This is a genomic window from Mixta intestinalis (assembly GCF_009914055.1).
Lineage (GTDB): Bacteria > Pseudomonadota > Gammaproteobacteria > Enterobacterales > Enterobacteriaceae > Mixta > Mixta intestinalis.
In genome coordinates this window covers 230,685-288,355 of record NZ_CP028271.1, presented here as the reverse complement: position 1 = coordinate 288,355, position 57,671 = coordinate 230,685, and the positions used below count along the sequence as shown (strand labels likewise).

General features: G+C 55.1%; 52 protein-coding genes, 1 tRNA gene and 1 pseudogene (1 of these 54 only partly in view). 25 read left to right on the top strand and 29 right to left on the bottom strand.

The genetic code is table 11. The features are described 5' to 3' along the window. The 4 genes in view from hypD to hypA are tightly spaced (at most 3 nt apart) and all read right to left on the bottom strand, a layout consistent with a single transcriptional unit that may run on beyond the window. Nucleotides 1-141: the 5' portion of a hydrogenase formation protein HypD gene (gene hypD, locus C7M51_RS01275; RefSeq protein ID WP_160619803.1), read on the bottom strand. 981 nt of this gene lie to the left of the window's left edge; the window shows 141 of its 1,122 coding nt (coding positions 1-141); its start codon is at nt 139-141; its stop codon lies off the left edge, out of view. Further along, nucleotides 141-419, bottom strand: a complete 279-nt coding sequence (locus tag C7M51_RS01270; protein WP_160619802.1) for a HypC/HybG/HupF family hydrogenase formation chaperone — start codon at nt 417-419, stop codon at nt 141-143. Before C7M51_RS01270 ends, hypD begins: the two co-directional genes overlap by 1 nt. Continuing rightward, entirely contained in the window at nt 410-1,282 is an 873-nt protein-coding gene (hypB, locus tag C7M51_RS01265) for a hydrogenase nickel incorporation protein HypB (RefSeq protein WP_160619801.1), read from the bottom strand. The genes C7M51_RS01270 and hypB overlap by 10 nt, the downstream gene beginning before the upstream one ends. 3 nt (nt 1,283-1,285) lie before the next feature. Then, nucleotides 1,286-1,636 carry a hydrogenase maturation nickel metallochaperone HypA gene (gene hypA, locus C7M51_RS01260; RefSeq protein ID WP_160619800.1) on the bottom strand — a complete coding sequence of 117 codons (351 nt, stop codon included), beginning with the start codon at nt 1,634-1,636 and terminating at the stop codon, nt 1,286-1,288. A gap of 234 nt (nt 1,637-1,870) precedes the next feature. Here hypA and C7M51_RS01255 point away from each other — a divergent pair, with 234 nt between their 5' ends. The 9 genes from C7M51_RS01255 (at nt 1,871) to hycI (ending at nt 9,671) form a co-directional block, all read left to right on the top strand. Further along, nucleotides 1,871-2,329, top strand: coding sequence for a transcriptional regulator (locus C7M51_RS01255; protein WP_160619799.1), 459 nt, complete (start codon nt 1,871-1,873; stop codon nt 2,327-2,329). Between the two features lie 76 nt (nt 2,330-2,405). Beyond that, entirely contained in the window at nt 2,406-3,011 is a 606-nt protein-coding gene (locus tag C7M51_RS01250; protein WP_160619798.1) for a 4Fe-4S dicluster domain-containing protein, read from the top strand. Continuing rightward, nucleotides 3,011-4,849, top strand: a complete 1,839-nt coding sequence (gene hycC, locus C7M51_RS01245; protein ID WP_160619797.1) for a formate hydrogenlyase subunit 3 — start codon at nt 3,011-3,013, stop codon at nt 4,847-4,849. The genes C7M51_RS01250 and hycC overlap by 1 nt, the downstream gene beginning before the upstream one ends. Next, nucleotides 4,846-5,769: a respiratory chain complex I subunit 1 family protein gene (locus C7M51_RS01240; protein WP_160619796.1), complete on the top strand. Its 924-nt coding sequence runs from the start codon at nt 4,846-4,848 to the stop codon at nt 5,767-5,769. The genes hycC and C7M51_RS01240 overlap by 4 nt, the downstream gene beginning before the upstream one ends. A 15-nt stretch (nt 5,770-5,784) precedes the next feature. Then, nucleotides 5,785-7,494, top strand: coding sequence for a hydrogenase large subunit (locus C7M51_RS01235; RefSeq protein WP_160619795.1), 1,710 nt, complete (start codon nt 5,785-5,787; stop codon nt 7,492-7,494). Nucleotides 7,495-7,506: 12 nt separating this feature from the next. Further along, nucleotides 7,507-8,052, top strand: coding sequence for a formate hydrogenlyase complex iron-sulfur subunit (locus C7M51_RS01230; protein WP_160619794.1), 546 nt, complete (start codon nt 7,507-7,509; stop codon nt 8,050-8,052). Continuing rightward, on the top strand, nt 8,049-8,813 hold the full coding sequence (locus C7M51_RS01225) for an NADH-quinone oxidoreductase subunit B family protein (protein WP_160619793.1): 765 nt from the start codon (nt 8,049-8,051) through the stop codon (nt 8,811-8,813). The genes C7M51_RS01230 and C7M51_RS01225 overlap by 4 nt, the downstream gene beginning before the upstream one ends. Beyond that, the gene (locus C7M51_RS01220; protein WP_160619792.1) at nt 8,813-9,223 is read left to right on the top strand and encodes a formate hydrogenlyase maturation HycH family protein; all 411 of its coding nucleotides are present in this window, start codon (nt 8,813-8,815) and stop codon (nt 9,221-9,223) included. Before C7M51_RS01225 ends, C7M51_RS01220 begins: the two co-directional genes overlap by 1 nt. Beyond that, entirely contained in the window at nt 9,216-9,671 is a 456-nt protein-coding gene (hycI, locus tag C7M51_RS01215) for a hydrogenase maturation peptidase HycI (protein ID WP_160619791.1), read from the top strand. The genes C7M51_RS01220 and hycI overlap by 8 nt, the downstream gene beginning before the upstream one ends. 250 nt (nt 9,672-9,921) lie before the next feature. Here hycI and C7M51_RS01210 read toward each other — a convergent pair whose 3' ends face one another. Beyond that, nucleotides 9,922-12,465: an excinuclease ABC subunit UvrA gene (locus C7M51_RS01210; protein WP_160619790.1), complete on the bottom strand. Its 2,544-nt coding sequence runs from the start codon at nt 12,463-12,465 to the stop codon at nt 9,922-9,924. A 231-nt stretch (nt 12,466-12,696) separates the two neighbouring features. On the opposite strand from C7M51_RS01210, the gene C7M51_RS01205 reads away from it, so the two are divergent. Next, nucleotides 12,697-13,581, top strand: a complete 885-nt coding sequence (locus C7M51_RS01205; RefSeq protein ID WP_160619789.1) for a LysR family transcriptional regulator — start codon at nt 12,697-12,699, stop codon at nt 13,579-13,581. 77 nt (nt 13,582-13,658) lie between these two features. Here the strand turns inward: C7M51_RS01205 and C7M51_RS01200 are convergent, their stop codons facing one another. Further along, nucleotides 13,659-13,985 (bottom strand): DMT family transporter, encoded by a 327-nt coding sequence (locus C7M51_RS01200; protein WP_160619788.1) that lies wholly within the window; start codon nt 13,983-13,985, stop codon nt 13,659-13,661. After that, nucleotides 13,982-14,308 (bottom strand): DMT family transporter, encoded by a 327-nt coding sequence (locus C7M51_RS01195; protein ID WP_160619787.1) that lies wholly within the window; start codon nt 14,306-14,308, stop codon nt 13,982-13,984. The genes C7M51_RS01200 and C7M51_RS01195 overlap by 4 nt, the downstream gene beginning before the upstream one ends. Before the next feature lie 634 nt (nt 14,309-14,942). Here C7M51_RS01195 and hydN point away from each other — a divergent pair. From hydN to fdhF (C7M51_RS01170), 5 genes are all read left to right on the top strand, one after another. Beyond that, nucleotides 14,943-15,488: an electron transport protein HydN gene (hydN, locus tag C7M51_RS01190; RefSeq protein ID WP_160619786.1), complete on the top strand. Its 546-nt coding sequence runs from the start codon at nt 14,943-14,945 to the stop codon at nt 15,486-15,488. 38 nt (nt 15,489-15,526) lie between these two features. Continuing rightward, complete coding sequence (gene fdhF / locus C7M51_RS01185) at nt 15,527-17,677, top strand: formate dehydrogenase subunit alpha (protein ID WP_160619785.1); 2,151 nt, start codon at nt 15,527-15,529, stop codon at nt 17,675-17,677. Nucleotides 17,678-17,739: 62 nt separating this feature from the next. After that, nucleotides 17,740-19,959, top strand: coding sequence for a carbamoyltransferase HypF (hypF, locus tag C7M51_RS01180; protein WP_160619784.1), 2,220 nt, complete (start codon nt 17,740-17,742; stop codon nt 19,957-19,959). Nucleotides 19,960-19,973: 14 nt separating this feature from the next. Then, complete coding sequence (locus C7M51_RS01175; RefSeq protein ID WP_160619783.1) at nt 19,974-20,993, top strand: HoxN/HupN/NixA family nickel/cobalt transporter; 1,020 nt, start codon at nt 19,974-19,976, stop codon at nt 20,991-20,993. Between the two features lie 168 nt (nt 20,994-21,161). Then, entirely contained in the window at nt 21,162-23,309 is a 2,148-nt protein-coding gene (fdhF, locus tag C7M51_RS01170) for a formate dehydrogenase subunit alpha (protein ID WP_160619782.1), read from the top strand. Between the two features lie 121 nt (nt 23,310-23,430). Here the strand turns inward: fdhF (C7M51_RS01170) and C7M51_RS01165 are convergent, their stop codons facing one another. After that, nucleotides 23,431-24,336, bottom strand: a complete 906-nt coding sequence (locus tag C7M51_RS01165; RefSeq protein WP_160619781.1) for a LysR family transcriptional regulator — start codon at nt 24,334-24,336, stop codon at nt 23,431-23,433. 142 nt (nt 24,337-24,478) lie between these two features. Here C7M51_RS01165 and C7M51_RS01160 point away from each other — a divergent pair, with 142 nt between their 5' ends. Further along, the gene (locus tag C7M51_RS01160) at nt 24,479-25,408 is read left to right on the top strand and encodes an aromatic alcohol reductase (protein ID WP_160619780.1); all 930 of its coding nucleotides are present in this window, start codon (nt 24,479-24,481) and stop codon (nt 25,406-25,408) included. A gap of 27 nt (nt 25,409-25,435) precedes the next feature. Further along, on the top strand, nt 25,436-25,642 hold the full coding sequence (locus C7M51_RS01155; protein WP_160619779.1) for a YdgH/BhsA/McbA-like domain containing protein: 207 nt from the start codon (nt 25,436-25,438) through the stop codon (nt 25,640-25,642). Nucleotides 25,643-25,975: 333 nt separating this feature from the next. Here the strand turns inward: C7M51_RS01155 and C7M51_RS01150 are convergent, their stop codons facing one another. Then, entirely contained in the window at nt 25,976-26,170 is a 195-nt protein-coding gene (locus C7M51_RS01150; RefSeq protein ID WP_244323784.1) for a DUF4926 domain-containing protein, read from the bottom strand. 92 nt (nt 26,171-26,262) lie between these two features. Then, entirely contained in the window at nt 26,263-27,135 is an 873-nt protein-coding gene (locus C7M51_RS01145) for an aldo/keto reductase (RefSeq protein WP_160619777.1), read from the bottom strand. 219 nt (nt 27,136-27,354) lie between these two features. Between C7M51_RS01145 and C7M51_RS01140 the strand changes: the two genes are divergently transcribed. Further along, nucleotides 27,355-28,254, top strand: coding sequence for a LysR family transcriptional regulator (locus tag C7M51_RS01140; protein WP_160619776.1), 900 nt, complete (start codon nt 27,355-27,357; stop codon nt 28,252-28,254). Nucleotides 28,255-28,344: 90 nt separating this feature from the next. On the opposite strand, the gene C7M51_RS01135 is transcribed toward C7M51_RS01140, so the two are convergent. Together C7M51_RS01135 and C7M51_RS01130 are read right to left on the bottom strand one after the other, a co-directional pair. Next, nucleotides 28,345-29,136, bottom strand: coding sequence for a carboxymuconolactone decarboxylase family protein (locus C7M51_RS01135; RefSeq protein ID WP_160619775.1), 792 nt, complete (start codon nt 29,134-29,136; stop codon nt 28,345-28,347). A gap of 24 nt (nt 29,137-29,160) precedes the next feature. Further along, the gene (locus C7M51_RS01130) at nt 29,161-29,514 is read right to left on the bottom strand and encodes a cyclophilin-like fold protein (protein WP_160619774.1); all 354 of its coding nucleotides are present in this window, start codon (nt 29,512-29,514) and stop codon (nt 29,161-29,163) included. Between the two features lie 233 nt (nt 29,515-29,747). Here C7M51_RS01130 and C7M51_RS01125 point away from each other — a divergent pair. Beyond that, nucleotides 29,748-29,873 (top strand): annotated as a pseudogene (locus tag C7M51_RS01125) (helix-turn-helix domain-containing protein); the annotation flags it as partial. A gap of 207 nt (nt 29,874-30,080) precedes the next feature. Here the strand turns inward: C7M51_RS01125 and C7M51_RS01120 are convergent. From C7M51_RS01120 to proB, 4 genes are all read right to left on the bottom strand, one after another. Next, complete coding sequence (locus C7M51_RS01120; RefSeq protein ID WP_160619773.1) at nt 30,081-30,371, bottom strand: hypothetical protein; 291 nt, start codon at nt 30,369-30,371, stop codon at nt 30,081-30,083. A gap of 207 nt (nt 30,372-30,578) precedes the next feature. Continuing rightward, nucleotides 30,579-30,654, bottom strand: a tRNA-Thr gene (locus C7M51_RS01115). A gap of 105 nt (nt 30,655-30,759) precedes the next feature. Then, on the bottom strand, nt 30,760-32,013 hold the full coding sequence (gene proA, locus C7M51_RS01110; protein ID WP_160623531.1) for a glutamate-5-semialdehyde dehydrogenase: 1,254 nt from the start codon (nt 32,011-32,013) through the stop codon (nt 30,760-30,762). Between the two features lie 10 nt (nt 32,014-32,023). Continuing rightward, complete coding sequence (proB, locus tag C7M51_RS01105; protein WP_160619772.1) at nt 32,024-33,127, bottom strand: glutamate 5-kinase; 1,104 nt, start codon at nt 33,125-33,127, stop codon at nt 32,024-32,026. 242 nt (nt 33,128-33,369) lie between these two features. Here proB and C7M51_RS01100 point away from each other — a divergent pair, with 242 nt between their 5' ends. Continuing rightward, nucleotides 33,370-34,479 (top strand): porin, encoded by a 1,110-nt coding sequence (locus tag C7M51_RS01100; protein WP_160619771.1) that lies wholly within the window; start codon nt 33,370-33,372, stop codon nt 34,477-34,479. A 134-nt stretch (nt 34,480-34,613) separates the two neighbouring features. On the opposite strand, the gene crl is transcribed toward C7M51_RS01100, so the two are convergent. From crl to gpt, 3 genes are all read right to left on the bottom strand, one after another. After that, nucleotides 34,614-35,015, bottom strand: a complete 402-nt coding sequence (gene crl, locus C7M51_RS01095) for a sigma factor-binding protein Crl (RefSeq protein ID WP_160619770.1) — start codon at nt 35,013-35,015, stop codon at nt 34,614-34,616. Between the two features lie 60 nt (nt 35,016-35,075). Further along, nucleotides 35,076-36,320, bottom strand: coding sequence for an esterase FrsA (gene frsA / locus C7M51_RS01090; RefSeq protein ID WP_160619769.1), 1,245 nt, complete (start codon nt 36,318-36,320; stop codon nt 35,076-35,078). Between the two features lie 121 nt (nt 36,321-36,441). Next, nucleotides 36,442-36,900: a xanthine phosphoribosyltransferase gene (gene gpt, locus C7M51_RS01085; protein WP_160619768.1), complete on the bottom strand. Its 459-nt coding sequence runs from the start codon at nt 36,898-36,900 to the stop codon at nt 36,442-36,444. A gap of 253 nt (nt 36,901-37,153) precedes the next feature. Between gpt and pepD the strand changes: the two genes are divergently transcribed. Continuing rightward, a complete protein-coding gene (pepD, locus tag C7M51_RS01080) occupies nt 37,154-38,611 on the top strand; it encodes a beta-Ala-His dipeptidase (protein WP_160619767.1) in 1,458 nt (485 codons plus the stop codon). A gap of 69 nt (nt 38,612-38,680) precedes the next feature. On the opposite strand, the gene dinB is transcribed toward pepD, so the two are convergent. Further along, nucleotides 38,681-39,736: a DNA polymerase IV gene (gene dinB / locus C7M51_RS01075; RefSeq protein ID WP_160619766.1), complete on the bottom strand. Its 1,056-nt coding sequence runs from the start codon at nt 39,734-39,736 to the stop codon at nt 38,681-38,683. A 242-nt stretch (nt 39,737-39,978) separates the two neighbouring features. Here dinB and dpaA point away from each other — a divergent pair, with 242 nt between their 5' ends. Then, the gene (dpaA, locus tag C7M51_RS01070; RefSeq protein WP_160619765.1) at nt 39,979-40,716 is read left to right on the top strand and encodes a peptidoglycan meso-diaminopimelic acid protein amidase; all 738 of its coding nucleotides are present in this window, start codon (nt 39,979-39,981) and stop codon (nt 40,714-40,716) included. Here the strand turns inward: dpaA and C7M51_RS01065 are convergent. Together C7M51_RS01065 and lpcA are read right to left on the bottom strand one after the other, a co-directional pair. After that, a complete protein-coding gene (locus C7M51_RS01065; RefSeq protein WP_160619764.1) occupies nt 40,687-41,454 on the bottom strand; it encodes a class II glutamine amidotransferase in 768 nt (255 codons plus the stop codon). The genes dpaA and C7M51_RS01065 overlap by 30 nt on opposite strands. Before the next feature lie 137 nt (nt 41,455-41,591). Next, on the bottom strand, nt 41,592-42,173 hold the full coding sequence (lpcA, locus tag C7M51_RS01060) for a D-sedoheptulose 7-phosphate isomerase (protein ID WP_141176892.1): 582 nt from the start codon (nt 42,171-42,173) through the stop codon (nt 41,592-41,594). A 223-nt stretch (nt 42,174-42,396) separates the two neighbouring features. Between lpcA and fadE the strand changes: the two genes are divergently transcribed. Beyond that, nucleotides 42,397-44,844, top strand: coding sequence for an acyl-CoA dehydrogenase FadE (gene fadE / locus C7M51_RS01055; protein WP_160619763.1), 2,448 nt, complete (start codon nt 42,397-42,399; stop codon nt 44,842-44,844). A gap of 333 nt (nt 44,845-45,177) precedes the next feature. On the opposite strand, the gene cas6f is transcribed toward fadE, so the two are convergent. From cas6f to cas3f, 5 genes are all read right to left on the bottom strand, one after another. Further along, nucleotides 45,178-45,732: a type I-F CRISPR-associated endoribonuclease Cas6/Csy4 gene (gene cas6f / locus C7M51_RS01050; RefSeq protein ID WP_160619762.1), complete on the bottom strand. Its 555-nt coding sequence runs from the start codon at nt 45,730-45,732 to the stop codon at nt 45,178-45,180. A 5-nt stretch (nt 45,733-45,737) separates the two neighbouring features. Further along, a complete protein-coding gene (gene csy3 / locus C7M51_RS01045; RefSeq protein WP_160619761.1) occupies nt 45,738-46,742 on the bottom strand; it encodes a type I-F CRISPR-associated protein Csy3 in 1,005 nt (334 codons plus the stop codon). Between the two features lie 23 nt (nt 46,743-46,765). After that, nucleotides 46,766-47,692 (bottom strand): type I-F CRISPR-associated protein Csy2, encoded by a 927-nt coding sequence (gene csy2, locus C7M51_RS01040; protein ID WP_160619760.1) that lies wholly within the window; start codon nt 47,690-47,692, stop codon nt 46,766-46,768. Then, nucleotides 47,689-49,038, bottom strand: coding sequence for a type I-F CRISPR-associated protein Csy1 (gene csy1 / locus C7M51_RS01035; protein ID WP_160619759.1), 1,350 nt, complete (start codon nt 49,036-49,038; stop codon nt 47,689-47,691). The genes csy2 and csy1 overlap by 4 nt, the downstream gene beginning before the upstream one ends. A 535-nt stretch (nt 49,039-49,573) precedes the next feature. Further along, entirely contained in the window at nt 49,574-52,831 is a 3,258-nt protein-coding gene (cas3f, locus tag C7M51_RS01030) for a type I-F CRISPR-associated helicase Cas3f (protein WP_160619758.1), read from the bottom strand. 435 nt (nt 52,832-53,266) lie between these two features. Here cas3f and C7M51_RS01025 point away from each other — a divergent pair, with 435 nt between their 5' ends. Beyond that, nucleotides 53,267-54,424 (top strand): pyridoxal phosphate-dependent aminotransferase, encoded by a 1,158-nt coding sequence (locus C7M51_RS01025; protein WP_160619757.1) that lies wholly within the window; start codon nt 53,267-53,269, stop codon nt 54,422-54,424. Further along, entirely contained in the window at nt 54,412-55,182 is a 771-nt protein-coding gene (locus C7M51_RS01020; protein ID WP_160619756.1) for an amidohydrolase, read from the top strand. The genes C7M51_RS01025 and C7M51_RS01020 overlap by 13 nt, the downstream gene beginning before the upstream one ends. Before the next feature lie 21 nt (nt 55,183-55,203). Here the strand turns inward: C7M51_RS01020 and C7M51_RS01015 are convergent, their stop codons facing one another. After that, nucleotides 55,204-56,433, bottom strand: a complete 1,230-nt coding sequence (locus C7M51_RS01015) for a pyridoxal-phosphate-dependent aminotransferase family protein (protein ID WP_160619755.1) — start codon at nt 56,431-56,433, stop codon at nt 55,204-55,206. Between the two features lie 252 nt (nt 56,434-56,685). Beyond that, nucleotides 56,686-57,645 carry an allantoinase PuuE gene (gene puuE, locus C7M51_RS01010; protein ID WP_160619754.1) on the bottom strand — a complete coding sequence of 320 codons (960 nt, stop codon included), beginning with the start codon at nt 57,643-57,645 and terminating at the stop codon, nt 56,686-56,688. Nucleotides 57,646-57,671: the final 26 nt, after the last annotated feature.

Genomic DNA, 57,671 nt, shown 5'->3' with positions numbered 1-57,671 from the left:
GGCGTGGGTGTGGCCGCCGCAGACTTCCATGATGCGCAGCGGACGCCGGGCGCTATAGGGTAATTTCCCGGCGCGGGCCTTCAGGGCCTCGATCAGCTGCATCACCTTTTCCGGATCGCGGTATTCATCAACAAAGCGCATTAGCAGGCCTCCTCACCGAACAGCAGCGGGCCGACGTCCGGCTCCACGTCAAACATATTCTGTAGCGCGGCGAGGGTATCCAGCGCCTCCTCTTCATTAATCACGCTCATGGCGAAGCCAACGTGAACCAGCACCCACTGACCGAGGCGGCTGTGCCCGCTTTCGTCATGGGTGCCGACCAGGGTCAGATCTACATCGCGCATGACGCCACAGACTTCGACTTTGGCCTGCATACCCTCGTCAATTGCGCTGATCTTACCGGGAACGCCTATGCACATCGCTGCGCCTCCAGCCAGGCAAGCCAGGCATCCATTCCGTCGCCGCGGGTGGCGGAGATTTGCAGGATCTCAATCTCCGGGTTCACCTCGCGGGCGGCGGCGAGGCACTTCTCAACATCAAAGTTAAGGTACGGCAGCAAATCTACCTTGTTCAGCAGCATCACCGAGGCGGCGGCAAACATGTGGGGATATTTCAGCGGCTTATCTTCGCCTTCGGTTACCGAAAGTACCGCCACCTTATGGCGCTCGCCGAGATCGAAACCGGCGGGGCAGACCAGATTGCCGACGTTTTCGATAAACATAATGCCGCCTTCTTCCAGCGGCAGACGCTGCATCGCATCCTCGATCATCCGGGCATCCAGGTGGCAGCCTTTACCGGTATTGACCTGAATCGCCGGGGTGCCGGTGGCGCGGATCCGCTCCGCGTCGTTAACGGTTTGCTGATCCCCTTCAATTACCGCGCAGGCCACGCGCTGGCGCAGCCGGGTGAGGGTTTCCGTCAGCAGGGTCGTCTTACCGGAGCCAGGGCTGGAAACCAAGTTCAGCACCAGCTGTTTTCTGCTGTGAAAGCGCTCGCGGTTACGGCGGGCAATCAGGTTATTTTTGCTCAGCACATCGATCTCAATCTCGACCATTTTGCGCTGGCTCAGCCCGGGCGCGTGGGTGCCGGCCTCGCCCTGGCCGTAATCAAGCTGGCCGGAAGGATGCTCTGCGGGGGCAAAATCTCCCGCCTCTATCCGAATGATGCGCTGCGGCGGGCGGCGGGCTGGCGCAAAGGGGGCGCTGCGAAACGCGGAGTGGGGATTACGCTCGTCGCCTTCAATATAAAGGTTGCCCCGATCGCAACCGCAGGTGGTACACATGGTTTACTCCTGTTCAAATTCCAGACGCGTGATATGCAGCCCGTCGTCAGCGACGATATGTAAATCGCCGCCGCCGCAGGAGGGGCAGCGCCGCACACGGTGGGTTAAAAGCTGGACATAAGCGTTGCAGTCCCGGCACCAGCATTCCGCCTGCTGTTCTTCCAGATGCAGTTCGCAGCCTTCGGCGACGCTGCCCCGGCAAACCAGCTCAAAGCAGAACTGCAGCGCGCTGCTTTCTACACAAGAAAAGGCGCCGACGCGTAGCCATACGCCGACGATCCGCTTGACCCGATGCAGGTGCGCCTGCTGTTCAATTAATTCCAGCGCCTGCTGGCAGAGGGTGATTTCGTGCATGATGCTCGTCCCGGTGAAGTCTTACCGGGTAAAGCAATATTGGTGCCATGTTTCCAGTAAAGTTTCCGAAAAAGCAGTGTCCTGATGCGGGCAAAGATGACGAAATGACATGTCATTTGATGTTATTTTGCCGCATTAAAATAAAAACAACCAAAATAATCAATAACTTAAAATTTGGCATGGAACGTGCTTAATGCTGACAACTTTGTAAAACAGACGCATTAGGTATTTCCCATGAACCTTTCCGAATTAACTGAGAAGGCAAATTTTATCGCTGGACAGCAGCGCGTACTGCGCACCCACTGGAATCACTACGGTAATTCGCTGATTCAGGCCATTACCCTTTCGAAAGCCAGTCTGCACCTGACCCCAACCAGCGGTATAGATGACGGGCTGGCCTTCTGGCTGTTTGACCATTTCCTTATCCGCGTGACGCCCGAGCAGGCTTTTAACGGCCATATCTTCAATTACACCGTCGAAGCGCGTGACGAGCAGACGCGGGTGCTGATTGGCCGCGCCCGTCTGAAGGATGATGGCATGCTGGACGACAGTATTAACATTAACGAGCGCGAGGCGGTGCTGAACCATTTCCTTAACCTAATCAGCGGTATTTATACCGCGATCTTTCAGGCCACCACACGCGGCGAGTCGCTGACCCTGGCGACCCTGGCGCAACAGCACGCCGCCGCCTGAATACGCTGTCGTCAGGTGTCGAAAATGACGTTTTCGACACATTTCGTCAAAAATGACTATCACCAGAGGAAACCAGGTGAATCGTTTTGTAATTGCCGATCCCGCTCTGTGTATCGGTTGCCATACCTGTGAGGCAGCCTGCTCAGAAAACCACCGCCTGCATGGCCTGCAAAGCCAGCCGCGGCTAAAAGTGATGCGTAACCGCAACGAGTCCGCGCCGCAGCTGTGCCACCACTGCGAAGATGCCCCCTGCGCGCAGGTCTGCCCGGTTAACGCCATCACCCGCATTGACGGTGCCATCCAGCTTAATGAAAGCCTGTGCGTTAGCTGCAAGCTGTGCGGCATCGCCTGCCCGTTTGGGGCGATAGAATTTGCCGGTAGCCGCCCGCTGGCTATCCCCGCCAACAGCAATACCGCTAAAGCGCCACCGGCTCCTCCATCCCCCGCCCGCGTCAGCCCGTTCCTCGACTGGGTGCCTGGGGTGCGCGCCATCGCGGTGAAGTGCGACCTCTGCTACTTCGACGAAGATGGCCCGGCGTGCGTCCGCACCTGTCCGACCAAATCCCTGTATCTGGTGAACGACGACGACATCACCCACGCCAGCAAGCGCAAACGTGAACTTACCGTCTTTACCGATCTGGGCGATCTGTCGCTGTTCCAGTCGCAGCAAGGAGAACGCTGATGAACGCCTTTTCACTACTTAACCTGGCGCTGGGCGTGTACCTCATCAGCGCCGTGCTGGCCCTGCTCTTTTGTGCCAACCGGCCCGCGAGCGGTGCGATTGCCGGGATCGGCAACGCAATCGCCAGCGCCCTGACGGTGGCGGCAGGGTTTAGCACCCTGCTGGCCGCACCTGCGCCCCTGGCGCTGCACGCCGACATCCCCTGGCTTCAGGTAGGGACGCAGCTGACGCGCATCGGGGCGGTATGGCTTATCGCCATCGGCCTGCCGGCCTGCTTTATCGGCCTGTTTAGCATCGCCTGGCATCGCCATCCGCAGGCGAAAAACAACGGCGCGCTGATGAACCTGCTGATGGCCGCTGCCGTAGCAGCCATCGTGGCCGATAACCTCGGCTGGCTGGTGGTCATGGCAGAGATTATGGCCCTGTGCGCCGCGTTTCTGACCGGTTGCGCCCAGTCCGGCAAGCTGTGGTTTGTGCTTGGCCGCCTGGGAACGCTGCTGCTGGCGATCGCCTGCTGGCAGGCGTGGCAGTTTTACGGCTCACTGGACTTTGCGGCGATGGCAGAGCTGGCGAGCGAACAGGCACCGGGTGCCAGCGTCTGGTTACCGGGGCTGGCTGGCTTTGGCCTGCTGGCCGGAGCAATCCCGCTGCACGGCTGGGCACCGCAGGCGCACGCCAATGCCAGCGCTCCCGCAGCCGCGCTCTTCTCCACGGTGGTGATGAAAGTGGGGCTGTACGGCATGCTGACGGTGTGCCTGAGTGGAACTTATCCTCCCCTGTGGCTGGGGGTACTGCTGCTGGTGCTGGGGATGATCACCGCCTTCAGCGGCGGCCTGTATGCCCTGATGGAACACAACATTCAGCGCCTGCTGGCGTACCACACCCTGGAAAATATCGGCATCATCCTGCTTGGCCTCGGCGCGGGCGTGAGCGGTATTGCGCTCCAGAGCAACCTGCTGATTGCGCTGGGCTTCACTGGCGGGCTGTACCATCTGGTGAGCCACGGCCTGTTTAAAAGCACCCTGTTCCTCGGCGCGGGGGCGGTGTGGTATCGCACCGGCCATCGCGATATTGAGAAGCTCGGCGGCATCGGCAAAAAAATGCCGCTGATCTCCCTCTCCATGCTGGTAGGGCTGATGGCGATGGCTGCGCTGCCTCCCCTCAACGGCTTTGCCGGCGAATGGGTGATTTATCAGTCCTTCTTTAACCTCGGCGCGCACGACCTGTTTATCACTCGCCTGCTGGGGCCGTTGCTGGCAGTGGGACTGGCGATTACCGGCGCGCTGGCGGTGATGTGCATGGCAAAAGTCTATGGCGTCACCTTCCTTGGTGTCCCCCGTACTCCTGAAGCGCAAAACGCCGCCGACGCCCCCTGGCTGATGACTTTCAGCACCGGGCTGGCGGCGCTCTGCTGCGTGGCGGGCGGCGTAGCGGCCCCGTGGTTTCTGCCGCTAATTAGCCAGATGTTCCCGGTGAATAGCGGCGCGGTAAACACCGTCTCGCAACCGATGGTCACGCTGCTGTTGCTCGCCGGTCTGCTGCTGCCTTTTATCGTTACGGTGCTGTTCAAAGGCGATCGCCTGGCGAACCGCTCCCGCGGGATGGCCTGGGTGTGCGGCTACGATCATGAAGATTCGATGGTGATCACCGCTCACGGCTTCGCGATGCCGGTAAAAGAGGCCTTTGCCCCGGTACTGAAGCTGCGCAAATGGCTGAACCCGGTGCGCTTTATTCCCGGCTGGCAGCGTGAGCGCACGGCTGTCGTGTTCCACCGTATCGCGCTGCTTGAGCTGGCGGTGCTGCTGGTGGTGATTATCTCTCAAGGAGTCGGAAAATGACCCTGATCTACGCCCTGATCCAGGCGCTGGTGCTGTTTGCCCTTGCGCCACTGCTGACCGGCATTACTCGCGTGACGCGCGCCCGGCTGCATACCCGCCGCGGGCCGGATATTTTCCAGGAGTACCGCGATCTGATTAAGCTGCTTGGCCGCCAGAGCGTGGCTCCCGCAGCCTCCGGCTGGGTATTTCGCCTGACGCCCTTTGTGATGGTAGCCGTAATGGTCGCCATCGCCAGCGCGCTGCCGGTGATCACCCTCGCCTCGCCGCTGCCGCCGCTGGGGGATCTCATTACCCTGATTTATCTCTTTGCCATTGCTCGCTTCTTCTTTGCCATTGCCGGACTGGACACTGGCAGCCCCTTCACCGCCATTGGCGCCAGCCGCGAGGCGATGCTCGGGGTACTGGTGGAGCCGATCCTGCTGCTTGGCCTGTGGGTTGCCGCTCAGGTAGCGGGCAGTACCCATATCAGCGCGGTGGCAGAGACGATCTGGCACTGGCCGGTCGCCCACTCCCTGACGCTGACGCTGGCCCTGTGCGCCTGCGCCTTCGCCACCTTTATTGAGATGGGCAAGCTGCCCTTTGACCTGGCCGAAGCCGAACAGGAGCTACAGGAAGGCCCGCTGTCGGAGTACAGCGGCGCGGGCTTTGCCCTGTTCAAGTGGGGCATCAGCCTGAAGCAGCTGGTGGTGCTGCAAATGTTCGTCGGGGTGTTTATCCCCTGGGGGCAGATGACGCACTTTTCCGTCGGCGGCCTGCTGCTGGCTATCGTTATCGCAGCGGTCAAGCTGGTGGCGGGCGTGCTGGTGATTGCCCTGTTCGAGAACAGCATGGCGCGCCTGCGCTTTAACGCCACCTCACGGATTACCTGGACCGGTTTTGGTCTGGCCTTTTTAGCTTTCGTCTCCTTGCTGGCGGCGTGACTGTAGAGAATAACCATGTCTGAAGAAAAAGTTGGTCAACACTATCTCGCCGCCCTGCATCAGGCCTTCCCGGGCGTAGTGTTAAATGAGGCCTGGCAGACCCGGGATCAAATCACCCTTACGGTGAAAAACAACTACCTGCCGGAGGTGGTCGAGTTCCTGTATTACCAACAGGGGGGCTGGCTTTCGGTGCTGTTTGGCAACGATGAGCGCCAGCTCTGCGGCAGCTACGCCGTCTATTATGTGCTGTCGATGGAACAGGGTACGCGCTGCTGGATAACCGTGCGCGTCGAGGTGGACGCCAACAAGCCGGAGTTCCCCTCGGTGACGCCACGGGTGCCCGCCGCCGTCTGGGGCGAGCGCGAAGTGCGCGATATGTACGGCCTGATCCCGGTCGGCCTGCCCGACGAGCGCCGCCTGGTGCTGCCGGACGACTGGCCTGACGAGCTCTATCCGCTGCGTAAAGACAGTATGGATTATCGCCAGCGTCCGGCTCCCACCACCGATAAAGAGACCTACGAGTTTATTAACGAGCTCGGCGATAAGAAAAACAACGTAGTGCCCATTGGCCCGCTGCACGTTACCTCCGATGAGCCGGGGCACTTCCGCCTGTTCGTCGACGGCGAGAACATCATCGACGCCGATTACCGCCTGTTCTACGTCCATCGCGGCATGGAGAAGCTGGCGGAGACCCGCATGGGCTACAACGAAGTGACCTTCCTCTCCGACCGCGTGTGCGGCATCTGCGGCTTTGCCCACAGCACGGCGTACACCACCTCGGTGGAAAATGCGATGGGAATAGTGGTGCCGGAACGCGCCCAAATGATCCGCGCCATCCTGCTGGAGGTGGAGCGTCTGCACTCGCACCTGCTGAACCTGGGGCTGGCCTGCCACTTTGTTGGCTTTGACTCCGGCTTTATGCAGTTCTTCCGCGTGCGCGAAGCCTCGATGAAGATGGCGGAAATCCTCACCGGGGCGCGCAAAACCTACGGCCTGAACCTGATTGGCGGCATCCGTCGCGATATGTTGAAAGAGGATATGATCGCCACGCGCCAGCTGGCGCAGCAGATGCGCCGCGACGTGCAGGATCTGGTGGATATCCTCATGAGCACGCCGAACATTGAGCAGCGTACGGTGGGCGTCGGCCGCCTCGACCCGCAGATCGCCCGCGACTTCAGCAATGTGGGACCGATGGTGCGCGCCAGCGGACATGCCCGCGACACCCGCGCAGATCACCCCTTTGCCGGCTACGGCCTGCTGCCGATGGAGGTCCACTCCGAGCAGGGCTGCGACGTCATCTCCCGCCTGAAGGTGCGCATCAACGAAGTCTTTACCGCCCTGAACATGATCGATTACGGGCTGGATAACCTGCCGGGCGGCCCGCTGATGGTGGAGGGCTTTACCTATATTCCGAACCGGTTTGCGCTGGGCTTTAGCGAAGCGCCGCGCGGGGATGATATCCACTGGAGCATGACCGGCGACAACCAGAAGCTCTGGCGCTGGCGCTGCCGGGCGGCCACCTACGCCAACTGGCCGACGCTGCGCTATATGCTGCGCGGCAACACCGTCTCTGACGCGCCGCTGATTATCGGCAGCCTTGACCCCTGCTACTCCTGCACCGACCGCATGACGGTGGTCGACGTGCGCAAGAAGAAAAGCAAAGTGGTGCCCTATAAAGAGCTGGAACGCTACAGCATCGAACGCAAGAACTCGCCGCTGAAATAACCCGGAGCATTCATGTTTACCTTTATTAAAAAAGTAATCAAAACCGGCACGGTGACGGAGTCCTACCCGCTCCAGCCGATTGCGGTTGACAAAAATCTGCGCGGCAAGCCGGAACACAATCCGCAGCAGTGCATCGGCTGCGCGGCCTGCGTAAACGCCTGCCCCGCTAACGCCCTGACGGTAGAGACCGACCTGCTCACCGGGCAACTGGCATGGCAGTTTAACTTAGGGCGCTGCATCTTCTGCGGGCGCTGCGAGGAGGTCTGTCCGACCACCGCCATCACGCTCTCTCAGGAGTACGAACTGGCGGTGTGGAGTAAAGCGGATTTCCTCCAGCAGTCGCGCTTTGACATCTGCTACTGCCGGGTATGCGAGCGCCCCTACGCGGTGCAAAAAGAGATTGATTACGCGATTGAGATCCTGCGTCACAACGGGGACAAGCGGGCAGAATCACACCGCGAGAGCTTTGAAACCTGCCCGGACTGCAAGCGCCTGCAGGGGCTTGCGCCTTCGGAAAAAATCCAGCTAATCCGCGAAATGAAGGAGGCGACGCGATGAACGAACTCTTAGGGCCGCGTAACAAACAGGGGATGCCGGTACCGTTCACGGTGGATGAGTCCATCGCCCGCATGAAGACCTCGCTGCTGAAAAACATTAAGCGCTCGGCCTACGTCTACCGGGTAGACTGCGGCGGCTGCAACGGCTGCGAAATCGAGATCTTCGCCACCCTGTCGCCCATTTTCGATCCTGAGCGCTTCGGCATTAAGGTGGTGCCTTCCCCGCGCCACGCCGACATTCTGCTCTTTACCGGCGCGGTGACCCGCGCGATGCGCTCCCCGGCGCTGCGTGCGTGGGAATCGGCCCCGGATCCGAAAATCTGTATCTCCTACGGGGCCTGCGGCAACTCCGGCGGCATTTTCCACGATCTGTACTGCGTGTGGGGCGGCACCGACAAAATCGTCCCGGTTGACGTCTATATTCCCGGCTGCCCGCCCTCCCCTGCCGCCACGCTGTACGGTTTTGCGATGGCGCTGGGGCTGCTGGAGCAAAAAATCCACGCCCGCGAGCCGGGGAGCATAGATAACCAGCCCGCCGAGCTGCTGCACCCGGAGATGGTGCAGCCTCTGCGGGTGCGCATCGACCGCGCCGCGCGTCGACTGGCTGGCTACCGCTATGGTCGCCAAATTGCGGATGATTTTATGCGCCATCTGCTGAAGGGCGAAGAGAGCGTGGCGGCGTGGCTGGCCCAGGAGAACGATCCGCGCCTGAGTGAAATCGTGGCCAATCTCATTGAGGTGGTCGGGCAGGAGCGCGCCTGATGGGTGAAACGGTAATTTTCAGCCAGCTCAGCCGCAAGTTCATTGACGAAAGTGATGACACCCCCGCCGACGCGCAGCAGGTGATCTATTACGGGCTGGCTATTGGTCACCACCTGGGGGTAATCGACTGCCTGTCGGCGGTGCTCACCTGCCCCTGGGATGACTATCTGGCGTGGATAGCCACCCTGGAGGCGGGCAGCGAGGCGCGGCGCAAAATGGAAGGCGTACCGCGCTACGGGGAGATCGTGATCGATGCGACTCATATAACGATGCTGGCGAGTGCCTTTGACGCGGCCCTTGCACACCAGACGGCGCAGCAGCAGGCGTGGAGCCGCGAGATGCTCGCCATGCTGCACGCCATTCACCAGGAAAACGCCATCTATCTGATGGTGAGGAGGCAACGTGACTGATGTTTTACTCTGCGTCGGCAACAGCATGATGGGTGACGATGGCGCCGGTCCGCTGCTGGCCGAGATGTGCCAGCAGGCACCGCATGGCGACTGGGTGGTGTTTGACGGCGGCAGCGCCCCGGAAAACGAGGTGGTAGCGATCCGCGAGCTGCGCCCGGCGCGGCTACTGATTGTGGATGCCACCGATATGGGGCTTAACCCCGGCGAGATCCGCCGCATTGACCCGGACGACATCGCCGAAATGTTTATGATGACCACCCACAATATGCCGCTTAACTATCTGGTGGACCAACTGCGCGACGACGTTGGTGAGGTCGTTTTCTTAGGCATTCAGCCGGATATTGTCGGGTTTTATTATCCGATGACGGAAGCGGTTAAGGCGGCGGTGGAAAGGGTTCATGAAAGCCTGGCAGAAAGGAATGGGGTGCTGGGATTTGAGGAGCTGTGAGAGGTTAGGTTGATACTTAGCTGGGGACGGAAGTAACGAAGGGTTGGGAAAAGCGTTCGCGGTAGGCGGGCGCTTTTTGTTTTGGAGGAAAGGCGGTACTCCAGGGATATGATTATTCCTAAGGTCGTTGTGATGACAGCTTTGTGCCAGGGGCGGTCATTGCCAGCATCTATCTGCATCAACCGGTGGGGAACAGATCAGTCAAACTATATATGCCCATCATTATTGCTATATGAAACCATGCCCGGGATTATTCTTCAGGATCGCCAATCCGCTTTTTTAACCTTGCCAATAAGTAAGGCGCAGTGATGCTGTTACCTACATGACTGACCTCCTCCGGGGTACCAGCCGCAACGATTTCCCCGCCGTTCTCACCCGAGCCAGGACCGAGATCGAGGACCCAGTCGGCTTCCGAGGCTATCCGCATGTCGTGCTCTGCCATCACAACTGTATCCCCTCGCTGAACCAGCTTGTCCAGCACTCGCATCAACTTATCCATATCCGCAGGATGTAGCCCCGTGGACGGCTCGTCGAGGAGATAGAGTGTCTTACCCCGCTGCACCCGCTGAAGCTCCCAGGCAAGCTTGATGCGCTGACATTCACCTCCGGACAGTTCCGTGGCTGGCTGGCCTAACGTCAGGTAGCCAAGACCAAGCGAAGCAAGCGCTGCCAGAGAACGCTGTATGGCTTCATTGTTTCTGAATACGGTAATGGCTTCGTCTACGGTAAGGGCCAGAACATCGGCTATGTTTCTGTTATTCCAGCGAACCTCAAGTGTTTCATCATTGTAGCGACGCCCGCCACAGGCAGAACATGGCGCACTTGCCTGAGGCATGAACATCAGTTCAATGGTTATCTGCCCCTGCCCCTCGCAGGCAGGACATCGCCCGGCAGGGAGATTAAAGGAAAAGCGACTGGCGTCAAAGCCACGTTTCCTGGCTTCATCGGTTTCAGCAAAGAGCTTGCGGACAGTGTCAAAAAAACCAGTATAGGTCGCCAGGTTCGAACGCGGTGTGCGCCCTATAGGCCTCTGATCGATACGGACCAGTCGTTTGAGAGAGGTTCCTCCGGCCGTGATTTTCCCCTGAACGCCCAAATATACGGTTTCTTCTCCCGTTTCCTCATCTTCAGGGGTTTTATCTAGCCGCTGTAGCAACGTCGGGAGCACTTGGGTCAGAAGCGTTGATTTACCCGAGCCGGATACACCGGTGATCACGGTCATCCGCTCAAGGGGGATTTGGACATTAACAGAATGTATATTATTACACATAACCTGCTCAAGCTTCAGCCAGCGCTCCGGAAGTCTGCGTTGGCGTAGGCCCTTATAGCGCTGGCCGAACAGATAACCGGCCGTAGGCGATCGGGAAACCTGTGCAAGCCCGGACGGTATGCCGTTATAGACGATTTCTCCACCCAGTCGGCCCGGTCCTGGCCCGACTTCCGTCAGCCAGTCTGCTTCGGCGATAACGTCCAGGTTATGCTCGACGATGACCAGAGAGTTACCCGCCTCCAGAAGAGAACGTAGAGAATGAATCAGCGCCCGCACGTCATCCGGGTGCAATCCGGCCGCAGGTTCATCAAGCACATACAGCACACCGAAAAGGCGGGAGATGAGCTGGGTTGCAAGCCGGATACGCTGGAGTTCCCCTGATGACAACATTGTGGTCCGGCGACCGAGAGACAAATGGCCAAGGCCCAGTTTTTCAAGTTGTTCGAGACGTCCGCAAATGTCGGTCGTCATTCTGATAGTGGCTTCCCTTAATGCAGCTTCGCCAGGCAGAGACTGAGAGTGCCCGTTGGCAAAGGGTAAAAATAAAGATTTCAATTGCGTTATCGTCAGCTCACCGATTTGAGCGATATCGTGCCCGGCAAAAGTCACAGACAATGCTTTCTGGTTGAGCCTTTTACCGTGGCATTCGGTGCACGGTGCCACGGTAATAAAACGTGAAAGACGTTTTTTCACAGATTCTTTCCCGCCGGAATAACTTTGCAGTACGTATTTCCGGGCACTGGTATAAGTACCGGTATAAGAAGGTTCGGTTCCGGCTGCGATCGCTTCCTGACGCTGCTCTGCATTGAGACCCATAAAGATAGGTACAGAAGGCTGTTCATCGGTAAACAGGATCCACTCTTTGTCCTGTTCAGACAGCGTATTCCACGGTGCATCAATGTCGTAGCCAAGCGTATCGAGAATAGAACGAAGGTTCTTCGCCTGCCAGCCATTCGGCCAGGAGGCGATAGCACCTTCACGGATGCTCAGCGCACCGTCCGGAACAAGCACATCGGCTTTCACTTCATGAACCATTCCCATCCCCTGGCAGGTTGGGCAAGCCCCCTGGGGATTATTGGGTGAAAACGACTCGGCGGGCAGGAACGGAACCCCTTCGGGGCGAATGCCTGCGCGGGAAAACAGCAGCCTTAAGGTGACAGAAATTCGCGTCAGGCTACCGACGGTAGATCGTTCCTGAGCCCCGGCCCGACTCTGTTGCAGGGCAACCGCAGGCGGCAGGCCATTGATACCATCAACATCCGGTGCGGACGCCTGTTCAATCAGACGCCGCGCATGAGGGGCAATAGATTCCATAAACCGTCGCTGGGCTTCCGCATAGAGGGTATCAAAGGCCAGTGAGGATTTACCCGAACCCGAGATCCCGGTAAACACTACCATTGCATCGCGGGGGAATGTAAACGAAATATCCCTGAGGTTATGTGTTCTTGCTCCATGTACGCTTACACTTGTACTGATGTCATGATGTGGCGTAGAGCCGGCTTTTTGTTGTTTGTCTGATGACATAGTTTCCCCTAAAACGAGTGAATCTGCTGGTTAGCTCTGTCCAGTGTGAAGCGGTGGCGGCCTATACCACTATACAAAACGATCGGAGAACGGGAGTTCAAAGGGTAGCCCTGTGATCGTATTCAAACAATTCCCTCTTCCGGTATTTCAGTCATGACAGAATGGAATGAGTGGTTACGATAAGATGTGTCAGGCACGCGTTTTCAGCGGTATATCACGAAGGAGAAGAAGATGAACCTTGTTGACGGAATAGAGGCATTCGTAAAGATTGCGGAGCTTGGCAGCTTTGCCGCAGCGGCACGTGAGCTTAATATCTCGCCCTCAGCCGTAAGCAAGCTGGTTAGCAAAACGGAGGAAGAGCTGGGCACACGGCTTCTCAACCGAAACACCCGTGGATTAAGCCTGACGCAGGAAGGGGAGATGTTCCTTGAACGCTGCCGGGTGATCCTCAATGAACTAAAATCCGCAAAAGAAGAGCTTTCATCTATATCGTGTGAACCAAGGGGAAAGTTACGTGTAAGCATGCCTAATATGCCTTCGTTCTTTGTGCCCCTAATCAGTCGGTTTATCGAGCTTTATCCAGCTGTAATGCTGGAGGTGGATCTCAGCGACAGGCTGGTTGATGTCGTGGATGAAGGCTTTGACGCCGTAATCCGTGTTGGACATCTCTCTGATTCACGCTTAACGGCCCGCTCGCTCGGTAACTGCCCCATGAATCTGGTGGCATCGCCGGAGTATCTGAAGAGATACGGTACACCTTCCTGTGTGGATGACCTCAGCTCACACAGTTGCATCCAGTACCGGTATCCTTCCAGCGGCAGAACGGAGCCCTGGCCGTTACTGAATGCCGGGGCTGGAGATATCAATATCATCCCCGCTGTTGTATGCAACAGTACCGATATTCGCCTGGGGCTGGCCCTGAACGGAAAAGGGATTGTTTTTATGCCAGGGTTATTGACAGAAAAATATCTTGCGTCGGGAGAACTGGAGATTGTACTGGGTGATATCGTTGGGCGAAGTTATGATATGAATATCGTCTGGCCGACGAATAAATATACAACCCCAAGGCTTAAATCTTTCGTTAGTTTTATGGTTGAAAATTTTAACCTGTCTTGAGTATGGTTAATAACGACGTAATTCTCACTTCCAAACAGCATGTTTACTAACATCCATTTGAAAGTGAGTCATCTTAATTAAACCAGCTTCAGCATGATTGCGCTGAAGATAATAAGAAAGATACTTGCCCCCTTGAGCAAACGGATTTTATCTCCGTTAATAAACACGCCTACCGCAACGGCACCAACGGTACCCACGCCCGTAAAGATGGCATAGGCCACGGAAAGGGGGATCTCGCGCATGGAGATACTCAACGAACTGAGCGCAATGGCAAAAAGTACAATGGTGGCCAGAAGGAACGTGACCTTACGGCTAACGGTTTCGGTATTGGCATATCCATTCAAGGTGGAGATGCCGGCAACCTCGAAGCATCCGGCAATAAACAGAACGAGATAGGAAATCATGATTTTGCTCCTTTGACACCAATGACGCCCAGCATCAGTGTGACAACAAATACGATACGGAGAATTTCTGGCTGACCTCCATGGGACAGGGTGTCAGCCATTTCGACCAGCACCACAAACAGGGTACCGAGACCGGTATAAACCACATACGCAATACTCGCGCCTACGTATTTGAACGAAAGCATGAATATGCCAAAACTGGCCACTACGCAGATCACTGTCAGAAATATTTCAAATGAGCCCTGCGCGTGCTTAAGACCGAATGCCCAGGCGCATTCAAACATTGCGCCGATAATAATAAGGATGAGACCTTTGGTGTTCATAACAATTTTCTCTTCTGATACTACAGTGAGTTTAAATATTGCCGTCAACACTGAAAAACCATGACAACTCTCGTGAAACCAGAAAAAATAAATAAACTGAAAGGTTAAGCAAAGAGAATAATGAATTAATGATTATTATTTCGTTACTCACTGGAATGAATGTAATATTAAAACTCTCACTCTCTCTAGACAATATAGGATAGTAGTATTTCAGAAGTGACAAAATGGAAATAGTCCTTTCTATAGTGCTATGGCAGTGGGAATAATAAGCTTGATTGTAAAATTCTAAATGGGCAGCCGAGACTTCGGAAGTTGTCTTTACAGTTAGCAAGTGAACTTCCGCTCTTCGCTCATACCCGACCAGCCGGCTTTTTCCTTCGAGCCAGATTACCCGCGAAGTTTCCTTTTATCTGAATAACCCATAGTTATTTCCTACGGTAAATACAGTTATTTCCAAAAAAGATAACACCCTCTACTCCTTCCTTTATCCAAAGCGAAACCGTCACTACCGTCATCGTCACTAATGTCGACGACAGCCTCAACTCAAATAAAACACCTATATTTCAAAAAGTTAATTTTTGGCGCGTTTTATGCATCCACCCGGTGAGATTACTATCAATGCCGGAGATAAAGGATGAATCGTTTCATCATCGCCGATGCCAGTAAATGTATCGGCTGTCGTACCTGTGAAGTTGCCTGCGTGGTATCGCACCACGAAGACCAGGACTGCTCTTCGCTGACGCCACAAACCTTCTTACCGCGTATTCACGTCATCAAAGGCGTCAACGTCTCCACCGCGACTATGTGCCGCCAGTGCGAGGATGCTCCCTGCGCCAGCGTCTGTCCGAACGGGGCGATCACCCGGGATAACGACTTTGTGCATGTTCACCAGGAGCGCTGCATCGGCTGCAAAACCTGCGTGGTGGCCTGTCCCTACGGCGCCATGGAGGTGGTGGTTAAGCCGGTGGTGCGCAGCACGGGATCCGGGCTGAACGTGGTGGCAGAAAAGGCCGAAGCCAACAAATGCGACCTCTGCTATCACCAGCCGAACGGCCCGGCCTGCATTCAGGCCTGCCCCACCAACGCCATCGTCTGTATCGATCGCAACAAGCTTGAACAACTGAGTCTGGAAAAACGCCGCCGTGCGGCGCTGGACGATATCTCTTCGCTGATGCTGTAAGCCTCGGCCTCTTTTCACTTTTAGCAGGTCTGTTACTGATGAAGAAAATCACTAGCGTCTGCCCGTACTGCGGTGCAGGTTGTAAATTAAAACTGGTAGTTGAGAACAATAAAATCATCCGCGCGGAGGCCGCGCCGGGCGTCACCAACCAGGATCAACTTTGCCTTAAGGGATACTACGGCTGGGATTTTCTCAATGATACCCGGCTGCTGACGCCGCGCCTGACCCAGCCCATGATCCGCTACCAGAAGGGCGGCAAATTTGTGCCCGTCACCTGGGATGAAGCTATTCGCTACACCGCCCGCCGCCTCTCTGAGATCAAGGCGAAATACGGCCCGCGCGCTATTATGACCACCGGCTCGTCGCGCGGAACGGGGAATGAAACCAACTACGTGATGCAGAAGTTTGCTCGCGGGGTGCTTAACACCAACAACGTCGACTGCTGCGCCCGCGTCTGCCATGGGCCGAGCGTTGCCGGCCTCCAGGAGACGCTGGGCAACGGGGCGATGAGCAACTCTATCAGCGATATCGAAAATTCAAAATGCCTGCTGATCTTCGGCTACAACTGCGCCGACTCGCACCCGATTGTCGCCCGTCGGGTGATCAAAGCGAAGCAGAACGGCGCGAAGGTGATCGTCTGCGATCCGCGCAAAATTGAGACGGCACGCATTGCCGACCGGCACCTGCAGCTCAAAAACGGCTGCAACATGGCGTTGGTCAATGCCTTCATCTACACCCTGCTGGACGAGCATCTCTACAACAGCGACTACGTGGCGCAATACACCGAAGGGCTGGAGACGCTGCGCGAAACCGTGAGCGAGTATGCGCCGGAAGCGGTAGAAGACATCACCGGCGTGAGCGCCCAGCAGATCCGCCAGGCGATGCGTATTTACGCCGCCGCACCATCCGCCACCGTGATGTGGGGAATGGGGGTGACCCAGTTTGGCCAGGCGGTAGACGTGGTGAAAGGGCTCTCCACGCTGGCGCTGTTAACCGGCAACCTGGGACGCGAACACGTGGGCGTGGGGCCGGTGCGCGGCCAGAATAACGTGCAGGGGGCGTGCGACATGGGGGTTATCCCCAACCAGTTCCCCGGCTATCAGAATGTGACCGATCCGCAGGTGCGGGAGAAATTTGCCCGGGCGTGGAATATCGATCCGCGCAACATGGACGACCAGGTAGGGGTGCGCATTACCGAAGTGCCACACCTCGCGCTGGAGGGCAAGATGAAAGCCTATTACATCATGGGCGAAGATCCGCTCCAGACCGAAGCGGATCTGGGCCTGGTGCGTAAAGGCTTTGAGGCGCTCGAATTCGTGGTGGTGCAGGACATCTTTATGACCAAAACCGCAGAGATGGCCGACGTGCTGCTGCCCGCCACTTCCTGGGGCGAACATGCGGGGGTATTCACCTGCGCCGACCGGGGCTTCCAGCGCTTTGAAAAAGCCATTGAGCCGAAGGGCAACGTCAAACGTGACTGGGAGATCATCAGCCTGATTGCTACTGAGATGGGCTATCCGATGCACTATCGCGATAACCAGCACATCTGGGACGAAATGCGCGAGCTCTGCCCGCTTTTCTACGGCGTGACGTACGAAAAAATGGGCGATATGGGACACGTGCAGTGGCCGTGCCCGACCCTCGATCATCCGGGCACGCCCTGGTTGTACGAAGGCAACCGCTTCGACACGCCGAGCGGCAAAGGCCAGCTTTTTGCCGCTAAATGGCGCAAGCCGGCGGAGGTACCGGACGCCGACTATCCGCTGGTGCTCTGCACCGTGCGCGAGGTAGGGCATTACTCCTGTCGGTCAATGACCGGCAACTGCGCGGCGCTGCAAACCCTGGCGGATGAACCGGGCTTTGTGCAGATGAACCCGGAAGATGCCGCTGCTGCGGGCATTAAAGATGGGCAGCTGGTGTGGGTCAGCTCCCGCCGCGGCAAGGTTATCAGCCGGGCCGACGTTAACGAGCGGATCAATAAAGGGGCGGTGTACATGACCTACCAGTGGTGGATTGGGGCCTGCAACGAACTGACCCAGGATAACCTCGATCCTATCTCCAAAACGCCGGAGACCAAATATTGCGCCGTGAAGATCGACAAAATTGCCGATCAAAACTGGGCGGAAAATTATGCTCTGACAACCTATAACGTCATGAAAACCCGCCTGCGGGAGGCGGTAGACAGCTAATGGCTGGCAGCCGGGGAGTACTTCTCCCCGGCAACATTATTTAATCTTCAGGAAGTGATGCGATGAGTGTAAACGGCACGCGGCTGCGCATTCGCGGCAAAGTCCAGGGGGTGGGATTTCGCCCCTGGGTCTGGCAGCTGGCGCAGCGGCTGGCGCTGAAGGGCGATGTCTGCAACGACGGTGGCGGCGTGGTGGTGCGCCTCGTCGGCCAGGCGCAGACTTTTATTGCTCAGCTTGCCGTCGGCTGCCCGCCGCTGGCGCGTATCGACGACATCAGCGAGCAGCCCTGGCACTGGGCAGTGCTGCCACAGGATTTTACGATTATTCCCAGCGCGCAGGGAAAGATGACCACCCAGGTGGTCCCGGATGCCGCAACCTGCCCGGCATGCCTGGCGGAGATGAACGATCCGCACCAGCGCCGCTACCGCTACCCCTTTATCAACTGTACCCACTGCGGACCACGCTTCACCATTATTCGGGCGATGCCCTACGACCGTCCCTCCACCACTATGGCCGAATTTGCCCTCTGCCCGGCCTGCGAAGCGGAGTACCGCAACCCCGCCGACCGGCGTTTTCACGCCCAGCCAGTGGCCTGTCCGGAGTGCGGGCCACAGGTGAGCTGGGTAACAGGCGAGGAAGAACAAGAAAATGCGCTACAGGCTGCGGTGGCGGCACTGAAGCGCGGCGACATAGTGGCAATCAAAGGGCTGGGAGGTTTCCACCTGGCCTGCGATGCGCAAAACGAGGCGGCGGTGAACGCGCTGCGCGCACGCAAAGGCCGCCCGGCGAAGCCGCTGGCGGTAATGATCCCGCCGCGCGTGGCGGATGCCCTGCCCGCTGGAGTTCAGGCGCTGCTGCGCTCCCCTGCCGCCCCCATCGTGCTGGTGGAGAAAAGCGGCATAGCGCTGTGTGAAGCGGTAGCTCCAGGGCTTAACGAGGTCGGAGTGATGCTCGCCGCCAACCCGCTTCAGCACCTGTTAATGCAGGATCTGGACCGCCCGCTGGTGATGACCTCCGGCAACCTGAACGGCCGTCCGCCAGCGCTCACCAACGTCGATGCCCTGCGCGATCTGAGCGGGATTGCCGACGGCTTTCTGCTGCATAATCGCGCTATCGTCCAGCGCATGGATGACTCGGTGATGCGCGCCAGTGGCGAGATGCTGCGCCGCGCCCGTGGCTTTGTGCCAGATGCCCTGCCCCTTCCCCCCGGCTTTGAAGATGCCCCGTCTCTGCTGTGCCTCGGGGCCGATCTTAAGAATACATTTTGCCTGGTGCGCGGCGGGCAGGCGGTGCTGAGCCAGCACCTGGGCGATCTGAACGATGACGGCGCAGTGGCGCAGTGGCGGCGGGCGCTGACGTTAATGCAGGATCTCTGGCAGTTTACCCCCGAACGGGTGGTGACCGACGCCCATCCGGGCTATCGCTCAACGCAGCTCGGCGAAGAGATGCCCCTGCCGCAGATGCACGTGCTGCATCACCACGCCCACGCGGCGGCCTGCCTGGCCGAACACGGCTGGCCGCGCGACGGCGGCGACGTCATCGCCCTGGTGCTTGACGGCATCGGCCAGGGCGAAAACGGCGCGCTCTGGGGTGGCGAGTGCCTGCGGGTGAATTATCGCCGCTGCGAAAGGCTGGGCGGGCTGCCGCCGGTGGCGCTGCCCGGCGGCGATCTGGCGGCCCGCCAACCGTGGCGCAATCTGCTGGCTCAGTGGCTGGCGTTTGTCCCGGAATGGCAATCGTTGCCCCAGGCAAACGTGCTACTGGATAAGCCCTGGCAGCCGCTGGCGAAGGCGATTGCGCGCGGGGTGAACTCGCCGCCCGCCTCCTCTGCTGGCCGGTTGTTTGATGCCGTGGCCGCAGCGCTGGGCTGCGCGCCTTCACAGCTCAGCTACGAAGGCGAAGCCGCCTGCCGACTGGAAGCCCTGGCGCTGAGCGCCTCGCCCGTAACGCATCCGGTGACCCTGCCGGTGCGCGAAGGTGAGCTGGATATGGCGATCTTCTGGCACCGGTTATTAGGCTGGCAGGCCCCGGATGCCGAACGGGCATGGGCGTTTCACGATGCCCTGGCGCAGGGGATGGCGACGCTGGCCGCCGCTCACGCCCGGCAGCATCGCATCTCCACCATCGCCTGTGGCGGCGGGGTGCTGCACAACCGGCTGCTGCGAGCGCGCCTGCGGTTCTGGCTACGCGATTTTACCGTACTGTTTCCCGAACGGCTTCCCGCCGGAGACGGGGCGGTAGCATTTGGACAGGCAGTGATTGCTGCCGCGACATTTTCCTGATTCTGGACCTCGCTATGTTTGTGCACTATTTCAACAATCATCCTAAAGCCGTGGCGCTGATGCTGGCGCTGGTCGTGACCAATATTGTGGCCTGGGGGACGGCGTTTTATCTTTTTCACGCTGTGCCGTCGCTGCTGGCGGCAAGCATGCTCGCCTGGTGCTATGGCTTGCGTCACGCGGTGGATGCCGATCACATCGCCGCCATTGATAACGTGACCCGCAAGATGATGCAGCAGGGCAAACGCCCCTGCGGTGTGGGAGCCTGGTTCTCGCTCGGCCACTCCACCATCGTGGTGCTGGCCTCGATTGCCATCGCCGCCACCGCCACGGCCTTCAGCCGTCATATGGCCTGGTTCCACGATACGGGCGGCACCATCGGCACGGCGGTTTCGGCCTTTTTCCTGCTGGCGATGGCGCTGGTGAACATGATTATCCTGCGCGACGTGTGGGGCAGCTTTAACAAGATGAAACGCGGCGAGCCGGTGCCTGACGCCATCACCTTTGAAGGCGGCGGCGTGATGAACCGGCTGTTTCGCCCGGCGTTCCGCCTGGTGACCCGCAGCTGGCACATGTATCTGGTGGGATTTTTATTTGGCCTGGGCTTTGATACCGCCACCGAGATCGGGGTGCTGGGGATCTCCGCCGCCGGTGCCTCCAGCGGGATGTCGGTATGGGCGATCCTGGTTTTTCCCCTGCTCTTCACCAGCGGTATGGCGCTGATCGATACCCTCGATAACCTGATTATGGTGGGTGCCTACGGCTGGGCATTCAACAAGCCCCAGCGCAAGCTTTACTACAACATGACCATCACCGGCACCTCTGTAGTGGTGGCGCTGTTTATCGGAGGGCTGGAGGCGCTGGGGCTGCTGGCGAACAAGCTCGGGCTGGAGGGCGGGCTGTGGAACGGCGTAGCCGCAATGAATGATAACCTGGGTAACGCGGGCTTTATTGTGGTCGCTCTCTTCGTCGCCTGTTGGCTAATCTCCCTTATTAACTATCGCCGTAAAGGCTACGACGCCCTGATTGTGCGTTAATCCCCTCGTCACCGCTGTCCGTTCGTCATGTCATTTCTGTCGAATGGACGGCGCGCTTTAATGCCCTTCTCAATTTTTTATTATTTTTCAGTCTATTAATTGCGATTTTTATAGTGGCGCGATTCATGCATAGCCTGACTATACGAACAGGAACGGGAGTTCATACCGATGAAGAAAGTAGTCACGGTTTGCCCCTATTGTGCCTCGGGTTGCAAGATCAACCTGGTGGTCGATAACGGCAAAATCGTCAAGGCTGAAGCAGCGCAGGGTAAAACCAATCAGGGCACTCTCTGCCTGAAGGGGTATTACGGCTGGGATTTTATTAACGACACCAAAATCCTGACGCCGCGCCTGAAATCCCCGATGATCCGACGCCAGCGCGGCGGCAAGCTGGAGGCGGTCTCCTGGGATGAAGCCCTGGATTACGTTGCGACTAAACTCAGCGCCATTAAGGCTAAGCACGGACCGGACGCGATCATGACCACCGGGTCATCGCGCGGTACCGGCAATGAAACCAACTATGTAATGCAAAAATTTGCCCGCGCGGTTATCGGTACTAACAATATCGACTGCTGCGCGCGCGTCTGACACGGCCCATCGGTTGCAGGTCTGCACCAGTCGGTCGGTAACGGCGCAATGAGTAACTCGATTGTCGGTATTGAAAATGCCGATATGGTCTTTATCTTCGGCTACAATCCGGCGGATTCGCACCCCATAGTGGCGAATCGGGTGATTAAAGCCAAACGCAAAGGAGCGAAAATTATCGTCTGCGATCCGCGCAAAATTGAAACCGCGCGCATTGCCGATATGCACCTGGCGCTGAAAAACGGCTCCAATATCGCACTACTGAATGCGATGGGGCACGTGATCATTGAAGAACAACTGTACGACCGCGCATTTGTAACGGCGCGGACGGAAGGGTTTGAGGAGTACCGCAAGATCGTTGAAGGCTATACGCCAGAATCCGTTGAGGCGATCACCGGGGTCAGCGCCTTTGAGATCCGCCAGGCGGCGCGCATGTACGCGGCGGCTGAAAATGCGGCGATCCTCTGGGGGATGGGCGTAACCCAGTTCTACCAGGGTGTGGAAACCGTGCGTTCCCTGACGAGTCTGGCGCTGCTGACCGGTAACCTCGGCAAGCCATACGCGGGGGTGAACCCGGTGCGGGGACAGAATAACGTGCAGGGCGCATGTGACATGGGCGCACTACCGGATACCTATCCAGGCTATCAGTATATCAACGATCCTGAGAACCGGGCGAAGTTTGCCAGAGCCTGGGGCGTGGAGTCTCTGCCCGCCCACAACGGGTATCGCATCAGCGAGCTGCCCCACCGGGTGGCACACGGCGAAGTGCATGCTGCCTACATCATGGGCGAAGATCCGCTGCAAACGGACGCGGAACTTTCCGCCGTGCGTAAGGCGTTTGACGAACTGGAACTGGTCATCGTGCAGGATATCTTCATGACCAAAACCGCCGCCGCCGCCGATGTGATCCTGCCATCCACCTCCTGGGGCGAGCACGAAGGGGTTTATACCGCTGCCGACCGTGGTTTTCAGCGCTTCTTTAAAGCGGTGGAGCCGAAGTGGGATCTGAAAACGGACTGGCAGATAATCAGCGAGATCTCCACCCGCATGGGCTATCCGATGCACTACAGCAACACCCAGGAGATCTGGGACGAGCTGCGCCATCTGTGCCCGGATTTCTACGGTGCCACCTACGAGAAGATGGGCGAGCTGGGCTACATCCAGTGGCCGTGTCGGGACGAGTCAGAGGAAGATCAGGGTCAGGATTACCTGTTCAAAGAGACGTTCTCCACCCCGAACGGGCTGGGGCAGCTCTATACCTGCGACTGGGTCGCGCCCATTGATAAGCTCACCGAAGAGTACCCCATGGTGCTCTCCACCGTGCGAGAAGTGGGCCACTACTCGTGCCGTTCCATGACCGGTAACTGTGCGGCCTTAGCGGCGCTGGCCGATGAGCCTGGCTATGCCCAAATCAATACCGCTGACGCGGCGCGTCTGGGTATTAAGGATGAGGCGCTGGTCTGGGTGACGTCGCGTAAGGGCAAAGTCATCACCCGCGCACAGGTGAGCAATCGACCAAACGTGGGTGCGGTCTATATGACTTACCAGTGGTGGATCGGCGCCTGTAACGAGCTGGTGACGGAGAACCTCAGCCCGGTGACCAAAACGCCGGAGTATAAGTATTGCGCCGTGCGCGTGGAGCCTATCGCCGACCAGCAGGCCGCCGAACAGTACGTGATTGATGAATATCACAAGCTGAAGAAGCATCTGCGGGAGGTGGCTGCGGGGTGAGTGGCGCTGTTTTTTAGCGTGTGTTGGTACGAGCAGCCTTAGGGTTGCTCGTTTTTTATGAGGATGTTGCGCTATACAAACGCGGAAGAAGACGGCAAGCCGAGTTGCCAGGCTATCTGCTTTATGGATATCGCTCCGGCGAGGTCAAAAGCCCCCTGCACCAGTCATAGAAAACGCGTACTGAGGGAGGAAGATATCTGTTTTGCGGATAGACCAGCGAAAGGGGTAAATCAAAGGAGAAATTATCCATGCAGGAAACCAATGCACCACTCTGCAAATACGGCACCGCCAGATAGCTGGCAATGCGAACAAGCCCAAGTCCTTGTACCCCGGCCTGAATATAGGCATCGGTATCATCGACAATCAGCGTTTCCTTCATGCGAAGCGCAACATCCTCTCCATCAAGCGTAAAAAACCAGTCGGTAGTACGTCCGGTACGGTGATTCAGGTAGCCAACCGCACGATGCTGTTTCAAATCCGCTAAGCTTTCCGGCCTGCCATAAAGATCAATATAGTGCGGTGATGCCAGGATCACCCATTTAAAATTGGCCAGCGGACGTGCAACCAGCGTGGTTGAATCGTCAATCCTGCCGGTGCGGATCACACAGTCATATCCTTCCTGAATGATGTCTTCCACGCTATCGCTGGAACAAAGCATTAATTCCAGCTCAGGGTACTGATGCAAAAATTCCGGAAGCCCAGGAAGAATGCAATGCCGGGCGAAAGACTGGGGCATCCCCACTTTAAAGCGGCCTTTGGGCTGGGCCGCTCTGCCGGGAAATGAAGACTCCATCGTCGCGATATCAGCCAGCACTCTTTTGCACTCTTCATAGTAGCGTTGACCATCTGCGGTCACGCTGAGTTTACGGGTGGTACGCTTAAGAAGTTGAATCCCAAGCCAGGCTTCCAGCTCCTTAATGACCCGCGATACCGTTGAACGCGGCAGTCCCAGCATTTCTGCTGCCCTGGCGAAGCTGTGAGCGTCCACCACGCTAATATAGACCTGCATTGATTCCAGCTTATCCATATTCCCACCGTCACTGAGCACATTGATTATCCCATTTTTACGAACAGTCTAACCTGTCGCCATCGTCTTATCGAATGATAAACATTGCCATAAACTCATCCTACACGTAGCAAACACCTGCTTAACAAAGTAAGGAATGAAGATGAAAGAACAAAACATTAACACCGGCGAAAAAGTATTAGTGCTGGGCGCGGGACAACTGGGGGCCGCCGTGCTGGACGCTTTGGTCCCGGCAGTCATACAGCGCAAGGGCACCGTCTCCGTTATTGTGTCGCCCGCCTCCTGGGATCAACAGGGAAAGCTGGTATCCCATATCCATCAAAAACTGGCTGATGCGGGAGCTAAATTTATTCCTGTCAACGTTGCTGCCAGTACGATTGATTCATTAAAAAACCACTTTGTAAATTTTGATACGGTGATCAATTGCATGGGTTTTGTCGCGGGTACGGGGACGCAGTTAAAAATAACCCGCGCGGTGCTGAAGGCTGGCGTTAACCGATATTTCCCCTGGCAGTTTGGCGTAAATTACGATGTGGTGGGCAAAGGAAGCGGTCAACCTGTCTGGGATGAGCAGTATGACGTCAGGACGCTACTCCGGCAACAAAACGAAACGGAATGGGTAATTGTTTCAACCGGCATGTTTACCAGTTTTCTTTTCGAGCCTGCATTTGATGTGGTGAATTTATCTGAGAAAACTATTAATGCGCTTGGGGGATGGGAAACGCAGGTTACCGTTACGTCACCCGCAGATATTGGCCGACTAACCACCGACATTTATTTGCATCAACCGCGTATTACTAATGAGGTAATTTTTGTCGCGGGGGAAACGACTTCCTATGGAAAGCTGGCGGACACCGTAGAGCGCGTAACAAAACACACTTTTTCCAGGAATCTACTTACTTTACCCGCCCTGCTGGATGCACTGCGTTTAAATCCGGAGGATCAAATGCTCCGCTATCGCGCCGCCTTCGCCAGGGGAGACGGGATGTGGTGGCCGATGAGTGAAACCTGGAATGCACAACATAATCTGCCGACGCAGGATATTGAGTCCTGGCTTAAAACAGTCATCTAATTCTCTACTCTTTGAGGAGTGATTCTCATGAAAACCATTATTACGCTTTTACTGGTTTGTTTTTGCCTGCCCTTTTCCGTATACGCTAAAACCATTACGGCAACCGGCGATACACTTGAGCAAACGGAAAGTAAGATTCACCAATTGGCTCAGAATGAAGGCGGAAAGTCATACAAAATTATTGAGGCAAGGATGGCAAATAAAGTACATATGACTGCAATCATTAATCCATAATCCATAATCCATAATCCATAAATGGGGGCGCATCGCCCCCTCTTGCTTATTGATTTTTTATTACGCTGTATAATCCATACAGGAACTGAGCAGAAGCAGTGGAATAGTAATGGTGATCTGGCACAAAGTGTTTATACGGTTTGATATATACGAACGTCCTGGGCTGGCGTAGTTGTTTTCTAAACCGACAATCACGATGTCTGTTATCAAGGCAACCAAAGCAGAGCAACTTTTCACGGCCCGCCGTAGCAAGCCTGGATAAAAAAACGCGTCGGGTAGCAGGATATGTTTGTTAAACAGTTAGAAGTTGCACAATTTATAACTGCGTGACTGTTAATTTACCTCTGATTTTAACTGTTCTGGCGATAAAGCCAGACTCAATATAGTATTTCCTTCGTCATCACAAAATTCCACTTCATATGCTAATGATGGTGAATAATATACATCTAAAACCACGCCGGGCTGCCCTTTGGTTAAACCCAGGCCAGGCAAGTTATCACTAAGGTAAACAACCTCAAATGGTTTCATCTGCTCACTCTTCATTTCACGTAGATGGTTGTCATACGCGGAACAAGTGATTCGGTTTGATGTATTATAACCCGGCGCAGATTCAAAAAGCGCTAACGATCGTGAATCTTCACACCAAGACAACCCCGCACAAATTCAGGATTAAAGTGTTTCACGGCATCACCAACGTAGCCTAAATCGAGTGAGCTGATTTGCGCCATCTCGCTCTCAGTCAATGAGAAATCCCAGATGGCGAAGTTCTCTTCAATACGTTCCTGACGGGTGGATTTAGGGATGACAGTGACACCACGCTGCACATTCCAGCGCAGGACAACCTGAGCAATTGTTTTTTTGTGAGCATCAGCAATTTGTTGCAGCATTTCATTTTCATAGGGCTTATGTCTTCCACCGCCTAAGGGTGCCCATGCTTCCGGCTGAACGTTGTAATACTTCATGGTTTCAAGTGCAGCAGGTTGAGCAAAATAAGGATGTAATTCAACTTGATTCACCATAGGCTTAATTCTGACGGTTTCGCAGAAGTTTGTTAATACATGAGCATAGAAATTGGACACTCCAATTGCCTTAAACTTACCGGCGTCATAGGCATCCTCCAGTGCACGCCATGCGCTGAAATAATCACGCATGGCCTGATGCAGTAAATAAAGGTCAAAATATTCCAGCCCTGATTTTTCTAACGACGCTTCAATCCCTGCTTTGGCCATATCGTAACTGGCCATGTCCTGTACCCACAGTTTTGAGGTAATAAATAGCTCTTCGCGGCTACATAACCCTTCGGCAATAGCCTCACGTACTGCGTCACCAACGGCATCTTCATTACCGTAAACTGCTGCGGTATCGATAAGGCGGTAGCCAGTACGAATAGCAGTCAATACTGACTGTTTACATTCTTCTTTATCTGTTACCTTAAAAACACCAAAACCTACCATCGGCATTTTTAGGTTATTGTTTAATAATGAATAATCCACTATTGAATTCCTCTGTCATACCCGAATAATCATTCTAGAATAAAAAGACAGACATGAGTAAGGCGCGAAATCTGATATGTCTTATGCACGATTTTCATAAATTACGCCCCCTGAAACCGACCAGGCTAAAAGCAGTAGTTCCTCATCCATTATGTGCCCCTTCTCTATGCATTACGCTACACTACCCCATCACTCTCTTTTGACAGTAAGGGGCACAGGTTGGCACGGGAAAACCTTAATGATTTAATGGCGTTTATAGTCGTCGCGCGTGAAAAGAGCTTTACCAAAGCAGCGGCGTATTTAGGCGTTTCACAATCAGCCCTCAGCCATACCATTCGAACCCTCGAATCCCGTCTGGGGATGAAACTTCTGACCCGCACCACGCGCAGTATTTCGTTGACCGATATAGGGCAATCCATGTTCGATGACCTCGGCCCTCATATTGATAGGATCCAGGAACGATTACAGTCACTGAAGGATCTCAACAGTAAAGCCGCCGGTACGGTACGTATATCAACGTCAGATTATGCGATCGGTTCTGTCATATGGCCCAAGCTTGAGCCGCTACTCAAGGAATACCCGGATATTACGCTGGAGCTGATTGATGACTATGCGCTGACGGATATTGTCTCCGGTCGCTTTGATGCAGGAACGCGGCTCGGTGAGCAAATATCTAATGGCATGATCTCAGTGCGTATCGGTCCGGATGTGCGCTTTGCCGTCGTGGGTTCTCCTGACTATTTTTCCCGTCATCCTTACCCACAGCATCCTAACGATCTTATAGATCACAACTGCATCAATCTTCGGTTTCCAACCCACGGTAATTTGTATGTCTGGGAGTTCGAAAAAGAGGGTAAGAGCCTGAACGTCAAAGTCAGCGGTCAGCTTGTGTTTAGCCGTATCTATCAAAATCTGCAGGCTGCCATAGAAGGATACGGACTGGCACATGTTCCCCGTGATATCGCTGAGAAACATCTCGCCCGTGGCGAACTGATTAGCGTCCTTGAAGACTGGTGTCCTTACTGGGATGGTTATTACATTTACTACCCGGAAAACAGAAATCATTCGAAAGCTTTCCAGCTCGTCATTGACGCGCTGCGCCATTACAAACATCCCTGAATATGCCCCGGCAGGATTAGCTACCTGCGATGACAGGGAGAAAAAAGCCAGCAACCTGTTCAGGCCCTGGCTTTTGCGAATTGTTATCCGTCAGGCGTGATTTCTGCCTGTAAATACCTCTTTAAATACGGGTAATGCCGAGAAAATGTTTGGCCAGCCAGCCACAAAGGCCAACTGCGTCAACACCTCTGAGGCCTGAGTCTGGGTCAAACCATTATCCATCGCCCGATTAAGATGATAAGGCACTTGCGCCACTTGTCCGGCGGTAACCAGTGCGCTGACGGTTACCAGGCTTCGGTCCCGTGGTGCCAGATCCGGGCGCAGCCACAGGTCGAGGAATAGCGCATCCGTGGTGTATTTCACTACACCTGGTGATACCTTGCCAAAGTTTGACTCAACCATCGTGGCACGTTGGTTTTCCGACGCTTTATCAAGAGGCAGGAAATCCACTTTATCCCCTGACAATGACGCCGTATCGATTTGGCGTTGTGCAAATACGTTACGTGCAACCAGTGCCGCAGAGGTGGCATTTGGCCAGCCAGCGTAAAATGCCAGGTGGGTAATTACCTCAGAGATTTCAACAGGCTTCACGCCGCTATCCAGCGCCACGTTAAGGTAGAGCGGAAGCTCAGCCGTATCATTACGGCTGATGAGTGCTGCAACTGTGACAAGACTGCGGTCGCGACGCGACAACTCCGGACGGTTCCAGAGATCTTTTTCAATAAATCGTTCAGCATACGCAGCCATAGCGGGTGCGACTTCAGCGACAGCGCTATGTGTATCTTCTGGTGTCATTTTCAAACTCCTGTTTTGCGTGGTTTGGGAAACGCATCCGCTCATCAATAACAGAGAAACAATAGCCAGGAATGTTCTGCTTATCATTCATGTTCTCCCGCCGAGTAATGATTATTCCGTCAGCAGTTCAAATCTGGCGCTATAGGCATCAGGGCGGAGGGGCAATGCGTCCGGCTCATCTAATTGCCCAAGCTTAATTAAGCCAGACACATAGTTATGAGATTTATAAAAAATAGCCAGATTTCCCCATGGGGCATAAAGGGTTATATCGCCTTTTTTTGCTGCCGTTCCTTCGGGTGAACCTTCGGTGGTCAACCGGGAAGGTAAGTCACTTATTTTCTCCTCCCTGGCGTAATCTTTCAGTTGCAACGTAAGCGGTAATAAGGCAGCAAATTCGCGGCTCGCAGGAGAGTCATTAAGAGTCGCGGTAAGGATTTTATCGTTGAGTATGATATTTATCTTCATTAAATTTTCCTGTGTATTCCGCTCGTTCGCTATAGCCGAAAACATCAATATCAGGCCCAACATGACCCATCTGAATACTTGGGTAATACACGTTTCTTTTTTAAAGAAATAAACATGAGGAGCCACTCGTTCGTAGTCCATTGCATCTATTTTTAACAGAAAGGAATGGCTTGTTAATCCCTCTTATTTGAATAGAGAAATGAAAGAAATTCATGAATCACTACAGTTATGCTGAGGACACACTGCGCAATGAGAGAATAGCAAAGCTGTTACAGGCTGGTATGTCCTACAGTGACGTAATGGAAACGGTAAATTGCTCAAGGGCAACGGTGGCAAAGGTCAGTAAGAGTCTCAAATAGATGGCTTAATTTGACTTGTGAAGAGTCACGCCCTGCTTTGGGTGGAGCTTTCTAATTGATTTCATTGCAGATATGTTGAGAAATTGCTTGTTAAACGCTACTTTCTCAGGTTCGCCGTCTAAACAGGTATTCATCAAATCCTCCAGACCTTCACAGATATGTTCCAGTAATCAATGAGGGTCGAAAATAACGAGTAATACCCTGATTTTACGGAAAAATTTTCATCAGTAACTTTCTGGCCTCATCTCTTAAATCATCGTTCACACGATTAGACGCAATAATTAGCCTTAATGCTTCTTCACTTGCCCCTGCGAAAATGATTGCTCTCGCTTTACTGGTGCGGCTCCCACAGCTTTTTTCTGTGTATCTTTCCTGAGTATGTAGCAGTTCAATAAGGTCAGCACGTGAAATAGTTGTGTTGGCAAACTTGCTGTAATACGTCACAAAGCACCCCATACCAATAGCTTTAAGGTAGGTGTGTAATTTTTCGTCATTCATTGAGAGGCCCTTAAGAGAATATCTGAGGGAATTGTAACCCTCTGAAAGTCATCTTAACCAGCGGGTAAATGAGATGAAAGGTTTGATGTCTGGATCCGGCTTACGCTTACCGTTATCCCTGTACCATTGTTTCTGGCATTCAACACAAGCCATGCAGCTTGAGTAATGTTCACTTTCACCATTTGATTTATAAGGATTTTTACATGATGGTGCCGATAATAGGAGTCGAACCTACGACCTTCGCATTACGAATGCGCTGCTCTACCAACTGAGCTATATCGGCGTTGAGGAGAGGTGCTACGGGCTGTAACGTTAAAAAAAAGCGGCGCCGGAGTCAAGAGGCGCCGTGTTGTATGCTGCTTTTGTCGCCAGATAGCGCTGATTAGCCCTACATTCTTATCGTATCGTCGCCATAGCCCACCCATTTATAGGTGGTAAGCGCTTCCAGACCCATCGGTCCGCGTGCGTGCAGCTTTTGGGTACTGACCGCCACTTCGGCCCCAAGGCCAAACTGACCGCCGTCAGTGAAGCGTGTGCTGGCGTTAACATAAACCGCAGATGAATCCACCTGGCGGATAAAACGATCGGCAGCGCGCGTATCACGCGTCAGAATCGCGTCGGAGTGCTGGGTGCCATGCTCGCGGATATGCGCTATCGCCTCATCCATATCGCTGACGATACGCACATTCAAATCAAGCGACAGCCATTCATCGTTATACTCTTCCGCTTTCACCGCCTCCACTTCCGCCGGCCCCTGCTGTAGCAGCGACAGAGAAAGCGCGTCGGCGTGCAGCTTGATGCCCTCCAGCGCCATACGCTGGCTCAGCGCAGGCAAGAAATCATCGGCAATGGCCTGGTTTACCAACAGCGTTTCTACCGAATTACAGGCGCTGGGGCGCTGTTTCTTGGCGTTAACGATAACCTTAAGCGCCGCGTCCGGATCATAGCTGTCATCGATATAAATATGGCAGACGCCGATACCGCCGGTAATCACCGGAATGGTTGACTGTTCGCGGCATAGCTTGTGCAGCCCGGCACCGCCGCGCGGGATCAGCATATCAACATAGCGATCCAGCTTCAGTAGCTGATTAACCAGCTCGCGATCCGGGCTTTCAATCGCCTGCACCGCGCCCGCTGGTAAACCATGCTGTTGCAGCGCAGACTGAATCACGCGCACCGTCGCGCCGTTGGTGCGACAGGTCTCTTTGCCGCCGCGCAGGATCACCGCGTTGCCGGTTTTCAGACAAAGCGAAGCTACATCCACCGTAACGTTCGGGCGCGCTTCATAAATCACGCCGACTACGCCGAGCGGCACGCGGCGGCGCTCAATACGCAGTCCGCTATCCAGCAGGCCGCCATCGATCAACTGCCCAACCGGATCGGCCAGGCGGCAAACCTGACGAACATCGTCCGCGATGCCCTTTAGCCGTGTCGCATCCAGCGTCAGGCGATCCAGCAGCGCGGCGCTCATGCCATTATGGCGCGCGTCCGCCAGATCCTGCTCGTTGGCGGCCAAAATTGTCGCGCTCTGCGCTTCAAGCTGGTCAGCGATAGTCATCAGCACGCGGTTTTTCTCCGCGGTAGTCAGCGTGGCAAGCTGATATGAGGCCGCTTTCGCCGCCTTGCCCATTTGTTCCAGCATCATAGCCCCCTTAGCTGACAATCATGTCGTCGCGGTGCATGGCGACCGGACCATATTCGTATCCCAGGATATCACCGATCTCCTGGCTGTGATGACCGGCAATCATGCGCAGCGCATCGCTGTTATAACGTGAAACGCCGTGGGCGATATCGCGCCCTTGCAGGCTACGGATACGGATGACTTCGCCGCGAGAGAAGTTACCACTCACTTCACGAATCCCTTTAGGCAGCAACGAGCTGCCGCGCTCCAGTACCGCCGACAGCGCGCCGTCATCAATGATAATTTCTCCGGCTGGTGGCGCGCCGAAAATCCAGCGCTTACGCGTTTCCAGCGGCGTCTCCTGCGCGTGGAAACGCGTACCGACCGGCTTGCCTTCAATCACATCGCCAATCACGCCCGGACGGCTGCCCGCAGCGATAATCACTTCGATACCGGCGCGGCAGGCCACGTCCGCCGCCTGAAGTTTGGTGGTCATGCCGCCGGTGCCCAGCCCGGAAACGCTGTCTCCGGCGATAGTGCGCAGCGCATCGTCGATGCCGTGCACGTCACTGATCAGCTCCGCCTGCGGATTGCTACGCGGATCGGCGGTAAATAATCCCTGCTGATCGGTCAGCAGCAGCAGCTTATCCGCACCCGCCAGCATTGCCGCCAGCGCCGAGAGGTTATCGTTATCGCCTACCTTGATCTCAGCGGTTGCCACCGCATCGTTCTCGTTGATCACCGGCACGATATTGTTATCCAGCAGCGCACGCAGCGTATCGCGCGCGTTAAGGAAGCGCTCACGATCTTCCATATCTGCCCGCGTCAGCAACATCTGCCCAATATGAATGCCATAGATGGAAAACAGCTGTTCCCACAGCTGAATCAAACGGCTCTGCCCCACCGCAGCCAGCAGCTGCTTTGAGGCGATGGTAGGCGGCAGTTCCGGGTATCCCAGGTGTTCACGACCGGCGGCCATCGCGCCGGACGTCACGATCACAATTCGATGGCCCGCCGCGTGCTGCTGTGCGCACTGACGAACTAACTCCACAATATGTGCCCGATTTAACCGACGCGATCCGCCGGTCAGCACGCTGGTTCCCAGTTTGACCACTAAGGTCTGACTGCCGCTCATGTTTTCCTGCCGTAATAAAAATGTCTGTGAAGGGACGTTTTATCAGGAGTGGCGCAGGATGCCAACAGCCGCTGCGGGAAAAGCACAGAAAATCCCTGACAACGACAGTGTGCAAAAGTTCGCCATTCACAAGAAGCACGCAAAAGCTTCATAAAACATTCACACATTCCCGGTAAAAACGTTTCTGTTTTTTACAATGCTTCACAAACGCTTTTATTTTTACTCATCGGGATAGAGAACAAATGAAAAAGAACGCACTGGCACTGTTGGCTTCCGCACTGGCTCTGAGCTCCGCCGCCCAGGCTGCTGAAGTGTACAATAAAGATGGCAACAAGCTGGACTTCTACGGCAAAGTGAAAGCCATGCGTTATATCAGCGACGCGGAAACCAACCCCAACAACAATGCTGATAAATCCTACGTGCGTATCGGCTTTAAAGGTCAGACGCAGATTAATGAACTGATGACCGGCTACGGTCAGTGGGAATACCAGTACAACCTTAATAACCCGGAAAGCGACTCAAACGTGGGCAACAAGACCCGCCTTGGCTTCGCCGGGATTAAAGTGGGTAATTACGGCTCAATCGATTATGGCCGCAACTACGGCCTGATTTATGATGTGGAAGCTATCACCGATATGATGCCGGAGTTCGGTGCCACCGCCTACACCTCCGCTGACGTCTATATGCTGACCCGCACCAACGGCGTGGCTACCTGGCGCAACAGCAACTTCTTCGGCCTGGTTGATGGGCTGGATTTCGCCCTGCAATACCAGGGTAAAAACGAAAGCACCTCTCGCAACGACGGCGTCTCCAACGGAGACGGCATGGCGGCGTCACTTTCCTATACCATCATTGATGGCCTGAGCGTTAAAGGCGCGGTCTCCTCCTCTAACCGTACGCTGGATCAGAAAAACAGCGTCTTCGGCGGTGGTGACAAAGCGGAAGCCTGGGCTACCGGCATCAAATATGATAACAACGGCGTCTATCTGGCAGCCAACTACGCAGAAACGCGCAATATGAACCCGATCAGCGGCACCGCGCAGGTTGGCGGCAATGATGTTGCCGTAAGTGGTTACGCTAACCGTCTGCAAAACATCGAGCTGGTAGCGCAGTATCAGTTTGATTTCGGCCTGCGTCCGTCGCTGGCTTACGTGCAGACGAAAGTGAAGGATATCGAAGGTGGCGTGGGCGATGCGGATTACTACAAATTTGCTGACGTAGGCGCAACGTATTACTTCAACAAAAACATGTCTGCCTTTGTTGATTACAAGATTAACCTGCTGGATGACAACAACACGCTGAATCGCAACACCGATGATATCGTGGCAATCGGCATGACCTACCAGTTCTGATGTATGGCGGTCAGTCTGTGATCCAGGCTGGCCGTCATGCCAGAAAATGAAGTGCTTACTCTCTGACTGTGTCTAAAACAAGGGGCAGACTGTATGCCTGCCCCTGATTACAGGTAACGCGCTTTAAGCTTTCATCAGGCGGACAGTTTTACCGGCTGTTCGTCAACGCCCTGCGCGGGCAACAGACCCAGCTCCAGCTCAGCCAGCGTTGTTTTCAGACGCTCATGGAAATTCCGCAGTGTCTCTTCCAGACGGTCTTCGTTTTCTTTGCCTTTAATGGCGCACGGCTTCCAGTTGCCCTCTTTATCATGCAGACCATAGTAGTACTGATAGGTAAAGTGATCGGACTGCGCATCCAGTTCCAGCCACCATCCCCAAAACTCACGATTTTCTGGTGCAGGCTTAACATTGACGCAAACGGCCAGGCAGTCAAAAAAGAAACGCTCATTCTCGCATTTGTTCTCGCGAATATAGGGCCCCAGCGCGGTAAAACGTTTAATTAACCGGCTTCGGGGATGTCCACTCGGTAAAGCCATGGTTTCCACCTCCTTAAATGAGCTAACAGTTTTAGCAAACTAATGCAAAATAGCAACTCATCACTTCAACTGTTGTGCCAGCCAGTTACAAATCGTTTGCAGGGCGCGATCAAAATTCTGCAATACCGGTGAAAAATTGATGGGCAGCAGCTTGCCGTTGGCGGAGGAGTTAACGATCAGGCGCGAATCCTCCTCCGGGCTCCAGGGATCGTTTTCCCAGAAACCCGACAGCATTGGCGTAGGAGTGCGGCGTCCCAACAGGCCCTGCGTTTTCAGCGAATAGCGGTTTAGCTCGGTGCGTAGCGTCTCATCGGTCGCCTGGGCCATATCCAGGCGGCTCGCCAGCACATCGATATACATTTCAGGCACCCTTGCCTGCTGCGTGGCGTTCGCCAGCATCGTATGAACGATCGGACCAAGACAGGCAACACCGCGCAGACGCTGCGCCTCCAGATAGGCCAGCCGTACCGCCACGTTCGCGCCAAAGCGATAGCCCAGCGCCGCCACGCGCGTATGATCCACCCAGGGCACCGTTTCCAGCCCGCGCAGCACCTGCTGATGCAGAAAGCTGGTATCCTGCGTTAGCTTCCATTTGGCAGAGAAGCCAACCGAAGGCATATCGATAGTCAGCATTGCAATGCCGCGCGGTGCCAGATAGTCATGAAACAGACGATAGTGATCGATTTGCAGGTTATCGAGATTGCCGCACATCAGTACCGTTGGATAAGGCGCGCTGACGTCTGGCGGCATATGCAAAAAGCCGGTAATCGGGCTGCCGCCCTGAATCGGGAAGGAAAGTTCACGCAGCTCGCCGGGCAGACGTCGCGTCGCCTCTTCGTAGGCACGGTTAGCCAGCGTCTGCGCCTGTTCAGCCAACTCATCGCCCTTGATATGCGGCCAGGCTGCCAGGCTGTAAAGGTTGACCGCATGTAGCCAGCGCTGGCCCGCCTGCGGCGTATCGCCCGCGTCGAGCGCTTTCTGCTGCCACAGCGCTGCCTGCTTGCTCCACTCATAAATCCAGTTGCCGCTACGATAGCCAATCACCGTATCCAGCAGCGCCTCGTTGGTGCGTTCTGCCTGGCAGGCAGAAATACGCGCCAGCACTTCGATAATCTCCTGGGCGGGCAGGCCACGCCAGTTCCAGAGCAGGCGATTAAGCATACGATACCAGCTCGAATGGCTTTCACCGTCCAGCGTGGACTGCACGGTTGAGGTCTGATGCCGCCGCTGGCGTACCAGTGATGAGGTTTCAGGATGTTTGAATCGAGGTTTAAACAGCTCTTCACTGAGATTTTTTGCTGGCATAGCGTAGCTCTCCTCCCGCGGCGCAATAACGAGACTAGAGTTTACTTCACCCTTCCGGGGGGTGCGACCCACAGAAACAATAACGCCCGGACGAACCGGGCGCTAGTTTGATGCAGGTCAATCAGCGGTTGACGATTGGCGGAATAAAGGCCACGCCCATATCCCACGGCTGTTCAATCCAGGTGTTCTGCGGGATATCCACGACATAATCGTCCACCAGCGGCGCACCCGCAGGCTTGGCGAAAATAGTGACGAAACGGGCTTTCGGATACATTTCACGGATCGCCTGCGCAGTACCGCCGGTATCCACCAGGTCATCAATAACGATAAAGCCTTCGCCGTCGCCTTCCGCACGCTTCAGCACGGTCATTTCGCGCTGATGGTCATGGTCATAGCTGGAGATGCAGACCGTATCGACATAGCGAATAGAAAGTTCGCGCGCCAGCAGCGCGGCAGGAACCAGGCCACCGCGACTTACCGCGATAATGCCTTTCCACTGTTCGACAGGAAGCAGGCGCTGGGCCAGTTTGCGGGCATGAATCTGCAACATGTCCCAGGTGACGACGTATTTTTCGCTCATAAAAGGAATCCCGGCCAATCGACTTGGCTTAAAAAATATGCAATGGGAAAAGGTTGCGCGGCATTATAAGGATCTGGCGTGCTAAAAACCAGCACCGGATTGCGCAGTTGGCGCATTTTAACGCGTCTGACTGCACAGCGGGCGGGAAAGAATGTTATTCTCACAACATCACGTCAGATTCGCTGACGGCGATCGATTACCAGAAATTTTGTAACGATGCGCAGCCGCGCACCGATGACACAGGAGACCTGTCGTGTCTGAATTGTCTCAACTCTCTCCCCAGCCGCTGTGGGATATTTTCGCTAAAATTTGTTCTATCCCGCATCCTTCTTTTCATGAAGAAGCGCTGGCGCAGCACATCCTCTCCTGGGCGAAGGAGAAAGGCTTCTGGTGCGAACGCGACCAGGTCGGCAATATTTTGATTCGCAAACCGGCAACGCCGGGCATGGAAAACCGTAAACCAGTCGCGCTACAGGCGCATCTGGATATGGTGCCGCAGAAAAACAACGACACCGTACACGATTTTACGAAAGACCCGATTCAGCCGTGGATTGATGGCGAATGGGTAAAAGCACGCGGCACCACGCTGGGCGCTGATAACGGTATCGGCATAGCTTCCGCGCTGGCGGTGCTGGCCGATGACAGCGTAGAGCACGGCCCGCTGGAAGTGCTGCTGACCATGACGGAAGAAACCGGCATGGATGGCGCGTTTGGCCTGCAACCCAACTGGCTACAGTCAGAAATCCTGATTAACACCGATTCGGAAGAAGAAGGTGAAATCTATATGGGCTGCGCGGGCGGCATTGACGTCACCTCAACCCTGCCGCTACAGCGTGAAGCCGTTCCGGCCGGTTACGAGCACCTGCGTCTGACGCTGAAAGGGCTGAAAGGCGGTCACTCCGGTGCGGATATTCATCTCGGCCTCGGCAATGCTAATAAGCTGCTGGTACGTTTCCTCGCCGATCACGCCCGTGATTTCGATCTGCGTCTGGTGGATTTCGCCGGGGGTACGCTGCGCAATGCTATCCCGCGTGAAGCCTTTGCTACCTTTGCGCTGCCGACGGCAAAAATCGATGCGCTGAAATCAGCGGCGATGGGCTATCTCGCCACGCTGCAAAACGAGCTGGGTGCAGTAGAGAAAAATATCGCGCTGCAAACCGAGCCGGTAGCGGGTGACGTACAGGCGCTGACGGCCCAGAGCCGCGATCGCTTTATCGCCCTGCTGAACAGTACGCCGAACGGCGTCATCCGCAACTCCGACGTGGCAAAAGGCGTAGTGGAAACCTCCCTGAATATCGGCGTAGTTTCCATGGACGAGCAGGAAGCGAAAATTAACTGCCTGATCCGCTCGCTGATCGACAGCGGCAAGGAGTCTGTCGTCGCGATGCTCGCTTCGCTGGGCGAACTGGCTGGCGCGCAGACCGTGGCAAAAGGCAGCTATCCGGGCTGGCAGCCGGACGCCAGCTCGCCGGTGATGGCGCTGGTGCGTGAAACCTATCACCGTCTGTTTAACAAAACGCCGAACATTCAGGTGATTCACGCCGGTCTGGAGTGCGGCCTGTTTAAGAAACCTTACCCGGATATGGATATGGTTTCTATCGGCCCGACCATTACCGGCCCGCACTCGCCGGATGAGCAGGTACATATTGGCAGCGTCGGCCTTTACTGGCAGCTGCTGACCGAACTGCTGAAGGCGATTCCGGCGAAATAAATCGCGGCCTGTCACATAACGTTTCAAAGCCAGACGCAGGTCTGGCTTTTCTTTTTTATCGCGCCAGCCTTACAGCCCCAACAGCAGCTGACGCTCCAGCTGGGGATTAAGCAGCGTAACGTGCAGGCCTACCAGCCGGACACCGCGCCCGCCGCGCCGTGCATCCCAGGCCTCTTTCGCTACCGCCAGCAAATCCTCTTTGTTCAGCATCGGCCAGACATGCTCCTGAGTCGTTTGCTGAAAATCGCTGAACTTGAGCTTAACGCCCTGCCGGGCAATATGACGATCCGGCTTGATTTTGGTCAGCCGCCGCTCCAGCTCCTCATACAGGCGATCGATAATCTCAATGCACTGCTCCCAGTGATGAATATCTTCTGACAGCGTGCGCTCCACGCCGAGTGATTTACGCTCGCGATCGGCAACCACTTCGCGTTCATCAATGCCGTGGCTGCGTTCCCAAATTACGCGGCCAAATTTACCAAAGCGCTTTAGCAGCATCGCCAGATCGCTGTTCTGCACATCGGCACAGGTGCGCAGCCCCAAGTCTTCCAGCTTTTTCGCCGTCACCTTACCGACGCCGGGAATTTTTGCCAGCGGCAGCGTCAGCAGAAACGACGGCATCTTATCCGGTGTAATAACAAACTGCCCGTTGGGCTTATTTAAATCAGAGGCGATTTTGGCGAGAAACTTAACCGGCGCGATGCCCGCCGAAGCGGTAAGGTTAAGCTCGTCGGCAATGGTCTGGCGAATCTCACGGGCGATCAGCGTTGCCGAACCGTGACAGTGCGAGCTGTTGCTGACATCCAGATAGGCTTCATCCAGCGACAGCGGCTCAATCAGGGAGGTGTAGCGGGAAAAGATCTCACGAATATGGGCGGAGGCTTCTTTATAGGCGTCAAAGCGCCCCGGCAGCAGCGTCAGATGCGGGCAGAGTTTTAGCGCCATCGCCGTAGACATCGCGCTGCGCACGCCATATTTACGCGCCGGATAGTTCGCGGTGCTGATCACGCCGCGCTGGGTATGGCTGCCGCCGATAGCCAGCGGAATATCGCGCAGGCTGGGGTTATCGCGCATTTCCACCGCGGCGTAAAAACAGTCCATATCGACATGAATGATTTTGCGCATACCCCCTCCGCCAACACTGGATAAGTATACAGTCAGCCTGCAAGAATTCAATGGCGTAGCATCGGGATTATTCACGCGGACTGCTGCGCGGCGGTGAAATCACAGCAATTTATTAACGTGCATCTTGATAAAAAAACAGACAGTGATAATGTTGCGCTGCGATAGCGGAATTCTCCGATTATGCAAGTCACAAACGCCATCAAGCGTTGCAGTTTAACCCCCTAATTATCAAGGGAAAAAGAATGGGCAAAATCGCACTCTTGTTTGCGATGATTCTTTTGCCGGCCCTCAGCATGGCAAGCATACCTGAACCTGCACAACCACTTGCGCCGGTCAGTAAAGAGTTAAAGAAGCAGCTATTAGGCACGCCGGTCTACATTCAGATCTTCAAAGAAGAACGCACGCTGGAGCTGTACGGTAAAATCGGCAACGAATATCGCCTGCTCGACAGCTATCGCATCTGTAATTTTTCTGGCGGCCTGGGGCCAAAGCGTCGTCAGGGTGATTTTAAAAGCCCGGAAGGTTTTTACAGCGTTAAGCTAAGCCAGCTGAAGCCGGATAGCCGCTTTTATCGCGCCATCAATATTGGTTTCCCCAACCAGTACGATCGCGAACGCGGCTATGATGGTAAATACCTGATGATTCATGGTGCCTGCGTCTCCATCGGCTGTTATGCGATGACTAACGCCTATATGGATGAGATTTTCAGCTACGTCGATGCCGCCCTGCGCAACGGTCAGCCGGAAGTGGCGGTCAGCATCTATCCGTTCCGCATGACCGAAAGCAATATGCACAACCACCGCAACTCCTATTACGCCAGCTTCTGGCGGGAGCTACAGCCGGGCTACGCCTGGTTTGTTGAGCATCGCCAGCCGCCGACGATGGTGGTCAGCAACGGCAAGTATGTGCTGAACGGTACGCCGGTCAGCGGCACGCCTGCCGCCTCCCAGTCATTCCTGGCGCTCACCCAGGCAAAATAGCTGCCATTCACCTGGCGCAATCCGGTGCCAGGTTTCATTGCCGGTTAACGGCTGTGTGGCAATCACCGTGACCACGTCATTTGGCGTGGTCTGCTTTTGAAAATCGATCTCCACATCCTGATCCAGCAGTTTGGCTTTGCCAAAAGGCGCACGCCGCGTAATCCAGAACAGATTGGTTGAGCAGTAGGCCATTAAATAGCGCCCGTCCGACAGCAGCATATTAAATACGCCTTTCTGCCGCAGCTCTGCCGCCAGTTCAGCAATATAACGAAATACCGCAGGCCAGTTGCCGGGCGTGCGCGGATAGCGCGTCGCCAGCTTATGCAGCAGCCAGCAGAACGCCTTTTCACTGTCGGTTTCGCCTACCGGACGAAAATTGCCGGTCTCCAGCTGACGATAGCCGTTAAGCTGGCCGTTATGGGCGTAGGTCCAGTGGCGGCCCCAGAGTTCGCGGGTAAAGGGATGCGTATTTTCCAGCGAGACCTGGCCACGGTTGGCCTGACGAATATGCGCCACTACCGAACAGGATTTTATCGGATACTCCTGCACCAACCGTGCAATCGGCGAGCTGTAGCTGGGCTGCGGATCTTTAAAGGTGCGGCAGCCTTTATTTTCATAAAAGGTGATGCCCCAGCCATCCTTATGCGGCCCGGTGCCGCCGCCGCGCTGCACCAGTCCGGTGAAGCTAAAGCAAATATCAGTTGGGACATTAGCGCTCATACCGAGCAGTTCACACATAGTCGGAGCCTCCGGCACGATTTAGCGTCGATTATAACCAAACAGCAGAGGAATACGCAGCGATGAAAACGGACGGAGCAGCGGCTGAAACAGGCCGCGCCGGGGGTGACGCGGCAGCCTTCACGACGGGTTCGCCGTTACTTTTTCTCCATCTCTTTTTCGATCAGCAGCATCAGGATATGGATCACTTTGATATGAATCTCCTGGATGCGGTCAGCATAACCGAAATGAGGCACGCGGATTTCAATATCGGCGCTGCCTGCCATTTTGCCGCCATCTTTACCGGTCAGGGTAATCACTTTCATGCCCTGAGCGCGCGCCGCTTCAATCGCCTTGATCACATTAGCAGAGTTGCCTGAGGTAGAGATCCCCAGCAGCACATCGCCCGCACGCCCTACCGCCTCAACGTAGCGCGAGAAGACATAATCGTAGCCAAAATCGTTACTGACGCAGGAGAGATGGCTAACGTCAGAGATAGCGATAGCCGGATAGCCGGGACGGTTTTCACGGTAGCGCCCGGTCAGTTCTTCAGCAAAGTGCATCGCATCGCAGTGCGAGCCGCCATTGCCGCAGGAAAGCACCTTGCCGCCCGCTTTAAAACTGTCGGCCAGCAACACCGCCGCGCGCTGGATCGCGTGAATATTGGCGTCTTCGCTCAGGAATTTATTTAGCGTGTCCGCTGCTTCGTTAAGTTCTGAACGAATAATATCCTGGTACATAGGGATGTCCTTTGGATGAGAAAGAGTCAGCGCAAGTTTACCGAAATGGTCATAACCCGCAAAGCGCTACGCGTTGAAGTCTGCGATTTACCTAAAGTTAGCAGCGGAGTGTGAGCCACGTTGTAATTATTATGTTATGCAATTGCTAAAAAATACTATCTGCTCTAAATCTGTACTCAGGCCTAACAGGTCAGACCTCTTACTTGATACGGAGCGGTTCATTATGATGGTTCTTTCTGTTCTTGCGACGCTGGTGCTGATCGGCGTGCTTTTCTGGCATCGGATTTCGCTGCCCGCCAGCAGCGCAATTCTGCTGCTCTGGACGGCGGCAATGGCGCTGCTCGACCTCTGGACGCCCTGGCTGCTGTTGCCGCTGGCTATCGTACTGCTGCCTTTCAACCTGCCGACGCTGCGCCGTTCGCTGTTCTCTGCGCCGATGCTGCGCACCTTTCGTAAAGTGATGCCGCCGATGTCCCGTACCGAGAAAGAGGCGATCGATGCGGGCACCACCTGGTGGGAAGGCGATCTGTTTCGCGGCAACCCGGACTGGAAAAAGCTGCATAACTACCCGCAACCGCGCCTGACCGCCGAAGAACAGGCATTTCTCGACGGCCCGGTGGAAGAAGCCTGCCGTATGGCGAACGATTTCCAGATCACCCATGAGATGGCCGATCTGCCGCCGGCGCTGTGGGCATATCTGAAAGAGCATCGCTTCTTCGCCATGATTATCAAGAAAGAATATGGCGGCCTGGAATTCTCCGCTTACGCGCAGTCACGCGTATTGCAAAAGCTGGCGGGCGTTTCTGGTATCCTGGCGATCACCGTCGGCGTACCGAACTCGCTCGGCCCTGGCGAACTGCTACAGCATTACGGCACCGATGAACAGAAAGATCGCTATCTGCCTGGTCTGGCGCGCGGCGAAGAGATCCCCTGCTTTGCGCTGACCAGCCCGGAAGCGGGTTCCGATGCGGGTGCCATTCCCGATACCGGCGTGGTTTGCATGGGGGAATGGCAGGGGCAGCAGGTGTTGGGTATGCGCCTCACCTGGAACAAGCGTTACATTACGCTGGCACCGATTGCCACCGTGCTTGGCCTGGCCTTTAAGCTGTACGATCCCGAACATCTGCTGGGCGATACTGAAGAACTCGGCATCACCTGCGCCCTGATCCCGACGCAGACACCGGGCGTAGAGATTGGCAAACGTCACTTTCCGCTGAACGTGCCGTTTCAGAACGGCCCGACGCGCGGCAAAGATATTTTCGTGCCGATTGATTACATTATCGGCGGCCCGAAAATGGCCGGCCAGGGCTGGCGGATGCTGGTTGAGTGCCTGTCGGTAGGCCGCGGCATTACCCTGCCCTCAAATTCTACCGGCAGCCTGAAAAGCCTGGCGCTGGCAACCGGTGCCTATGCGCGTATCCGCCGTCAGTTCAAAGTCTCTATCGGTAAAATGGAAGGCATTGAAGAGCCGCTGGCGCGTATCGCCGGTAACGCGTATGTGATGGACGCCGCAGCCTCGCTGATTACCTACGGCATCATGCTTGGCGAAAAACCGGCGGTGCTCTCAGCAATCGTAAAATATCACTGCACCCATCGCGGCCAGCGCGCCATTATTGACGCGATGGATATTGCCGGTGGTAAAGGCATTATGCTCGGTAAAAGCAACTTCCTGGCGCGGGCTTATCAGGGTGCGCCGATCGCCATTACCGTTGAAGGGGCTAATATTCTGACGCGCAGCATGATTATCTTCGGTCAGGGTGCCATTCGCTGTCATCCTTATGTGTTGCAGGAGATGGCGGCCGCCGAACGCAACGATCTTGCCAGTTTCGACCGGGCGCTGTTCAGCCATATCGGTCATGTGGGCAGCAATGCGGTGCGCAGCCTGTGGCTTGGTATCACTGCCGGACGCACCAGCGCCTCGCCGACGCGTGACGCCACGCGCCGCTACTATCAGCATCTGAACCGCATCAGCGCTAACCTTGCCCTGCTGTCGGATGTCTCCATGTCGGTGCTGGGCGGCAGCCTGAAACGCCGCGAGCGTGTCTCCGCGCGTCTTGGCGATGTACTGAGCCAGCTCTATCTCGCCTCGGCAGCGCTGAAGCGTTATGACGACGAAGGGCGTCAGGAAGCGGATCTGCCGCTGCTGCACTGGGGCGTACAGGATGCGCTGAATCAGGCGGAGGATGCGATTGACGATCTGCTGCGTAACTTCCCTCACGCCGCCGCTGGCGCCATGCTGCGCCTGATGATTTTCCCGGCGGGACGTCATTGTCGCGCCCCCTCCGACTGTCTCGATCATCAGCTGGCGAAGCTGCTGCAAACGCCATCCGCCACGCGTTCACGGCTGGGACGCGGCCAGTATTTAACGCCGAGCGAGCATAACCCAGCCGGACAGCTGGAAGCCGCGTTGCAGGATATTATGGCGGCGGAGGTCATTCACGAACGCCTGAGCAAACAGTTGAAAAAACATCTGCCGTTTACCCGCCTTGATGAGCTGGCGCAGCGCGCCTTGCAGGAAGGATGGATTAGCGCGGAGGAAGCCGAGGTGCTGAAGCAGGCTGAGGTGAGCCGTTTGCGCTCGATTAACGTGGATGAGTTTGAGGCGGATGCGCTGGCAACCCAGCCGGTAAAGCCGCAGCAATCGCCGCTGCGCAAGAGTGAAGCGGCCTGATCATAAAACAGGACATCGCAATAAACTACGTTGCCCGCTTATGATTAACCGCAACGAGCTAAAAGGGCCTGGGCTAACGCTCAGGCCCTTTTTTAGCTGCCTGTACGGCAGTGGAGCAGATATTTCATAGCCATCTGCATCGTGTTCGCTTCTAAGCTGCCTGTACGGCAGTGAACCGTTGAAAATATCGATATTCTTTCATAATTTCAATAAATTACCCCTTTCTCTCAGTAAAATCCTTTTTTCTTTCTTTGCAACAATGACGATTGCTGCCATTCATTCAGTGACGTCGAAGGCAAAAGAGGCCTGCCGCTGGCGGGCAGGATATTGTGGTTAAAACCAGGGAATCGTTGCCGTTGCGCTCAGGCCATAGGCGCTAAAGCTTCCCTCGCTGGCGCTGTTGCGTAGCGGACCGTGCGCGATAAACAGCGGAAATGCCTGCCCGGTCGAGGCACTTTTCAGCCGCACATAGGGCAGTTGGCTACGCTGTTCGGCTGAAACCCCGATCTGGCAGCGCGCCTGTTCTTCGCTCAGCCAGCCCTTTTTCACCGAACGCCGCCGCAGCCGTTCGGCGCTGCTTTTAACCTGTACGCGCCTGACGGTGCGGTACTGCACCGAAGACGGAACCGGCTGAATCTCCCCCAGTTCGATATGGTCACGCATGCCTTTCAGCCAGGGCTGCTGCTGCAAAAGCGCCAGATCCTGTGCTGAACCATGCAGGCGCAGCGTATTACCTAAATCGCCCTTAACCTGTGGAAAGCTGACACCAACCTGCTGGCTGCCCATCTCCACCAGCGCCCGGTGCAATTTAGCGAAAAGCACCGACATCAGCTGCTGAAGCGAAAACTCCGGATCGGGCAGCAGGCGAATATCCTGATAATGATCCATACGGTTTATCGCTCCTCTTTCTCGCCAAATACGCCGCCGCGAATAAGCGTTGCTATAACATAGTGCTGCTGCTCTGCCGCAGGCGCATCGCCTCTGGTGACCCAGCCATCAAGCAGGGTGTAAAAATCCATTTTTGCCTTCGGCTGACGGTAGGCTTTACCGCGGCTGGTCACAGAACCGTAAGGTTCAACCGCTATCGGCCCCAGCTCATGCTCTGCGGCGTTAGGATACCAGTCATCAATGGTACGCAGCGCATTGCCGATTTTTTGCGAGTGCATCGCCGCAATGCCGTTTACCTGATACAGCACTTTGCTTTTTTCGCTTTTTTTATCCAGCAGTAATTCCTGCGAAGGAAAAACTTCCTGCCCCTGCCCCAGCCGCACAAAAGCTTCAATTTCGAAGAAGGTAAAGCTTTCGCCACTCAGCCCCAGCTCAATCTCCTGGGCCAGCTCGGCCAAATCGCCGACTGGCGTGCTGAATTCACGCAGCGCATAATCCCAGGCATTAAACGTCCAGCGGTTGCTTTTACTTTTAATGCACACCTGAATATCTTCAGCGCCGACGCGGTTACGCCAGAGAAAACGCGCGTTTGCCAGATTTTGCGCATAGCGCCCCGCCAGTTCAGACAGGCCGTGCTGCCTGATATACCCGTTAATAATGCCGCCCAGCGCCGCCTGGTAATCCTGATCGTTACATACCGACGGCACCGCAAGGTTACCCAATACGCGCAGGGTAAAGCTGACTTTCAACGTATCGGCATCAAACGGCAAAGCGGCAACGTCAACCCGCTGTAAGTTGGCCTTTTGAATATCCGCATCAAGCTTGGTGGGATCGGTGTTCAGCGCATTTTTTAAGCGATTGGAAATCGTGCCGCGTACCGCCTTCTCCTGAATTCGGATGGGCTGCCAGCTTTCCTGCTGCCAGTTACCGGCCAGCATAATCGCATCAGAATTTGACAGCTTGCGCTCGAAGGCCAATACCGAAGCCGTTTTAATTGTTTTTTTCACCATGATGATTTCCTTAAGATGGCCCTTTAATCAAAATCGATCTCGTTGTAGTCCAGCTCTTCAACCTGCCGCTTGCTCTGACACAGATACAGCCCGTCCTGATAGTGATAGCGCCACAGCAGCTCATCAACATCATTAATACGATGTACGCCGCGCCATTCACCCACACCGTAGATCGCCTCAACAAAACGAAACGGCTGTGTGGGATCGCGGGCGTTTTCCACCTCGCCCGGCGCATAAAGTGGAGAGATCCCCTGCCAGCCGGTCATCAGCGGCACTAAAAAGCCCGCCGCGGGTTTTGGCTCTACGCGCCATGTCGCCATGCCGTTCTCTTCCGGCTGCGCCACCATTTTCAGCGCGGCGAAATCCAGCCAGGCATCAAGCATTTCTGCCTGCGGCTGCTGCTGTTTTAATTCATTGAAATGCTGCTCCAGCAGCGGAGCACGATCGAGCAGCGCAAAACCGGGCATCAACGGCCACAGCAGCTTTTTAAATTCGCTTTCCGTTTCCGGGCGGGAAACTACAGAGATACGTGCAATATCAGTAATGTTGCCTCCCGCCAGCCGCAGCGTCGGGCAGATGCGCTGAAGTTTTTCGCTCAGCCGGTTAATACCGTGCTCGCCATCGGCGATCATGCCTTCGCATTCAATAATCAGCGAGACGGTCATATGCATCCGGCCTTCTTCGTTAAAAGGCGCGGTTTTGGCTTCTCGGGTAAGGGGATTACGCGTCAGGGCAAAATAGTAATCCCACGACGATCGGTAAGCATGTACCTGATGGTCATGGCAGATAACGCCGCAGCCCGTCAATGCCAGTTTCTCGACAGCCAGCCTGAGCGACAGCGCATGGGTAAAACCGAGAAAGTGCGTAATAGCCGGAAAACCCCAGGTTAACCCGGCAATCGCATTGGCATTCTCTACCCGTACACGGCGCAAAATAATCAGCGAGCTCATGCCAGCGCCTCCTTAAGCATTTTCTCACACTCCCGCATGCGAGCTTTAAACAGCGGTTTGGTCTGCCATTCGCGATGCTCCGCTTCGCCAACGTTCAATTTTTCATCTTTTAACTGGGTGTTAAGCCAGTAAGCAAACTCCCAGGCGACTTTATCTTTCCACGCTTTCGCCTCGCGCGCCTGACGAAACGCTTCATCAGTTAGTGCCCGACGCGGATCGAGCCATAGCTGACAGGCTGGCTTTAAGCAGCAATCCTCGCGCCGGGTCCAGCCCGCAATTTCTTCATCATTTTGCAGAATGACAACGTAATTAAAAATAATATCGATGATGGTATCGATATAAATATTAATCTGCTGGCGATCCTGCGTGGTGTTTGTTTTTACCGTCAGTAAGTAATTTTTTAGCTGCGTTACCGGCCCTCTGGTTAAATAGGTAATATCTCCTTTGCTGGCAAAAATAGTGGTTTGTTTTAACGGCAGCCTGCGTGATGACTGCCAGCGAGGCGATGCGCAGTTTAATAAAAAAGCTTTACCGCCGCGTATGCTATTTAGCCAGGAAATATTTTGCGGCTTAGTTCCACCAAAGCTCACGACCGCCGTATCGTTAAAAAATATACGCGGCTTTTCATGCCATCTGTTTTCTTTAATTGCTTCTCTTATGGCTTTACTTTCATCGCTAAAACGGGCGGCGCTAATACGTTGCTGAACGGCGTGTACCAGCGACGTTGCAAACAGCGGGCTTAACAGATGCCAGCTATTTTCGCTAACGGGAAAATAAATTTGTTTTGCTCGTTTATGACTGGCGGGCGCATTATTTTCCAGGACGCTTTTAAACCCTTTTATCCAACTGGCGAGCTGCTCATCGTCACGCGCGAAAACGCGGAAAGCACTGTCGTCATTACGCTGGAGGGCAGCAATCAGCGAATCACCACAATGTTCTGTTTGTAACAGTTTCGCCACATCCAGCGCGGCTGCATTACCAGAAATATCTATATTGCGATGAGTTAAAGAAGCGGTTGAAAGATAGCTTTCCAGTACAGTCTGTTCACTGGGTGAGCAATAAATATTGCTGCCTCTGGCATCGCTGTGGGTGAATTTTACCGCATGCGTCACCAGATTAATTTGCGCCGCACGTCGTGCTGCGTCGGTTAACCACCTCTGCGGTTTATAGCGTTCTTCAATTTCAGCGCGCTCTTCCACCAGCTTTAATTTTCGCTTCTGAATTTCCGTCTCTGAATTCAGACCGGAGATATTTTTAGCCGCCTCCTTTTCTGCTATTTCCAGCCTGGCCCGCCTGCGTTCGTTAATATAATGTTGGATAAACCAGGCGAGACTAATTTCATCCATAGCCTGCTCCTCAAAAATTTCATGTTGGTGGAAATAAAAAGCCATTACTAATAAAAAATGAACCAATATTTGTGAGGTATCTTCTACATTAGTAAATAAAATGCAAAGCAACAAAAAGAAAACACATAATTAACAATGCACGTTGGATTGTAATTAACAAAAAAACTTCCCTGATTTATATGATTGGCGCATCATAAAACATGATTTAAGTTGATTCAACAATAATATTTTTAACAACGTATAACCTGGTCTTATATTTATTAAATTAATGAAAGTATTCGACGTGAAAGCTGGGAAATAAAATATCAGCAGGATGGTTATTTCAGTTAAAACAGAATATTAAAGCTGATATATAGAAGAAATTCGAAGCGAATATTAGTATTAATATAAAAAGGTACGAGACAAGTCCGGAATTATTGGGAAATAGTTATTCGTTACAGTGACAAACTATATTTCTGAAAAAATTCACTCTCCTAATAAATAACAAAATAAAATAGCACTGAGTTTAAATATGTGTATCACATTAGGCGTAAGCTCAGCCAGGTGCACCGAATACGCCTAAAAAGGTATCAAAGTACCAGCCCTCATCCTGACTGAGCGGCAAAGAAATTTCGCCAAACGTCTGGCTTACCTCAGCCAGCGTCATAGCCATTTCTTCAGCCAGCTGGCGATACAGCCGGGCATAGTGCATCTCCAGCCAGGGGCCGCAGCCAGCGGCGAACGCATAGTCTGCTCGTTTGAAGCTGACCGCTTTCCAGCCCGCCTCGCCTTCATCCGGCACCACCCATTGCAGAGAACCTTCCGCCTCTTCCAGCCACAGGTAATATTGCGTATCCGGTGCCGAATAGCGGAACGGTGAACGGCGCTGTAATTCACAGCTCCATGTCGCTTCACTACGCCACCAGAGCGCCGAGCAGAAACGGGCAGGCTTTTGCGGCGTTCCGCCCAGCTCTGCCCTTATACGGGCGTGTTCCAGCACGCTAAGATCGCTAAACACCTGACCCTTGCTAAGCTCAGGCTGCTGAATACGTGGGATCGCATCGATCCGATCAAGTAACTTTTGCGATAACAGATCTTTCAGATCGTGGCTGTGCAGCCGGAAATGCCGATCTTCAAAGCCCGGACGACAGCAGGCAAAGGTTTTGCTTCGCAGGGCGCGATAGTTTTTGCGCAGCAGATGGATATTTGCCGCTGCGGGCGGTTCCGCGCAGGAACGATGACGCAGTACACGCCCCGCCAGCTGCACAATCGATCGTATTGAGCTGGGTTCGACAATCGCCCAGTCATAATCATGATCGCGCCCGACTTCGGCAACGGCGGTCGCCAGCACGACAAAGATATGCTTTTGCTCCGTACTATATTCCAGCCGGGCGGCGATTTCCGGCACCTGCCAGATCGCCGCTGGATTATGGCGCATCAGCACGCGATCCAGACTGTTTTCAATATATGAACGTCCCGCCAGCGGATGCTGGCTGTGGTAAACGCAGTAATGAATGCGGGTATTGTCCGGCGCGCCCAGGGTAAACAACTGTTTTGCCACCGCCACCAGCGGATTGATATTCGCCAGGCGGATTAATCCCACGGAAAGCTCCCTGCCGGAAGCACTGTGCGTTTGATGATGTTTCGCATGTAGCTGAAGCAGGGAAAGATGAAAGCGCTGCGCCATTGCGGTAATAACCGCATCAATACTGCGATCGGCGGGCGTAACGGCGATCAACTCACCATGCCTTTTTATTATGTTCCGCTTCAGATGCTGAACGCGTTGGCTGACAAAGGCCGCATGAGCGGCGCTGAACGCTTTACCATCAGCGATATCCTGCGCTTTCGTCGCCTTTTCATCAAACCAGGCACAACAGATTTCCGGCGACGTATCGGGTGCGCCACAGGCGTGCTGATAATATGTTCGTCCAGTGCGATAAGCGGCAAACAGCGCCTCTACCTGAGCGGGTGTAAACGTAGCGGAAGAGATCAGTACACGACAGCCCAGCATCCCTGCCCAGTTCACTAACCGACAAAGCGCATGCTGATCGTTACCCTCAAACTCATCCGGTTCATCCAGCACCAAATCAGCCGTAAGCAGCCGCAGCATTGGCGCAATCTGCTTACCGCCACGTACCCCTTCCGTTGCCGGAATAATATGGTCGATAGTGGTCACCAGCACTGGCGCATTTATCAGCTTGTTGATGTTGTGGTCTCTGTTTAGCCACTGGTTCAGCCGCCCGTTATTCAGGCTGCCTTCATAGCGGATATAGTGAGGTTCGGGATAAAGCGCTCCTGTCGGGGCGATACCCGCCGGGGATTCGCTAACGGTTTTATCAGCCTGCGACTGCGCCAGATGATAAAGCTGCTGCACCGCAGGCGAGCCGGTCAATACCGCCAAATCCCCCTTCTCCAGCTTGAGCCTGCTTTGCAATGCGCTGCCGGTTTGTAAGGTCAGCGTTCTGAGCCCCAGCGCGACGGTAAAACGACAGCCCTGTTTTTCATCGGCCAGCGCATACATGATGCGGGCATTAGCAAGCGTTTTCCCACAGCCGGTCGAGGCCATATTCACGCCGAAAAATCCCTGGCGGGCAGCACGCGGTGCCAGCGCCTTAGCGGTCTCATAAGCACGATCTTGCCAGCAAAAGCGATCTTCTTTAGCGGGCTGTTTAAAAACCCGATGGTGGGCGATGACCGGTAGGCTTTTTCGTATATGCGGCAGATACCATCCCAGCAGCCAGGCATTATGCGCCACGCCGGTCAGATGCTCGTCCAGCCGCTGTTTAAGGCGTTTGGTTTTATTATCGGTATTAGCATAGGGCAGATAATCGCTATCGTGCCAGGCGGCTTCCGGCGGCTGCGCAGAATAGAAATGATCCGCCAGCATCAAGGTGAGACGTGCCATATGGATGGTAAAGCGCTGGTTAAGGTGAGCATACTGCTCCAGCGGCGCGTGACGCAGCGCGTGCGAGGCAAACTTACGCGCCTTTTGACGCCATATTGCGCTACGCAGCGGCGTACCGTCAGGCAAGGCCCAGTTCAGGGCATCCTCTTTATCCTGCGGTTTAAAACGGGAATTCCAGGATGAAGTAAGCTGGTGGGTTAACCAGCAATCAATATCCTCCAGCTGCGGTTCAGGCTCGGTTTTGAAGATATTACCCGGCAAATGATGATGCGAGAGAATTAGCCAGGCAACCGTGCGCGCCAGCGGCGGCAGCGCCAGAAAAGGGTTAGTATAACAATTCGTGTCATCGCGCAGCAGGCGAGCCAGTAATTCAACTTCATCCTGCGCCTGAACCTGGCTTAATGCGGTCAGCCACTCGCGATCGCTGCGCTCAGCCACGAACGCGCAAAACAGCCGCAGCGAAACCCATTCATGACGCCAGGCGAGTCCTCCCTTTGCTTCCCGTCGCAACATCTGTTGGAAACGCTGATTCGCTTTACCAAAATCATGAAACAACGCCGCCAGCGCCGCCAGCAGACAAATCGTTGTACCGCAGGGCCAGGAGTATCCATCGCTCTGGCGCAGGCTGTCGGTTATAGCAGTCGGCACCGATTCGTTAGCAGTAAAACGACGTGGATTACCTACCATCCATAACAGTTCATTTTCACCCACGCTTTTAATCCGGTAACAGGCAACGGCGGTATTACGACGCGCCGTTTTACGCAGCAGCGCATATAAAGTTGCTAATTCTTCGTGGGCCATCGAGGTTTGCCAGGCGCGCTCGCCTTTGCGTTCGGCGAACCGATCGAGAACAGAGCGCGTGACAGTCAAAGCGCGTTTATTACATTGCGACACCAGCAAAATATTCACGCTTCAGCCTGCCCGGACATGGTGCCATGTTTTGCAAAAAACCATTATAAATCGATGTGATAACGCAGCGTGAAAGCTGCCAGGTGAATGAAACCGTTATTATGCAGCCAGGATTTACTGTTTCGCAGATTTTAATAATGAGAATAAAAAAATCACCTGTTAACTTTCTGGAATAAATAACAGGGCAGGAGGTGTGTGGCTGCCTGAACGACAGTGAACGATCAGAAATCCTGTTTATCAGTGCCTGCGCTTTCTAAACGGCCTGTCCGGCAGTAAACCGTGCGAGATTAGCGTAAAGCATATTTAAAATAAACCGCCAGACGCAACACGTTTAGCCATCTAACCGTCTTGATTGCCAAAAGCAGATATCATGATTATAGTAGCTCAATTAAACCGCAGCCCTGCGCGGCTAACCGCATGGAAGGTAAGCGTTATATGAGTTACTCCCTCATTCCCGAAAGTAAGCTGCCCGCACTGGGCACCACGATTTTTACCCAGATGAGCGCGCTGGCGCAGCAGCACAATGCCATTAATCTCTCTCAGGGTTTTCCCGATTTTGATGGCCCGCGTTATCTGCAACAGCGGCTGGCGCATCATGTCAGCCTGGGCGCAAACCAATATGCGCCGATGACCGGCGTGGCGGCGCTGCGCGAAGCCATCGCTGATAAAACCGCAGCGCTGTACGGCTATCAGCCCGATGCCAATGATGAAATTACCGTCACTGCCGGAGCCACCGAAGCGTTATATGCCGCGATTACCGCGCTGGTGCGGCCCGGAGATGAAGTCATCTGCTTCGATCCCAGCTACGACAGCTATGCCCCCGCCGTTACGCTGGCTGGCGGCGTGATGAAGCGCCAAACGCTTCAGCCACCTGCGTTTCGCGTCGACTGGCAGGCATTTCATCAGCTGCTGTCACCACGCACCCGACTGGTGATCCTTAACACGCCACATAACCCTTCCGCTACCGTCTGGCAGCAGAGCGATTTTGCCGCGCTGTGGCAGGCGATCGCTGATAAAGAAATTTATGTGCTGAGCGATGAAGTTTATGAGCACATCTGCTTCACTGATGAAGGCCATCATAGCGTGCTGGCCCAGCCACATCTGCGCGAGCGCGCCATCGCGGTCTCTTCTTTCGGCAAAACCTTCCATATGACCGGCTGGAAGGTAGGTTACTGCGTCGCACCGCCTGCGCTCAGCGCAGAGATTCGTAAGGTGCATCAATACCTCACCTTTTCAGTCAACACGCCGGCACAGCTGGCGCTGGCGGATATGCTGCGCGCCGAACCGCAACATTATCGCGATCTCCCCACCTTTTATCGCGCACGACGTGATTGTCTGGTTCAGGCACTCAGCAACAGTGGCTTTAAAATTTTGCCTTGCGAAGGCACCTATTTTTTACTGGCGGATTACAGCGCCGTTTCCGATCTGGACGATGTCAGTTTCTGCCGCTGGCTGACTGAAAACGTGGGCGTGGCGGCGATCCCGCTGTCGGTATTCTGCGCCGAACGCTTCCCTCATCGCCTGATCCGTCTCTGTTTCGCCAAACGGGAAACCACCCTGATCGCTGCTGCGGAGCGCCTGTGTCAAATTTAACCCTTTCCCTGTTGCAACAGCCGCTAGTGTGGATGGACGGCGCGGCTAACCTGGCCCATTTCGATCGCCTGCTGGACACGCTTTACGGACGCGATTTAATCGTGCTGCCGGAGATGTTTACTACCGGTTTTGCTATGGAGGCGGCGCACCAGTCGCTGCCACAGGAGCAGGTCGTGGCCTGGCTGAGCGGACACGCCCGCAGGCTAAACGCGGCGATCGGCGGCAGCGCTGCGCTGCAAACGGACCGGGGCGCAGTGAATCGCTTTTTACTGGTGGAGCCGGATGGACGCCTGCACTACTACGACAAGCGCCATCTGTTCCGCATGGGGGATGAACATCATCACTACGTTGCCGGTGAGCGACGTGAGATTATCCACTGGCGCGGCTGGCGCATTTTGCCGCAGATTTGCTATGACCTGCGCTTTCCGGTCTTTTCACGTAACCGCAACGATTACGATCTGGCGCTTTATGTAGCGAACTGGCCGGAAGCGCGCAGCCATCACTGGCAGGCGCTGCTAATGGCGCGCGCTATTGAAAATCAGGCGTGGGTGGCGGGCTGCAATCGCGTGGGCGAGGTTGCCAAAGGGCTGCGCTACAGCGGCGACAGCCTGATTATCTCGCCGCAGGGAGAAATCCTCGCGCGCGGCGCGGCGCATCAACCTGAGGTGCTGGACGCCGGGCTGTCGCTGACGGCGCTTAACGATTATCGCGCCAGCTTTCCTGCGTGGCGCGATGCCGACGAGATTAATGGATATTAAGCCACATCAAACGCGATGCCGCTATTGGGAATAGCGATCCCAGGCGGCCTGGAGTGCCGCCCCCTGAACGGTGCGGAAACCGAGGCGGTTCAGCACCGCCTCCAGCGCGCTAAGCGTCTGCATCACGCAATCTTTGCGGGCGTTATAGCCCATGGTGCCGATACGCCAGATCTTGCCAATCAGCGGGCCGAACGCGGTACCGATCTCGATGGCGAAATCCTCCAGCATCAGCCTGCGCACCTGTTCGCCATCAATGTCCGAGGGGATCATAACCCCCAGCACGTTATTCATACGGTGACGCCGATCGCCGAAGATTTCCAGCCCCATCGCCTCAATGCCGCACAGCAGCGCTTCGCCATGCAGCCGATGACGGGCGATAGCATTATCCAGCCCTTCCTGTAACAGCAGGCGCGCACATTCGCGTGCGCCGAAGAGTGCGGTCGTGGCTTCGGTGTGATGGTTCAGGCGCTCCGGCCCCCAGTAATCCATGATCATGCCCAGATCAAAATAGTTGGACCAGATCATCTCATCTTCCCCGTCCTGATGCGCGGCGGTGCGAATGCCCTGCTCTACGCGCCGACGCTGCCGAATCGCCGCTTCCATACGTGAGCTAAGCGTAATGGGAGACGTACCTGACGGGCCGCCCAGACATTTTTGCATCCCCGCCGATACCGCATCCAGCCCCCAGGCATCGGTTTCCAGCACGTTCCCACCCAGTGAGGCAGTGGCATCGGTATAAAACAGCACGTTATAACGCCGACAGATCGCGCCCAGTTCATCAAGCGGTTGCAGCATGGTAGTGGAAGTATCACCCTGCACCGTCAGCAGCAGGCGCGGACGCACCTGTTTAATCGCATCCTCAATCTGGTCCGGCGTAAAAACTTCACCCCAGGGTACCTCAATGGTATGAACTTCCGCCCGGCAACGGCGCGCTATTTCGCACAGCAGGTGACCAAAGCGCCCAAAGACCGGCACCAGCACTTTATCCCCCGGACGAATCGCCGAAAGCAGAATGGCCTCAATACCGGCGCGCGAGGTGCCATCCACCAACAACGTCCAGCGGTTTTCCGTAGAGAATACACCGCGATAGAGCGCCATCACCTCATTCATGTAGTGGGTCATTGCCGGATCGTACTGCCCAATCAGCTGCGTTGACATCGCGCGCAGCACACGCGGATCGGCATTAATCGGCCCAGGCCCCATCAGCAGGCGCGGTGGTGGATTGATCTGTGCGAACCGGGAGATATCCATCGGCTATTCCTTATCAAATGATTTTTTATCAGCGCTCCAACCTCTGAGCAGTAACAAAAGCATGCTGCCGATGTTATGTCCACCACAGTACGCACTGATAGCTGACATCAACCCACAGCCATGCCGCTATACAAAGCAGCTTATGCAGAGTAGCAGGCCAACGCGGAGAAAGGGAGATAAGCCCGGCGGCTTACAGACAAGCCGCCGGAAGGTGTGATGGATAATAGATTAGCGCCGGGCTCCTGATGTATTTCAGCTTTCCGTTGCCGGATGATGTTTTATCCAGTGTTCGGCAATCTGCTGACGCGTACAGATCCAGACGCGCTCATGCTGCTGGATATAATCCAGAAAGCGCGTCAGCGCACGAAAACGCCCCGGACGCCCCAACAGACGGCAGTGCATTCCTACCGACATCATTTTTGGCGCGCTCTCGCCCTCTTCATACAGCACATCAAAGCTGTCTTTAAGATAGGTATAAAACTGCTCAGCGGTGTTGAAACCCTGCGGCATCGCAAAACGCATGTCGTTGGTTTCCAGCGAATAAGGAACAATCAGGTGCGGTTTTACCGTACCATCCTGACAGGTCACCTGCGTCCAGAATGGCAGATCGTCGCCGTAATTATCGCTGTCATAGCTGAAGCCGCCCTGCTCCACCACCAGACGACGCGTATTCGGGCTGTCGCGTCCGGTATACCAGCCGGTGGGCGCACGGCCAAAAAGATCCATCAGCACATCCACCGCCTGCTGAATATGCTGACGCTCGGTTTTCGCATCCATGCCCTGATAGTGGATCCAGCGCCAGCCGTGGCTAACCACATCATATTTCGCTGCGGCGATAGCCTGCACTACCTCCGGATGACGCGCCAGCGCCATCGCCACGCCAAATACCGTCAGCGGCAGGCCGCGCTTTTGAAATTCGTTATGGATGCGCCAGAAGCCAGCGCGCGAACCATATTCATACAGTGAATCCATCGACATGTGCCGATCGGAATAGCTGGCGGCACCGATAATATCGGAGAGAAACTGCTCGGAACCGGCATCACCATGTAAAACGTTATTTTCAGCACCTTCTTCATAATTAAGAACAAACTGTACCGCAATGCGTGCTTCGCCGGGCCAGGCGGCGTGCGGCGGCTTGCCTGCATACCCACGCAGATCGCGCGGATAATTCTTATTAAAGCTGTACTCTTTTTTCTCAGGAGATTCACTCATGGTCTGGCTCCTCACTTGAGCAAATG

Bases quoted from the DNA above. Each gene is read 5' to 3' on its own strand.
- C7M51_RS01255 (WP_160619799.1), top strand. From the start codon at position 1,871: ATGAACCTTTCCGAATTAACTGAGAAGGCAAATTTTATCGCTGGACAG.
- C7M51_RS01240 (WP_160619796.1), top strand. From the start codon at position 4,846: ATGACCCTGATCTACGCCCTGATCCAGGCGCTGGTGCTGTTTGCCCTT.
- C7M51_RS01205 (WP_160619789.1), top strand. From the start codon at position 12,697: ATGAACCTTGTTGACGGAATAGAGGCATTCGTAAAGATTGCGGAGCTT.
- C7M51_RS01155 (WP_160619779.1), top strand. From the start codon at position 25,436: ATGAAAACCATTATTACGCTTTTACTGGTTTGTTTTTGCCTGCCCTTT.
- C7M51_RS01160 (WP_160619780.1), top strand. From the start codon at position 24,479: ATGAAAGAACAAAACATTAACACCGGCGAAAAAGTATTAGTGCTGGGC.
- hypA (WP_160619800.1), bottom strand. From the start codon at position 1,636: ATGCACGAAATCACCCTCTGCCAGCAGGCGCTGGAATTAATTGAACAG.
- crl (WP_160619770.1), bottom strand. From the start codon at position 35,015: ATGGCTTTACCGAGTGGACATCCCCGAAGCCGGTTAATTAAACGTTTT.
- C7M51_RS01015 (WP_160619755.1), bottom strand. From the start codon at position 56,433: ATGGATATCTCCCGGTTCGCACAGATCAATCCACCACCGCGCCTGCTG.
- gpt (WP_160619768.1), bottom strand. From the start codon at position 36,900: ATGAGCGAAAAATACGTCGTCACCTGGGACATGTTGCAGATTCATGCC.
- hydN (WP_160619786.1), top strand. From the start codon at position 14,943: ATGAATCGTTTCATCATCGCCGATGCCAGTAAATGTATCGGCTGTCGT.
- dinB (WP_160619766.1), bottom strand. From the start codon at position 39,736: ATGCGCAAAATCATTCATGTCGATATGGACTGTTTTTACGCCGCGGTG.
- hypF (WP_160619784.1), top strand. From the start codon at position 17,740: ATGAGTGTAAACGGCACGCGGCTGCGCATTCGCGGCAAAGTCCAGGGG.
- fadE (WP_160619763.1), top strand. From the start codon at position 42,397: ATGATGGTTCTTTCTGTTCTTGCGACGCTGGTGCTGATCGGCGTGCTT.
- C7M51_RS01220 (WP_160619792.1), top strand. From the start codon at position 8,813: ATGGGTGAAACGGTAATTTTCAGCCAGCTCAGCCGCAAGTTCATTGAC.
- dpaA (WP_160619765.1), top strand. From the start codon at position 39,979: ATGGGCAAAATCGCACTCTTGTTTGCGATGATTCTTTTGCCGGCCCTC.
- csy2 (WP_160619760.1), bottom strand. From the start codon at position 47,692: ATGAGCTCGCTGATTATTTTGCGCCGTGTACGGGTAGAGAATGCCAAT.
- proB (WP_160619772.1), bottom strand. From the start codon at position 33,127: ATGAGCGGCAGTCAGACCTTAGTGGTCAAACTGGGAACCAGCGTGCTG.
- fdhF (WP_160619785.1), top strand. From the start codon at position 15,527: ATGAAGAAAATCACTAGCGTCTGCCCGTACTGCGGTGCAGGTTGTAAA.
- C7M51_RS01120 (WP_160619773.1), bottom strand. From the start codon at position 30,371: ATGAATGACGAAAAATTACACACCTACCTTAAAGCTATTGGTATGGGG.
- frsA (WP_160619769.1), bottom strand. From the start codon at position 36,320: ATGCCAGCAAAAAATCTCAGTGAAGAGCTGTTTAAACCTCGATTCAAA.
- C7M51_RS01025 (WP_160619757.1), top strand. From the start codon at position 53,267: ATGAGTTACTCCCTCATTCCCGAAAGTAAGCTGCCCGCACTGGGCACC.
- C7M51_RS01150 (WP_244323784.1), bottom strand. From the start codon at position 26,170: ATGAAACCATTTGAGGTTGTTTACCTTAGTGATAACTTGCCTGGCCTG.
- C7M51_RS01135 (WP_160619775.1), bottom strand. From the start codon at position 29,136: ATGATAAGCAGAACATTCCTGGCTATTGTTTCTCTGTTATTGATGAGC.
- C7M51_RS01210 (WP_160619790.1), bottom strand. From the start codon at position 12,465: ATGTCATCAGACAAACAACAAAAAGCCGGCTCTACGCCACATCATGAC.
- C7M51_RS01195 (WP_160619787.1), bottom strand. From the start codon at position 14,308: ATGAACACCAAAGGTCTCATCCTTATTATTATCGGCGCAATGTTTGAA.
- csy1 (WP_160619759.1), bottom strand. From the start codon at position 49,038: ATGGATGAAATTAGTCTCGCCTGGTTTATCCAACATTATATTAACGAA.
- C7M51_RS01270 (WP_160619802.1), bottom strand. From the start codon at position 419: ATGTGCATAGGCGTTCCCGGTAAGATCAGCGCAATTGACGAGGGTATG.
- C7M51_RS01175 (WP_160619783.1), top strand. From the start codon at position 19,974: ATGTTTGTGCACTATTTCAACAATCATCCTAAAGCCGTGGCGCTGATG.
- C7M51_RS01200 (WP_160619788.1), bottom strand. From the start codon at position 13,985: ATGATTTCCTATCTCGTTCTGTTTATTGCCGGATGCTTCGAGGTTGCC.
- lpcA (WP_141176892.1), bottom strand. From the start codon at position 42,173: ATGTACCAGGATATTATTCGTTCAGAACTTAACGAAGCAGCGGACACG.
- puuE (WP_160619754.1), bottom strand. From the start codon at position 57,645: ATGAGTGAATCTCCTGAGAAAAAAGAGTACAGCTTTAATAAGAATTAT.
- csy3 (WP_160619761.1), bottom strand. From the start codon at position 46,742: ATGGTGAAAAAAACAATTAAAACGGCTTCGGTATTGGCCTTCGAGCGC.
- hycC (WP_160619797.1), top strand. From the start codon at position 3,011: ATGAACGCCTTTTCACTACTTAACCTGGCGCTGGGCGTGTACCTCATC.
- C7M51_RS01225 (WP_160619793.1), top strand. From the start codon at position 8,049: ATGAACGAACTCTTAGGGCCGCGTAACAAACAGGGGATGCCGGTACCG.
- C7M51_RS01235 (WP_160619795.1), top strand. From the start codon at position 5,785: ATGTCTGAAGAAAAAGTTGGTCAACACTATCTCGCCGCCCTGCATCAG.
- cas6f (WP_160619762.1), bottom strand. From the start codon at position 45,732: ATGGATCATTATCAGGATATTCGCCTGCTGCCCGATCCGGAGTTTTCG.
- C7M51_RS01100 (WP_160619771.1), top strand. From the start codon at position 33,370: ATGAAAAAGAACGCACTGGCACTGTTGGCTTCCGCACTGGCTCTGAGC.
- C7M51_RS01230 (WP_160619794.1), top strand. From the start codon at position 7,507: ATGTTTACCTTTATTAAAAAAGTAATCAAAACCGGCACGGTGACGGAG.
- C7M51_RS01165 (WP_160619781.1), bottom strand. From the start codon at position 24,336: ATGGATAAGCTGGAATCAATGCAGGTCTATATTAGCGTGGTGGACGCT.
- C7M51_RS01130 (WP_160619774.1), bottom strand. From the start codon at position 29,514: ATGAAGATAAATATCATACTCAACGATAAAATCCTTACCGCGACTCTT.
- C7M51_RS01065 (WP_160619764.1), bottom strand. From the start codon at position 41,454: ATGTGTGAACTGCTCGGTATGAGCGCTAATGTCCCAACTGATATTTGC.
- proA (WP_160623531.1), bottom strand. From the start codon at position 32,013: ATGCTGGAACAAATGGGCAAGGCGGCGAAAGCGGCCTCATATCAGCTT.
- hypB (WP_160619801.1), bottom strand. From the start codon at position 1,282: ATGTGTACCACCTGCGGTTGCGATCGGGGCAACCTTTATATTGAAGGC.